General features: G+C 61.4%; 52 protein-coding genes, 1 tRNA gene and 1 pseudogene (1 of these 54 running past the window's edge). 18 read left to right on the top strand and 36 right to left on the bottom strand.

All coding sequences use genetic code 11. The features are described 5' to 3' along the window. Positions 1–347: the 5' portion of an AAA family ATPase gene (locus CXQ94_RS16015; RefSeq protein WP_104091583.1), read on the bottom strand. 247 nt of this gene lie to the left of the window's left edge; only the first 347 of its 594 coding nucleotides appear in the window; its start codon is at positions 345–347; the stop codon falls past the left edge of the window. 73 nt (positions 348–420) lie between these two features. Here CXQ94_RS16015 and CXQ94_RS16010 point away from each other — a divergent pair, with 73 nt between their 5' ends. After that, positions 421–1173, top strand: coding sequence for an APH(3') family aminoglycoside O-phosphotransferase (locus CXQ94_RS16010; RefSeq protein WP_104091582.1), 753 nt, complete (start codon positions 421–423; stop codon positions 1171–1173). 11 nt (positions 1174–1184) lie between these two features. Here CXQ94_RS16010 and CXQ94_RS16005 read toward each other — a convergent pair whose 3' ends face one another. From CXQ94_RS16005 to CXQ94_RS15995, 3 genes are read right to left on the bottom strand one after another with little or no spacing between them, the layout of a single operon-like run. Then, positions 1185–2009 carry an alpha/beta fold hydrolase gene (locus CXQ94_RS16005; RefSeq protein ID WP_104091581.1) on the bottom strand — a complete coding sequence of 275 codons (825 nt, stop codon included), beginning with the start codon at positions 2007–2009 and terminating at the stop codon, positions 1185–1187. 28 nt (positions 2010–2037) lie between these two features. Further along, positions 2038–4416, bottom strand: a complete 2379-nt coding sequence (locus CXQ94_RS16000) for an excinuclease ABC subunit UvrA (RefSeq protein WP_104091580.1) — start codon at positions 4414–4416, stop codon at positions 2038–2040. After that, complete coding sequence (locus CXQ94_RS15995) at positions 4413–4994, bottom strand: GNAT family N-acetyltransferase (RefSeq protein ID WP_104091579.1); 582 nt, start codon at positions 4992–4994, stop codon at positions 4413–4415. The genes CXQ94_RS16000 and CXQ94_RS15995 overlap by 4 nt, the downstream gene beginning before the upstream one ends. Before the next feature lie 247 nt (positions 4995–5241). On the opposite strand from CXQ94_RS15995, the gene CXQ94_RS15990 reads away from it, so the two are divergent. Then, positions 5242–5895, top strand: coding sequence for a peptide deformylase (locus CXQ94_RS15990; RefSeq protein ID WP_104091578.1), 654 nt, complete (start codon positions 5242–5244; stop codon positions 5893–5895). 45 nt (positions 5896–5940) lie between these two features. Beyond that, the gene (locus tag CXQ94_RS15985; protein WP_104091577.1) at positions 5941–6834 is read left to right on the top strand and encodes a putative RNA methyltransferase; all 894 of its coding nucleotides are present in this window, start codon (positions 5941–5943) and stop codon (positions 6832–6834) included. A 29-nt stretch (positions 6835–6863) separates the two neighbouring features. Here CXQ94_RS15985 and CXQ94_RS22680 read toward each other — a convergent pair whose 3' ends face one another. Then, positions 6864–7532: a YitT family protein gene (locus CXQ94_RS22680; protein ID WP_181034253.1), complete on the bottom strand. Its 669-nt coding sequence runs from the start codon at positions 7530–7532 to the stop codon at positions 6864–6866. A gap of 59 nt (positions 7533–7591) precedes the next feature. Between CXQ94_RS22680 and CXQ94_RS15970 the strand changes: the two genes are divergently transcribed. The 4 genes from CXQ94_RS15970 (at position 7592) to CXQ94_RS15955 (ending at position 11144) form a co-directional block, all read left to right on the top strand. Then, the gene (locus CXQ94_RS15970; protein WP_104091574.1) at positions 7592–9001 is read left to right on the top strand and encodes a PLP-dependent aminotransferase family protein; all 1410 of its coding nucleotides are present in this window, start codon (positions 7592–7594) and stop codon (positions 8999–9001) included. 61 nt (positions 9002–9062) lie between these two features. Next, positions 9063–9548, top strand: coding sequence for an NfeD family protein (locus tag CXQ94_RS15965; RefSeq protein ID WP_104091573.1), 486 nt, complete (start codon positions 9063–9065; stop codon positions 9546–9548). Between the two features lie 91 nt (positions 9549–9639). After that, positions 9640–10566 carry an SPFH domain-containing protein gene (locus CXQ94_RS15960; protein ID WP_104091572.1) on the top strand — a complete coding sequence of 309 codons (927 nt, stop codon included), beginning with the start codon at positions 9640–9642 and terminating at the stop codon, positions 10564–10566. A gap of 236 nt (positions 10567–10802) precedes the next feature. Continuing rightward, positions 10803–11144 (top strand): RNA polymerase-binding protein RbpA, encoded by a 342-nt coding sequence (locus CXQ94_RS15955; protein ID WP_104091571.1) that lies wholly within the window; start codon positions 10803–10805, stop codon positions 11142–11144. Positions 11145–11222: 78 nt separating this feature from the next. On the opposite strand, the gene CXQ94_RS15950 is transcribed toward CXQ94_RS15955, so the two are convergent. From CXQ94_RS15950 to CXQ94_RS15865, 18 genes are all read right to left on the bottom strand, one after another. Next, positions 11223–11951 (bottom strand): polyprenol monophosphomannose synthase, encoded by a 729-nt coding sequence (locus tag CXQ94_RS15950; protein ID WP_104091570.1) that lies wholly within the window; start codon positions 11949–11951, stop codon positions 11223–11225. A gap of 493 nt (positions 11952–12444) precedes the next feature. Next, positions 12445–14073 (bottom strand): amidohydrolase, encoded by a 1629-nt coding sequence (locus tag CXQ94_RS15945; RefSeq protein ID WP_104091569.1) that lies wholly within the window; start codon positions 14071–14073, stop codon positions 12445–12447. A 93-nt stretch (positions 14074–14166) separates the two neighbouring features. Then, positions 14167–17028: an RNA helicase gene (locus CXQ94_RS15940; RefSeq protein ID WP_104091568.1), complete on the bottom strand. Its 2862-nt coding sequence runs from the start codon at positions 17026–17028 to the stop codon at positions 14167–14169. Between the two features lie 35 nt (positions 17029–17063). Then, a complete protein-coding gene (gene tatC, locus CXQ94_RS15935) occupies positions 17064–17858 on the bottom strand; it encodes a twin-arginine translocase subunit TatC (RefSeq protein WP_104091637.1) in 795 nt (264 codons plus the stop codon). Between the two features lie 65 nt (positions 17859–17923). After that, positions 17924–18190 carry a Sec-independent protein translocase subunit TatA gene (gene tatA / locus CXQ94_RS15930; protein WP_104091567.1) on the bottom strand — a complete coding sequence of 89 codons (267 nt, stop codon included), beginning with the start codon at positions 18188–18190 and terminating at the stop codon, positions 17924–17926. Between the two features lie 33 nt (positions 18191–18223). Further along, positions 18224–18598, bottom strand: a complete 375-nt coding sequence (locus tag CXQ94_RS15925; protein WP_104091566.1) for a hypothetical protein — start codon at positions 18596–18598, stop codon at positions 18224–18226. 9 nt (positions 18599–18607) lie between these two features. After that, positions 18608–20698 (bottom strand): YafY family protein, encoded by a 2091-nt coding sequence (locus CXQ94_RS15920; RefSeq protein WP_104091565.1) that lies wholly within the window; start codon positions 20696–20698, stop codon positions 18608–18610. A 132-nt stretch (positions 20699–20830) separates the two neighbouring features. Next, entirely contained in the window at positions 20831–21226 is a 396-nt protein-coding gene (locus CXQ94_RS15915) for an FKBP-type peptidyl-prolyl cis-trans isomerase (protein ID WP_104091564.1), read from the bottom strand. Between the two features lie 30 nt (positions 21227–21256). After that, positions 21257–22279, bottom strand: coding sequence for an FKBP-type peptidyl-prolyl cis-trans isomerase (locus CXQ94_RS15910; protein ID WP_306418912.1), 1023 nt, complete (start codon positions 22277–22279; stop codon positions 21257–21259). Between the two features lie 58 nt (positions 22280–22337). Next, positions 22338–23711 (bottom strand): Pup--protein ligase, encoded by a 1374-nt coding sequence (gene pafA / locus CXQ94_RS15905; RefSeq protein WP_104091563.1) that lies wholly within the window; start codon positions 23709–23711, stop codon positions 22338–22340. Position 23712: 1 nt separating this feature from the next. Continuing rightward, a complete protein-coding gene (gene prcA, locus CXQ94_RS15900) occupies positions 23713–24459 on the bottom strand; it encodes a proteasome subunit alpha (protein ID WP_104091562.1) in 747 nt (248 codons plus the stop codon). A 1-nt stretch (position 24460) separates the two neighbouring features. Continuing rightward, entirely contained in the window at positions 24461–25249 is a 789-nt protein-coding gene (prcB, locus tag CXQ94_RS15895) for a proteasome subunit beta (protein WP_104091561.1), read from the bottom strand. A 39-nt stretch (positions 25250–25288) separates the two neighbouring features. Further along, complete coding sequence (locus CXQ94_RS15890; protein ID WP_104091560.1) at positions 25289–25495, bottom strand: ubiquitin-like protein Pup; 207 nt, start codon at positions 25493–25495, stop codon at positions 25289–25291. A 96-nt stretch (positions 25496–25591) separates the two neighbouring features. Next, positions 25592–27169 (bottom strand): depupylase/deamidase Dop, encoded by a 1578-nt coding sequence (dop, locus tag CXQ94_RS15885; RefSeq protein WP_104091635.1) that lies wholly within the window; start codon positions 27167–27169, stop codon positions 25592–25594. A 14-nt stretch (positions 27170–27183) separates the two neighbouring features. Next, the gene (gene arc, locus CXQ94_RS15880) at positions 27184–28977 is read right to left on the bottom strand and encodes a proteasome ATPase (RefSeq protein WP_104091559.1); all 1794 of its coding nucleotides are present in this window, start codon (positions 28975–28977) and stop codon (positions 27184–27186) included. A gap of 99 nt (positions 28978–29076) precedes the next feature. Next, complete coding sequence (locus CXQ94_RS15875) at positions 29077–30156, bottom strand: tRNA (adenine-N1)-methyltransferase (RefSeq protein WP_104091558.1); 1080 nt, start codon at positions 30154–30156, stop codon at positions 29077–29079. Between the two features lie 93 nt (positions 30157–30249). After that, complete coding sequence (locus tag CXQ94_RS15870) at positions 30250–31404, bottom strand: site-2 protease family protein (RefSeq protein ID WP_104091557.1); 1155 nt, start codon at positions 31402–31404, stop codon at positions 30250–30252. Further along, positions 31401–32150, bottom strand: coding sequence for an HAD family phosphatase (locus CXQ94_RS15865; RefSeq protein ID WP_306418911.1), 750 nt, complete (start codon positions 32148–32150; stop codon positions 31401–31403). The genes CXQ94_RS15870 and CXQ94_RS15865 overlap by 4 nt, the downstream gene beginning before the upstream one ends. Positions 32151–32251: 101 nt before the next feature. On the opposite strand from CXQ94_RS15865, the gene CXQ94_RS15860 reads away from it, so the two are divergent. Beyond that, positions 32252–33142, top strand: a complete 891-nt coding sequence (locus tag CXQ94_RS15860; RefSeq protein WP_104091556.1) for a PAC2 family protein — start codon at positions 32252–32254, stop codon at positions 33140–33142. Between the two features lie 48 nt (positions 33143–33190). On the opposite strand, the gene mshC is transcribed toward CXQ94_RS15860, so the two are convergent. After that, entirely contained in the window at positions 33191–34489 is a 1299-nt protein-coding gene (gene mshC, locus CXQ94_RS15855; RefSeq protein WP_104091555.1) for a cysteine--1-D-myo-inosityl 2-amino-2-deoxy-alpha-D-glucopyranoside ligase, read from the bottom strand. Between the two features lie 166 nt (positions 34490–34655). Next, entirely contained in the window at positions 34656–35492 is an 837-nt protein-coding gene (locus tag CXQ94_RS15850) for an undecaprenyl-diphosphate phosphatase (RefSeq protein ID WP_104091554.1), read from the bottom strand. A gap of 85 nt (positions 35493–35577) precedes the next feature. Here CXQ94_RS15850 and CXQ94_RS15845 point away from each other — a divergent pair, with 85 nt between their 5' ends. Beyond that, positions 35578–36513 (top strand): aldo/keto reductase, encoded by a 936-nt coding sequence (locus CXQ94_RS15845; RefSeq protein ID WP_104091553.1) that lies wholly within the window; start codon positions 35578–35580, stop codon positions 36511–36513. Positions 36514–36595: 82 nt separating this feature from the next. On the opposite strand, the gene CXQ94_RS15840 is transcribed toward CXQ94_RS15845, so the two are convergent. Then, positions 36596–36874, bottom strand: a complete 279-nt coding sequence (locus CXQ94_RS15840; RefSeq protein ID WP_104091633.1) for a hypothetical protein — start codon at positions 36872–36874, stop codon at positions 36596–36598. A 128-nt stretch (positions 36875–37002) separates the two neighbouring features. On the opposite strand from CXQ94_RS15840, the gene CXQ94_RS15835 reads away from it, so the two are divergent. Beyond that, on the top strand, positions 37003–37242 hold the full coding sequence (locus CXQ94_RS15835; protein ID WP_104091552.1) for a DUF5703 family protein: 240 nt from the start codon (positions 37003–37005) through the stop codon (positions 37240–37242). Positions 37243–37258: 16 nt separating this feature from the next. Here CXQ94_RS15835 and CXQ94_RS15830 read toward each other — a convergent pair whose 3' ends face one another. Further along, positions 37259–38413, bottom strand: coding sequence for an acyl-CoA dehydrogenase family protein (locus CXQ94_RS15830; RefSeq protein ID WP_104091551.1), 1155 nt, complete (start codon positions 38411–38413; stop codon positions 37259–37261). A gap of 16 nt (positions 38414–38429) precedes the next feature. Beyond that, positions 38430–39734 carry a M20/M25/M40 family metallo-hydrolase gene (locus tag CXQ94_RS15825; protein ID WP_104091550.1) on the bottom strand — a complete coding sequence of 435 codons (1305 nt, stop codon included), beginning with the start codon at positions 39732–39734 and terminating at the stop codon, positions 38430–38432. Between the two features lie 194 nt (positions 39735–39928). Here CXQ94_RS15825 and CXQ94_RS15820 point away from each other — a divergent pair. The 3 genes from CXQ94_RS15820 (at position 39929) to CXQ94_RS15810 (ending at position 42630) form a co-directional block, all read left to right on the top strand. Further along, positions 39929–40011 (top strand) — tRNA-Leu (locus tag CXQ94_RS15820). 519 nt (positions 40012–40530) lie between these two features. Further along, a complete protein-coding gene (locus tag CXQ94_RS15815) occupies positions 40531–41700 on the top strand; it encodes an NAD(P)/FAD-dependent oxidoreductase (protein WP_258067128.1) in 1170 nt (389 codons plus the stop codon). Positions 41701–41703: 3 nt separating this feature from the next. Beyond that, a complete protein-coding gene (locus CXQ94_RS15810; protein WP_104091548.1) occupies positions 41704–42630 on the top strand; it encodes an RNA polymerase sigma-70 factor in 927 nt (308 codons plus the stop codon). Positions 42631–42978: 348 nt separating this feature from the next. Here the strand turns inward: CXQ94_RS15810 and CXQ94_RS15805 are convergent, their stop codons facing one another. Further along, entirely contained in the window at positions 42979–43815 is an 837-nt protein-coding gene (locus CXQ94_RS15805) for a PhzF family phenazine biosynthesis protein (RefSeq protein WP_104091547.1), read from the bottom strand. Between the two features lie 126 nt (positions 43816–43941). Between CXQ94_RS15805 and CXQ94_RS15800 the strand changes: the two genes are divergently transcribed. Next, entirely contained in the window at positions 43942–45621 is a 1680-nt protein-coding gene (locus CXQ94_RS15800) for an alpha/beta-hydrolase family protein (RefSeq protein WP_181034252.1), read from the top strand. 24 nt (positions 45622–45645) lie between these two features. Here the strand turns inward: CXQ94_RS15800 and CXQ94_RS15795 are convergent, their stop codons facing one another. Further along, a complete protein-coding gene (locus CXQ94_RS15795; RefSeq protein WP_104091545.1) occupies positions 45646–46134 on the bottom strand; it encodes a hypothetical protein in 489 nt (162 codons plus the stop codon). 127 nt (positions 46135–46261) lie between these two features. Here CXQ94_RS15795 and CXQ94_RS15790 point away from each other — a divergent pair, with 127 nt between their 5' ends. Then, the gene (locus tag CXQ94_RS15790; RefSeq protein WP_258067127.1) at positions 46262–46804 is read left to right on the top strand and encodes a sigma-70 family RNA polymerase sigma factor; all 543 of its coding nucleotides are present in this window, start codon (positions 46262–46264) and stop codon (positions 46802–46804) included. Beyond that, on the top strand, positions 46801–47547 hold the full coding sequence (locus CXQ94_RS15785) for an anti-sigma factor (protein ID WP_104091544.1): 747 nt from the start codon (positions 46801–46803) through the stop codon (positions 47545–47547). The genes CXQ94_RS15790 and CXQ94_RS15785 overlap by 4 nt, the downstream gene beginning before the upstream one ends. Positions 47548–47601: 54 nt before the next feature. Here CXQ94_RS15785 and CXQ94_RS15780 read toward each other — a convergent pair whose 3' ends face one another. The 6 genes and pseudogenes from CXQ94_RS15780 to CXQ94_RS15755 all read right to left on the bottom strand — a co-directional run bounded on the left by CXQ94_RS15780 (position 47602) and on the right by CXQ94_RS15755 (position 54661). Beyond that, positions 47602–48150 carry a hypothetical protein gene (locus CXQ94_RS15780; RefSeq protein ID WP_104091543.1) on the bottom strand — a complete coding sequence of 183 codons (549 nt, stop codon included), beginning with the start codon at positions 48148–48150 and terminating at the stop codon, positions 47602–47604. 84 nt (positions 48151–48234) lie between these two features. Then, positions 48235–48975, bottom strand: a complete 741-nt coding sequence (locus tag CXQ94_RS15775; protein WP_146070329.1) for a hypothetical protein — start codon at positions 48973–48975, stop codon at positions 48235–48237. Positions 48976–49226: 251 nt separating this feature from the next. After that, positions 49227–50777: pseudogene (locus tag CXQ94_RS15770) on the bottom strand (MFS transporter); the annotation flags it as partial. Positions 50778–50997: 220 nt separating this feature from the next. After that, positions 50998–51924 carry a MaoC/PaaZ C-terminal domain-containing protein gene (locus tag CXQ94_RS15765; protein WP_104091541.1) on the bottom strand — a complete coding sequence of 309 codons (927 nt, stop codon included), beginning with the start codon at positions 51922–51924 and terminating at the stop codon, positions 50998–51000. A gap of 2 nt (positions 51925–51926) precedes the next feature. Beyond that, entirely contained in the window at positions 51927–53324 is a 1398-nt protein-coding gene (locus tag CXQ94_RS15760) for a 3-oxoacyl-ACP reductase (RefSeq protein WP_104091540.1), read from the bottom strand. A 5-nt stretch (positions 53325–53329) separates the two neighbouring features. Continuing rightward, complete coding sequence (locus tag CXQ94_RS15755) at positions 53330–54661, bottom strand: acetyl-CoA C-acetyltransferase (protein ID WP_104091539.1); 1332 nt, start codon at positions 54659–54661, stop codon at positions 53330–53332. A gap of 65 nt (positions 54662–54726) precedes the next feature. Here CXQ94_RS15755 and CXQ94_RS15750 point away from each other — a divergent pair, with 65 nt between their 5' ends. Then, the gene (locus tag CXQ94_RS15750; protein ID WP_258067126.1) at positions 54727–55437 is read left to right on the top strand and encodes a TetR/AcrR family transcriptional regulator; all 711 of its coding nucleotides are present in this window, start codon (positions 54727–54729) and stop codon (positions 55435–55437) included. A 21-nt stretch (positions 55438–55458) separates the two neighbouring features. Continuing rightward, positions 55459–57534, top strand: coding sequence for an acyl-CoA dehydrogenase (locus CXQ94_RS15745; RefSeq protein ID WP_104091537.1), 2076 nt, complete (start codon positions 55459–55461; stop codon positions 57532–57534). Positions 57535–57671: the final 137 nt, after the last annotated feature.

Raw genomic sequence — 57671 nt, 5'->3', positions numbered from 1 at the left:
TACCGGTCCCAGGCCAATTCGGGCACCACATCGCACCAGATTTCCACGAAAGCTGGGTTGCCCGCGATCACCAAGCCCGCCCTTGCGTAGTCCAAGTCACGTCGTTTCAACCAAAACGATTCGACAATGACACTGCCACTGATCATTCCGGCCAGCTGCCACATGGTCTCCGAGGCCAATGCCCCGAGCCGCGAACTTGGCACTGTCGCAGCTGTCGCATTAGCAAACGATTCCATCAGCACATCCTTGGACAGGACTGGAATGCCCAAATCTGCACCTAACTGCTTCGACAAGGTAGTTTTCCCGGCTGCGGGAATGCCATTAACGAGTATCAATTGCTGGGCCATGCCTCATTCTAAGCAATGCCCTTGCCCCCAGCCCGGGTGAAACGCATTGTGGCACGCCCATTACCATCAAGAGATGACCCACGATCAGTCACTGGCTGCACTTCGGCACAAGTACTCTCGCCATGAGTGGACCCCGATCAGCATCGGCTGTTCCGGCGATACAGTTCACCGACTAGAGGGACCAGGCAACCTCTACGTTAAAGTCTCTGCCACAGGAGGCCAGCTGGACGCTGAAGCGGACCGGCTGTGCTGGCTCGGCATCGCCGGACTCCCCGTTCCCGAAGTTGTCGAGTACGGAACCCGAGACGACTATTCCTGGTTGGTCACCACGGAAGTACCCGGACGATCGGCTGCCGCGGCATGGCCGTCGGACCAACGCGAGAAAGTGATAGACACCCTGGCCGACATTACCCAAATCCTGCACGGCTTAGATATCGAAGACTGCCCCTACGACCGGAGTCTGGCCGTCACCATGCCAGCAGCCATCCGAGCATCTGGGCAAACCGGGACTTCGTTGCAACTTCTCGACTCCTCGTATGCCACAATCCCCCATGAAGAAGATCTTGTGGTCTGCCACGGTGACCTGTGCCTTCCGAATGTGATTATCAATCCCACCACGTCCACCGTTGCTGGGCTGATTGATGTCGGCCGCCTGGGGCGCGCAGACCGGTACGCCGACCTTGCCGTGACGAGCCGCAGCATCGAAAGCACCCAGAATCCCCAGTTCGGCCCGGAGCACTCCGCACGCTACCTCGCCCGCTGCGGCGTGCAACCGATCGACACAGACCGTGTCACCTTCTACCGACTATTGGACCAGTACTCCTGACAGCTGCCCAGCTAGGACTCCCCCAACAAATACTGCTGTGCGGCAGTCTGGCTTACTCCCAAAAACTCAGAAAGTGCGCCGATCCAGGCTTCCGACTGTTCCAAGTGCGCGTCATGGCCGGAGTTGGGGATATCAATCCTCTGCGTCCCGGGCCGATGACCAACAAACAATTCCTTCTGTCCGTCGCTAAACATCCCATTCTCGGCATAGATGACCAGGGCCGGCACCTGAACGCTAGCCCATTCCTCCCACCGCGGCTCCATGACGTGGCGGATGCAGGCAACCATGATGTCCCCGTCAAACCGGGGACAGAGGCCTTCGTGGCGTTGCTCCAATGCACCTGTCCACGCCTTCGCAATCGGCGAATCACCCAGAAAGCGTTGCGCGCTCTCCCTCGTTGGGAATGGGACCGGCCACGAGGCAAAATACTCACCGATTTTGATTGCATCACGCTCGCTCCCTGACCCGGCGTCCGACTCCAGGAGTACCAGCGAAGCAACAAGGTCGGGACGCCGCGCCGCCGTCAGCATCGCGGTGTGGGCTCCCATCGACTGCCCAACAAGGTGGACCGGGGCACCTGGGCTGACGTTCTGCATCAGGGAAACTACGTCCTGCACAAACACATCGCGAGACAGATCCATGGGCCGGCGGGTGCTTCTGCCATGTCCACGCTGGTCCATGGCAACCACCCGATAGTCAGCCGACAGGGCGGTCATGGTCGCGGCAAACTCGCCCGACTCCCCCGCCAGCCCATGCAAAAGGAGGACGGTGGGACCAGAGCCACACTCCACAAAATGTAGCCCTGTCCCGTCCCGCTCTATGAAACCGCGTGTCACTGCAATGCCCCTACTCCCCCGCCAACGCTCAGGCGCCGACGTACGCCGCCAGGTGCTCACCAGTCAGTGTTGACCGGGCAGCTACCAGATCGGCCGGCGTCCCCTCAAAGGCGACCGAACCGCCGTCGTGCCCGGCACCAGGACCGATGTCAATAATCCAGTCAGCATGTGCCATGACGGCCTGGTGATGTTCGATCACAATCACGGATTTGCCGGAGTCGACCAGGCGGTCCAACAGCCCGAGCAGATTCTCAACATCCGCCAAGTGCAGCCCGGTGGTCGGCTCGTCTAGGACATAGACACCGCCCTTTTCGGAGAGGTGCATGGCCAGTTTCACACGCTGCCGTTCACCGCCGGACAACGTGGTCAGAGGCTGCCCCAGGCTGAGGTAGCCCAGCCCGACGTCGGCGAGCTGGGCCAGAATCTTGTGCGCGGCGGGAATGCGGGCCTCGCCAGCGCCGAAGAATTCCTCAGCCTCGGCCACGGACATGGCCAGCACCTCACTGATGTCCTTGCCGCCGAGCTTGTACTCAAGGACCAGGGCCTGGAAGCGTTTGCCTCCGCACTCTTCGCAAGGTGTGGCCATGGTGTCCATGAAGCCCAGCTCCGTGTAGATGACCCCGGCACCGTTGCAGACTGGGCATGCGCCCTCGGAGTTGGCACTGAAAAGGGCTGGCTTCACGCCATTGGCCTTGGCAAATGCCTTGCGTATCGGTTCGAGCAGTCCCGTGTAGGTGGCCGGGTTGCTCCGCCGGGATCCCTTGATGGCACCTTGGTCGATTGACACCACTCCATCACGTCCCGACACGGAGCCGCGGATCAGCGAGCTCTTCCCGGAACCGGCTACACCGGTAATGACGGTCAGGACGCCCAGCGGAATGTCGACGTCCACATTCTTGAGGTTGTTGGTGTTGGCGCCGCGAACCTGGATCGCATCTGTGGACTTGCGCACCGTCGTCTTCAGTGAGGATCGGTCATCGAGGTGCTTGCCGGTAAGGGTGTTGCTGGCCCGCAGTCCATCGACCGTGCCCTCGAACATGACCTCCCCTCCCCCGCTGCCAGCCAACGGCCCAAGGTCCACCACATGGTCGGCGATGACGATGGCCTCCGGCTTATGCTCCACGACCAGGACGGTGTTTCCCTTGTCGCGCAATTGCAGCAGGAGCGTGTTCATGCGGGCGATGTCGTGCGGGTGCAGCCCGATGGTTGGTTCGTCAAAGACATAAGTGATGTCGGTGAGTGAGGAGCCAAGGTGTCGGATCATTTTTGTGCGTTGGGCCTCGCCGCCGGACAATGTGCCGGAGGGTCGGTCCAGGCTGAGGTAGCCGAGCCCTATCTCCACAAAGGAGTCAAGGGTGTCCCCCAGTGCGCCAAGCAACGGCGCAACCGACGGTTCATCCAGACCGCGCACCCAGGTCGCCAGGTCGCTGATCTGCAAAGCGCAAACGTCGGCGATGTTCAATCCGTTGATCTTGGAGGAGCGCGCGGGGGCGGCCAACCGGGTGCCGTCGCATTCGGGGCACCGCTGGAAGACGACGGCGCGATCCACAAACGCGCGGATGTGCGGCTGCATGGCGTCACGGTCTTTGGACAGCATGGATTTCTGGATCTTCGGAATCAACCCCTCATAAGTGAGGTTAATGCCGTCGACCTTGATCTTGGTCGGCTCCTTGTGGAGAAGGTCGTTCAGTTCCTTCTTGGTGAACTTGCCGAGTTTCTTGTCCATGTCGAAGAAACCGGAGCCGGCGAAGATCCGCCCGTACCATCCGTCCATGCTGTAGCCGGGGATGGTGAGAGCCCCTTCGGCCAGCGATTTTTCGGCGTCGAACAGGGCACCTAAGTCAAAATCGGACACGGAACCGCGGCCCTCGCAGCGCGGGCACATGCCGCCGGTGACACTGAATGTGCGCTTTTCCTTAACGGTTTGTCCGCCGCGTTCGATCGTGACGGCGCCCGCCCCGCTGACCGAGGGAACGTTGAACGAGTAGGCCTGTGGCGAGCCGATGTGCGGGGTGGCGAGCCGGCTGAAGACGATGCGCAGCATGGCGTTGGCATCGGTTACCGTTCCCACGGTGGAACGGGGATTGGCGCCCAGGCGCTCCTGGTCCACCAGGATCGCCGTCGTCAGCCCTTCCAAGACGTCGACGTCGGGGCGGGCCAGGGTGGGCATGAAACCTTGAACGAAGGTGCTGTAAGTTTCATTGATCATCCGCTGTGACTCGGCGGCGATGGTGCCAAACACCAGCGAACTCTTGCCCGAACCAGAGACACCGGTGAACACCGTCAGGCGGCGCTTGGGAATCTCTACGCTAATGTCCTTGAGATTGTTGACACGCGCACCCTGCACCCGGATGATGTCGTGGGTGTCGGCCGCCTTTGGTGCTAGGGGCTGGGAATCAATGCTCACAGTGCTACTCCCCCGCTAATAGAGGCCGCCGCGGTGTTTTTCGCAGTTGCCGGGTTCTCCACCTCAAAGAGTTCACAGGTGGCGTTGTAATACTTCTTCGATTGGCCCTTATGTTCCATGCCAATCCGGCGGCATACGCTTTGCGAGGCCTCATTGGCCGGGTTTGTCACGGCCACCACGTGATCCAAGCCGCCCTCAAAGGCGTGCTCCAAGACCGCGGTGGCCGCCTCGGAAGCATAGCCGTTACCCCAGTGGTCCGGGTGGAAATGCCAACCAATTTCGACGTCGTCGGATGCAGTCAGGGGTTCCTCACCGGAAGCCGGAATGGGCTTCAGTAGCAAGGTTCCCACGGCCAGGCCGTCCGTTTTGCGTGTGACCGCCCAAATGCCATGTACGGGATGCTCGATTGCCTGGAATCGGCGAACTCGCTCGGCGGCTTCCGCAAGGCTCTCCATGACGCGGGGTTCGGTGCCAATGAATCGTTGCACCACCCATCGCGAGTACAAGTCATACACAAAGTCGACATCGGAGTCTTCCCAGGGGCGCAGCACAAGTCGTTCCGTCGTTATCTTCTCCATTTACCCATTCTGCACGTTTCGCACCGGTCCAGGCGTACGTGTAAGCAGCGGTTTGCGTCACATAGGCCACCGGCGTCGTCTGATTCCGTCACCACAGCCCGGAAATCCGTCACTAGGGCTGAACTTTGGCACAATGGTCATGAACTGCGGGCTCAATGATTAGGAAAGCACATGAAGTTTATGTTGGACGTTGCTGTAGATGCGCTCACCAACGGTTCGGTTGGCTCCTGGTGGATCGAGGATGGCAATGTCTAAGACAATGGCCGGAAAGATGCTCTTCAGCGATGCCTACGTCCAGGAAACGGTGGCTGCCATTCTCGAGGCGGAAACCCTGCCAGAAATCGTCCAAGCGGGCCACCCGGTTTTGCGTGCGCAGGCTGTGCCCTTTACCGGCCAAATTACCGCCACCCAATTGGAACATCTGGTCGCCGTGATGCGCGACACCATGCATAACGCTCCTGGCGTCGGCCTGGCCGCTCCTCAAATTGGCATCCCCTTGCAACTGGCTGTCCTGGAGGATCTCTACGAGGTTGCCGCGGAGAACGCCGCAGCACGCGACCGTCACCCCCTTGACTTCTTCACCATCTTGAACCCGCGCTACACGCCCGTGGGGACGGCGACGGCGTCGCACTATGAGGGGTGCCTGTCCATGTCCGGCTGGCAGGCCGTGGTGGACCGGGCCGCCTGCGTGGAACTGAAGTACGACGACGAGCTAGGCACCTCACGCACACGCCAGTTTGCTGGGTGGCAGGCGAGAATTGTCCAACACGAAACCGATCACCTTGCCGGCACCATCTACCTGGATAAGGCGCACACGCGATCCTTGACCTCAAACGCCGAGTATGCCGCGAACTGGGCCCACCCCGATGTGGCCGATGCCAGGGCCATCCTGCACTTCTGAACACCTCGCGTCCGCCAGCTGGGCTGTTCCCTCTAGGATGGGTTCATGGAAAATAGCGCAGTCGACGTTCTCATCTGCCCCGTCTGCGGCTTGGAATTCATGGATACCCTGCCCGGGGAAAACGCACTCAAGTGCATCGATGGACACAGCTTCGACATTGCCCGCCAAGGCTACGTAAACCTGCTGACGGGACATGGCACCAAGTTCGCCCAGGATACGGCCACCATGGTGGCGGCCCGCGACGACTTCCTGGACGCCGGGCACTACGGCGCCCTCGCCGAAGCACTGGCCGAGGTTGTGGGCACGGTGTTGGCCGCCGGCGCACCGGGCGACCACTCTCGGCCCCTGATCCTAGACGCTGGCACCGGCACCGGCTACTACCTGAACCGCATTCTAGCGACCCTAGTCGACGACAGTCCCGGCGGCTCAACAATAGACTCAGTAGGGCTGGACATCTCCAAGTTCGCGCTACGGCGCGCCTCCCGGCGCAACCCTGACACGGCGAACCTTGTCTGGGACCTGTGGCAGCCGCTGCCAGTGGAGGCTGCCAGGGCCGACGTCGTCCTTGTCATCTTTGCCCCCCGCAACGCCGCCGAATTTGCCCGTGTTCTCAAGCCCAGGGGCAGGCTGGTGGTGGTGACACCCAGGCCCGGCCATCTGGCCCAGATAGCCCAAACCACCGGCATGCTCGGCATCCAGGAAGAAAAGGAAGCGGGACTGGTTGCGGGCATGGCTGGCCACTTTCAGCTTCAGGAAAGCAGGGATGTGACCATTACCTTGAACCTCTCACGGGGCGACGTCCGCAATGTGGCACTCATGGGCCCGGCGGGGCATCATCTGGACCCGCAAGAGCTGGCGGAAAAAGTGGGCGAATTGCCCCCAACCACGCCCGCGTCGGCCGAGTTCCTGATTTCCATCTTTGCTCCGATCATTTCCTAGACTTCGTGAGGTCCAGGGGGCCAGCCAGTTTAGTTGGGCAGGCCGGGCACTACGGCGTCTGCGGAAGCGACGGCAGCCGCCTTCGGGTTCTTGCCGTGAAGGTTCACCCCGAGCCAGCGCAGCGTCAGCTGGGTCAGCGGCCCCACACCAAAGGCGAAGACGGCCGTGCCGGCCCCCACCACGCCGCCCATCAGGAACCCCACCACAACCACAGAGAGTTCAATGCCGGTGCGGATCATCCACACGGGCCTGCCGGTGACCCGAACCAGCCCCGTCATCAAGCCGTCGCGGGGCCCCGGCCCCAAGCCTGCGCCAATGTACAGGGCGGTGGCGAACGCCAGCAGGAACAGCCCCGCCGCGAACAGCACACACTGCAGTAGCAAGTGATTGGCCTGGGGAATCACTGAGAGGCCAAGATCGGCAAAGATGCCAACCAGGAGGGCGTTGGCAATGGTGCCAAAGCCGGGCTTTTGCCGCAGTGGAATCCAGAACAGCAGCACAAAGGCGCTGATGATGATGGTGCACACGCCAAAGGAAATTCCGGTGGTTCGGGAGAGTCCCTGGGAAAAGACATCCCACGGCGAGAGGCCAATGTTGCCGCGAACCATCAACGCGATGGCAATCCCGTACATGAAGAGACCCACAAAGAGCCGGATCAGGCGAACAGGGAGGTTCTGGGTGGAGAGAAAGGAGCGCATTCCACAATTTTAGCGAAACTGGACTTATGCACTAGAGCCAATTCGCCTAAGGTGGCTTTATGAACACTTTTGTCACGGGCAGGCGGCTTGCACGCGAATTGGGTGAATGGCGCTCTAGCGGACCCGCCTACCGGGCCTTGGCCGAACGGATCCGGGTCCTGCTCATTGATGGCAGGCTGGCGAGCGGGGCACGGCTCCCCGCCGAACGCGAGCTGAGCAACGCCCTGGACTTGAGCCGGACAACCGTGGCGGCTGCTTATTCGAAACTGCGCGACGACGGCTACCTTGCCAGTGTTCGCGGTTCAGGCAGCACCTTGACGCTGCCAGGGCTCGAACGCGGGGAACACACCCTGCACCAGGGTTTGCCACTGGATTTCACCAAGGCAACGGCCCCCGCCTACCCCGGACTGGGACAAGCCTTCACGGCCGCGGCCGAGGAGATCCCCCGCTACTTGGGCCACGACGGTTTCGACATGGTGGGCCTGCCCGACCTGCGGGAAGCCATCGCACAGAGCTACCGGGACCGCGGCCTACCCACCTCGGCGGATCAGATTATGGTCACTATCGGGGCCCAACATGCGCTGAACCTCGTCACCAGGACCCTCTACTCCCCCGGTGAACGGATCATGGTGGAACAGCCCACCTACCCGCACGCCCTTGACACTTTCACCTCCGTGGGGGCGCGTTTGCTCGCTTTCCCGGTTCGCCAGGACGGCGGCTGGGATATGGCAGAAGCATTGCTGCAAATTCGCCGGGCAGCCCCCAGCATGGCCTTTCTCATGCCGGACTTCCACAATCCCACCGGCATGAGCATGTCGGTTCACGAACGTGAATATCTAGCCGCCGCGGCGCAGCGCGAAGGCACCGTGCTGGTGGTGGATGAAACTACGGCCATGCTCGACATTGACAGGGGCGCCCTGCCCCCGCTTGCCTGTTTCAGTCCCAACGTTGTCACCTTGGGATCTCTGGGGAAGATTGCCTGGGGTGGCCTGCGAATTGGCTGGATCAGGGGCTCGCGGGAAGTCCTTGCCCAGCTCCTGCGCAACCGGCCGTCTACGGATTTGGGGACTCCGTTATTCGAACAACTCGTCGCGACAACCCTGCTCCAGGACCTGCCGCTGCTGATCGCGAACCGGAGCCGGGACCTAAAGCGTGGCAGGGACACACTGGTCGAATTGCTCCAGACCCGGCTGCCCCAGTGGAATGTAAACGTTCCCGACGGCGGCCTGTCCTTGTGGATCAACACCGAAACGATCTCCTCCTCGGCGCTGGCTTTGGCGGCCCGCAATGAGGGACTGGGCTTGGTGCCGGGGCCACGATTCGGTCTTGACGGCGCTTTTGAGCGTTTCTTGCGGCTGCCGTTTTGCTACACAGATGAACAATTGCACGACGGCGTAGCGATCCTTGAGCGGGTCAGCTCCCAGGTGGGCTCGGACCCGTTGAGAATGCCACTTCAGGCGGTAATTTAGCAGGCTATTCCCTGTTTCACGTAGTAGGCTCGTAATTACCTTAATTAACAAGGGGGACACAATGCTTGAATGGATTAACGACTTCGGCTGGATCATCTGGCTGACAGTGTTTTTGCTGCTCGCGGTGGCCGAAATGTTGACGCTGAACCTGTACTTCATCTTGATGTCAGTAGGCGCACTGGCCGCACTGGCCACCTTCCTTTTCCACGGCGAACTGTGGTTGCAGATAGCCATTTTCTGTGTCGTCGCCTTGGCCACCACCGTACTGATCCGCCCTCTGGCGCTGGCACATTTGCGGCGCGGTCCGGCAGACCAGCTCTCCAATGTGGACAGGCTGATCGGGCACCACGCTGTGGTCCTGGAGGCTGTGAGCTCCTCTAGTGGGCTGGTCAAGATCGGCGGTGACGTGTGGACTGCACGGATTCGCACCGGTACCGAAATTCCCGTTGGTGAAGACGTTGAAGTTGCCGCCATTGACGGGGCTACGGCCATCGTGAATTTCCCCAATGCGCACAAACCCAGGGGAACTGCCGCAACAACGGTCTAGGCGTTTTGCGCACTAGGGACGTTCATAGAGATTTCCTGCGCCAAAAGGCGCCCGGGAGTAAGCATTCTTCACACAGAAAAGAGGGGATTTCATGGGAGACGCAGGAACATTGGTTTGGCTGTTTGTTGTCTTGGTCTTACTGATATTTGTTGTCATCGTTCTGGTTCGGTCCGTGCGTATTATTCCGCAGGCCCGTGCTGGCGTTGTTGAACGCCTGGGTAAGTATCAACGAACGCTGAATCCTGGCCTGACGGTTCTGATTCCATTCGTTGACCGCTTGCTACCACTTCTGGATTTGCGCGAGCAGGTGGTTTCTTTCCCGCCACAGCCCGTTATCACCGAGGACAACCTGGTGGTCTCCATTGACACCGTGGTCTACTTCCAGGTGACGGATCCCCGCGCGGCCACCTATGAGATCGCCAACTACATTCAAGCCGTGGAGCAGTTGACCACCACCACGTTGCGTAACGTTGTTGGTGGCTTGAACCTTGAAGAGGCATTGACCTCTCGTGACCAGATCAACGGCCAGCTCCGCGGTGTTCTCGATGAGGCCACCGGCCGCTGGGGCATCCGCGTCAGCCGTGTCGAGCTCAAGGCCATTGACCCGCCCCTGTCCATCCAGGATTCCATGGAGAAGCAGATGCGTGCCGAGCGAGACCGCCGTGCTGCGATCTTGACCGCCGAAGGAACCAAGCAGTCAGCCATTCTGACCGCTGAGGGTGAACGCCAGTCCTCCATCCTGAAGGCTGAGGGTGATGCCAAGGCCGCAATTTTGCGTGCAGATGGTGAATCCCAGGCCATTCAGAAAGTCTTCGGAGCCATCCACAAGGGAAACCCGACACAAAAACTGTTGGCCTACCAATACCTGCAGACGCTGCCAAAGATCGCCTCCGGTTCCTCCAACAAGCTATGGATTATCCCCAGTGAAGTGGGCGAGGCACTGAAAGGAATTGGCAACGTCCTAGGCAACACCACTGCGGACACGGACGACGCCGCCGACGTCACCAACGAGCCCTAGGGGCGAATCCGGACAAACTGCATAAACTTCGCGGCCAAGCACGTATAATAGGTGCTTGGCCGCGCGGCGTTTTCCCCGGCCATTTTTCTTGCACATTATTGGCCCCGGTGGAACAACTTGGTCCGGCAATGCGTTTATACAATGACGAACGTGGTCTAGGCAGAGCGTTGGATACGGTCAGTCTGGGCCAAACAGCCGGAATTCATTAGATCCGGCAACAACATTAGGGAGAAGTCATGAGCGATCGTAGCTTGCGCGGTATGCGCTTGGGCGCACAGAGCATGGAGACGGAGTCCGGCGTGGAGCCCGCTCCCCGTCAGCGAATCGAGTACCGTTGCGCCGATGGCGAGCAGGTGTTTGTGACGTTCTCTTCCGAGGCAGAGATTCCCCCGGTCTGGGTATCCAAGACCGGAAAGGAAGCACTCCTTGTCAACGGCGAGGCTCCGGACACGTCCCAGGACAAGCCGGTGCGTACCCACTGGGACATGCTGCTCGAACGCCGCACGCTTCCTGAACTGGAAACCATCCTGGCAGACCGCTTGACCATTCTTCGCGAGAAGCGCGGCGAAAGCGTCTAAGTCACACCCACGTAAAAGGCGGGCGACCCGGTTTCGGGTCGCCCGCCTTTTACGTGGCCAAAGTAAAATTCCGGGGTATTACTTACGCCCGGTCAGCTTGTTCCAGCGTGCGCTCAGGCCCCACTTGGTGACATTGAGCATTGCTTCTTGAACAATATTGCCGCTCATCTTGGAGGCGCCAAGTTCGCGCTCCACAAAAGTGATGGGCACTTCAACGACCTTCAAGCCCTTTTGGCACACACGCCAGAGCATGTCGACCTGGAATCCGTAACCCACCGAATCAACCGCTGCCAGATCAAGGGCCTCCAGGGTGCTGCGACGGAAAGCCCGGTAGCCGCCTGTGACGTCGCGGATGGAAATCCCCAACAGGACACGGGAGTAGAGGCTGCCGCAGGTGGAGATCAGCTTGCGGTGCAGCGGCCAGTTGACCACCTTGCCGCCGGCAACCCAGCGCGAACCCAGGACCAGGTCGGCACCCTGATCGATGGCATCCAAAAGAAGGGGCAGCTGCTCGGGCTGATGGGAACCGTCGGCGTCCATCTCCACGAGAACGTCATAGCCAGCCTCAAGGCCCCACGCGAAACCGGCCAGGTAAGCCGCACCCAAGCCCTCTTTGCCGGCTCGGTGCAGCACGTGCACCTGACTGTCGGTAGCGGCGAACTCGTCCGCAAGCCTGCCTGTGCCATCGGGGCTGTTGTCATCGGCGATGAGTACGTCAACATGCGGGACAGCGTCCCGGAGGCGCTTGAGAGTCTTGGGCAGGGACTCAATCTCGTTGTATGTGGGAATAATTGTCAGGACACGCAACAGTAGTTGCCTTTCCGTGTGGAAATGAAGAAGAGGGTGAAATCTTGCGCACGGTGCGGACCTTGGCAAGACCATGGAATGGCCAGTAAAGGCAAGGGTCACGCGGCGCCAATTCCCCATTATAGGTGACTGTCCTGTACAGTTCCGCCACTGTGAGGTGGATCGCACACAAAAAAAAGACAAGTCCACGCGCCTTCGGGCCAAACAGAACCCACATCGAAGACATGGGGAAATCTGCTTGTTTTCTACTGACGCGTGAACTTATCTCCCTAACACCGAGACCAGCTTTCAATCCAACGGCGGGGATCACCTTTTAGGGCAAGCCACTTCAATAAAAACTAATGGCCAAACGTGCTCATGTCAACACATTGCTGACCTGCGCAAACAAGCAAAAGCGCAGGTCAGCGGCCTCAAGTGCTGGAAAAAGAAATATTTCCTTGAACCCAAGCAATACGACATTATGCGCTGCTATTTAATGCCCGGGTAGGGGATGTTAAGAGAAGTCCTCCGCGGCGTACAGTTCCCGGCCACGGTGCACTGTTTGCAGGCAGCGGGGATCATTGTCCGTATCCAATGCGGGCAACAAAGGTGTCCGGGCCCGGGGGTCTGTTGACCAGGACTGAACGCGTTCGTCGGCCACCTGGACCATGAGCGCGTCAACCTCCCAGATGGCGAAGCTGGCCGGGGCGCCCGGAGCCAGCTGTCCCAGCATGGGGTTCTGTGCGCTGGCGGCCCGCCATCCTGCACGCGTGTGGCCAATAAAAGCCGCACGGGCTGAGATCCTTTGGAGCGGCTGGTGGTGCGACAATGCGGCACGGACGCTGGCCCACGGGTTCAGTGGTGTCACCGGAGCGTCGGAACCGAAACAGATCGGCACACCTGCCTCATAGAATTTAGCTATCGGATTCAGAGTTGCTGCCCGTTCGGCCCCCAAACGCTGCGCGTACATGCCCTGGTCCCCGCCCCACAAGGCATCAAAGGCCGGCTGGACGGATACTGTCACGGCATGCAGTGCGAGTGCTGCCATGGCCGCGTCGTCAACCATTTCAGCGTGCTCGAAGCGGTGACCTGCCGCACGAACTTTCTCAATGCCCACCCGTTCTGCCGCAAGGGCCAAGCCCTCCACTGCCAAGTCCATGGCGCCGTCGCCGATCACGTGGAAGCCGCCGGAGATGCCGAGCTCGGACGTCGCAGCCAAATGGTCGGCGATTTGGGCGGCAGTCAGGTAGGCGTTCCCCCGCGTGGCTGGAACATCGGCGTAGGGTGCACGCAGGAACGCCGAATGAGAGCCCATCGATCCGTCGATGTTGAGGTCTCCTGCGAGCCCGAGCACGGGCGTTCCCAAGGACGCCAACACCTGCCGGGCCTCCTCGGCACTGGAAACTGCCTGACCCCAATACGGCAGGACCTCGGCAAAGGCTTCAGGAGCATCGAAGGCGCTCAGTGCTGCCAAGGCGGCGAGGTCGTCGGCCGAGCCGACATGTGGGGCGCTCATCTCGGCTAGCGCAATATAGCCATTGGCGGCCGCATGGCGCAAAGCGCGCTGCTGAACCCGCGTGCGATCAGTCGGTGACAGTTGGCGCACTGCGTCACGGACATGCGCATGGGCGTCACCGCTGACAAGGCCGTCTCCGTGCCACCCTTTCAGGGCTGGCAAGCCGCAACGCGTCGCCAAGGCTCCGGAGACCATCGCCGAATGGACGTCAACACGCGCCAGGTAGACTTCGCGGCCGCCACTGGCCCGCTCCAACTCCGCGGCCGTCAGCGGGCGTTGCTCGGCCCAGGAGGACTCGTCCCAACCATGGCCGAGCAAGACTCCCGCGGGCTTGTCCGCCGCGGCGATCGCCACCAGGTCAAGCGCCTCACTTACCGAGCGGGCACCCGTGAGGTCCACGGATTCCAGCGCCAGTCCGGTCTCGGTCACGTGCACGTGGGAATCAACAAAACCCGGTGTAATCAGTGTTCCGCCCAGGTCGACAAGGCGCATGCGTGAATCCAGCAAGGACGTGGCCGCGTGTTCCGATCCGACCCAGGCCACGGTGTCCCCATCCACCAGCATGGCTGTTGCTAACGGATCTGCAGCGCTGTAGACGGAGCCGTTGCGATACATGGTCAAAGACATGGCTGTGGAGTCCTTTCGAGAACAATTTTCAAAGTCGTGCACCCGGTGTCCGGGCGGTGGTGGTCTGTGAGCGGATTGCTGGGTGCTTGGCGGTTATTCAACAACTGTGGTGTAAGCCACCACTCCCCGGCGCAACAAATCCATGGCCGATCTGCACAACCTCGCAAAGTCGGCAGGCATTCCCGGCACCTTCGACAACTGGCCCAACAGATCGATCACTTGTTTGGTCCATCGGACAAAGTCCCCGGCTGCCAGCTCAGTGCCGTGGAGTGCATCGTGAAGCGTACGACCCTTAGCCCACTTGTACATGGGCCACACCAGGCCAAGTTCGGGTTCACTCGTCAGAGGTAGCCGATGCGCCTCCTCGGTATCCTCCAGCGCAGCCCACAGGCGCACCACCGTCTCCACAGAGGTCTCCAAGCTGACACTGGGCATCCTGGGGCGGGCAGCGCCGTCGTCGCGCTTGGCCTGATAGACCACGGCCGTGGTGAACGCCGCAAGCTCGGCGGCATCCAGGTCATCGAAGGCGCCTTCGCGCAGGGCCATGGCTATGAGCAGGTCCTTCTCGCCGTAGACGCTTCGCAGGCGTTGGCCATCTTCGGTGGGCCGCAGGTTCCCGGCGCTGTCCAGCTCAAGGAAGCCGTAGGAGGACAGAAGATCGGTCACCCGGTCAAAAGTCTTGGCAATGGTATTGGTGCGTGCCGATATAGCCTGTGCCAGGACGTCTGTTTCGCGGCGCAGTTTCCACCAGCGCTCAGACCAGCGTGCATGCTCTTCCCTGTCGCCGCAACCGTGGCAGGGGTGCGCGCGCAGGGCCCGTCTCAGGGCCTCGACACCCTCTGTCTCGTCCTGCAGGGGTCCGGGCAGGGCGAAGGCAGTTCTGCCCGGGCCCCTGCCAGCGGCATCCGTGAGTGCCTGTTCCACCGAACTCAGCAGATTGCGTCGGTCCTTGGGTACCTTGGCATTAAAGTTCTTGCCAAGCCGCACATGAGTTGCTGGGATTGCCGGAGCCGTGAGGTCGTTGATGCTCAGCCGCCGGACTTCCTTCTCCAGCGTGAGGATGAGGGGCCGGGGTTCACGTGAGCTTGAATCGGCTTCCAGTACGACGGCGTGGCCCGGTGCGCGCCCGGCCGGTACCATCACCACGTCCCCCGGCGACAGGGCCGCCAGCGACTGGGCGAGAGAGGTCCGTCGCCGTTTCGCCTGGGATTTGGAGGCGCCACTTTCAAGATCGGAGAGTTCACGGCGAAGTTTGGCGTATTCGCTAAAGTCGCCCAGGTGACAGGTCATGGCTTTTTCATACCCGGTCAGGGAAGCTTCCCGGGATCTGACCTGCTTGGCTAGATCTACCACAGACCTGTCGGCCTGGAACTGTGCGAAGGACGACTCCAAGATGTCGCGGGTGCGGCGTCGGCCGAATTGGGCCAGGAGGTTGATACTCATGTTGTAGGTGGGCCGGAAGCTGGAATTCAGCGGGTAGGTGCGCTTGGAGGCGAGGCCTGCCACCGCTGTGGGGTCGGTGCCGGGCTGCCACAGGACCACGGCGTGGCCCTCCACGTCGATACCGCGGCGCCCTGCCCTGCCCGTTAGTTGGGTGTACTCCCCCGCGGTGATGCCGACGTGGGCCTCACCATTGAATTTTTCCAGCTTTTCCAGAACGACCGTGCGGGCCGGCATGTTGATGCCCAGAGCCAAAGTTTCGGTAGCGAAAACAGCCTGCACCAGGCCGTCCGCAAAGAGGTCCTCCACCACTTCCTTGAAACTGGGGAGCATGCCGGCGTGGTGGGCTGCCAGTCCGCGCAGCAAGCCGTCACGCCAGCCCCAGTAGCCCAGAATGTCCTTGTCGGAGTCGGGAAGGTCAGCACATGCGGCATCCACGCGCCGCGCAATTTCCGCCTGTTCCTCACCGGTGGTGAGCCATAGGCCAGCGGCAGCGCACTGCTGGACGGCTGCATCGCAAGCGGCCCGGGAGAAGATGAATGTGATGGCTGGAAGCAGGTTTGCCGAGTGCAGCGCCCGGATGACCTGCGGGCGGGAGGCCTTCTTGACCATTCCGGAGTCCGAACGGTTCAGAGGGGAAGAGTATTTGGATCCGGTGTCACTGTAACGGGACCCTCGGTGGTCCCGCCGGCCGGGCCTGGATCCCTGACGTCCACGGGCAGATGATGGTGATTCGCTGCGGGCAAGTTTGAGCAGCTCAGGGTTGACCTTGATGCGCGGATTGGCCTCGGGGGCGCTGTCCCCGGCAATCTCATCGAATGATTGTTGGGTGGCGAAGAGGTCCACAATTTCTTTTTGGACCATGACATGTTGCCACAGCGGTACCGGCCGGTGTTCGGAGACGACAACCGCCGTGTCACCGCGAACCGTGCCCAGCCAGGCACCAAACTCCTCGGCATTGGAAACGGTGGCGCTCAGCGACACCACAGAAACCTCACTGGGAAGGTGGATAATCACTTCCTCCCATACCGCACCACGGAACCTGTCGGCCAGGTAGTGGACCTCGTCCATGACCACGTAGGCCAGGCCGGAAAGGGTCTGAGAGTCCGCATAGAGCATGTTCCGCAGTACTTCGGTGGTCATGACCACCACGGGTGCCTCAGAGTTGATGCTCGTGTCTCCGGTGAGCAGCCCCACGTTCTCCGGGCCGTACTTGCGCGCCAGTTCTTGGTACTTCTGATTGCTCAGTGCTTTGATGGGCGTCGTGTAGAACGCCTTGTGCCCGCGCGAGAGTGCAAGGTAGACGGCAAACTCGCCCACAATAGTTTTCCCAGCCCCGGTGGGGGCAGCAACCAAAACACCGCGGCCAGCTACGAGAGCCCGGCACGCGGTGAGTTGAAAATCGTCTAGATCAAAGTCAAGTGTTTCTTTGAAAGCACCAAAATCGCTGGTGGCATCGGAGGCGTTGGCCTTGGCTGCCATGTAGCGTTCGGCGGGTGACTCAGGCTCAGACATTGGCATGCAACCAGCCTACGCGAGGCCGGGGACTGTTATTGAATTTCGAGATCCTTCGACGGCGTGGCAACGTCCGCGGTCGCTTCGGTTTCCTTCTCCCGCTTTGCCAAGCGCCGATCACGGCGCTTGTCATTGAGTATGCAGAGCCCGATAGCGCCAAAGTACAAGACCAAGAGTGGCGCGGCCAGGAAGAACATTGACATGACATCCGATCCCGGTGCTGCCATGGCCGAGACAATGGTGACACCCAAGATGGTGAAGCGCCAGGCTTTCAAATACGTGGAACCACGCACCATGCCAATGGCATTCAGGGCAAACAGTAGTACCGGCACCAAGAATGCGACACCCATGAAAAGCATCAATTGCAGCACGAACTGCAAGTAGTCGACAGCCTTCATGATGTTGCTGCCGCCCTCCGGAGTGAAGGAGGTCAGGGCACGAACAATGTTGGGCCAGATGAGCCAGCCAACAAAAACGCCCGCCAGGAACAACGGCACGGCAGCAAACAGGTACGACAGCGTGTAGCGGCGTTCCTTCTTCGTCAGCCCGGGCGTGATGAACGCCCACAGCTGGTAGATCCAGACAGGTGAGGCAAGGATCAGACCCAAGATGAGGGAAATCTGCAGTTTCAAATCGAACGACGTTGTGACACCTTCAAAGTTCAAGGATGCAACAATGTGCCGTTCGGCGCTGATGTCACGCAGGGGCGCAGTGACAGCCGCCATCAAAGGGTCGTAAAGAATCCACCCGATGATGATTCCCGGAATCATGGCCAGGGCGCTCTTGAAGAGCCTGTTCCTTGCTTCTACCAGGTGTTCTTTAAGGGACATCTGGCCATCAGGATTGGCTTTGCGCCCCTTCACTGCACTCACTGTCTCTGTAGCGGATTCTATGACTAGACGCCGGTGCCGGTGCTGTCAGTGGTCCCGGATTTGGTGGGATCATTGACAATTTTGCCTTCAACAGGCGCTTCGGCGTCGGGTGCGGCAGCAGCGGTTTTCTCTTCCTTGCCGTCGTTCTTCATTTCCTTGACCTCGGATTTGATAATCCGCATGGACTGTCCAAGGTTTCGAGCAATGCTCGGCAATTTGGGTCCTGCGAACAGGAGAATCGCAACGAGAATAATAATGCCAAGAACCCAAGGTTCCCTAAAAATTGCCATGGTATGACCTTTCCTTTTGGTTCATCCTACGTCTTATAAGGCTACGTCTTGTAAAGCTTCGATGTCGCGCAAGGATTGGAGCTGTCCGCGTTCTTTCCTGCGGGCGACGCGCCGTTGAAGTCGGGCGAAACGCCGATCCTCTTTGGCAGCTAGGTAATCATCCTTCATTTGTTCAGGGGTTGCAAAAACGGCGGACCCCGGAACAACATTCCGCTCTTCTGTGACGAGCGCCTCTTGGGCGAGTTGCGAACTCTTCTCCCAGCGCTGCCCCAGATCCTCGCTCACCGCCGTTAGTGAGCGCATGGTTGCGGAGGCATCACGCCAAACTTTAAAGCCAAGGACGATGACAAAGAGCAGCGCTAGCGCAACGAGCGCCACCCACAGAACAATCCACGACCACCAAGGCATTATTTGAGTCTATCCGTCTTGGCTGGGTGTAGCCGGAGTGTTTTCGCCCACAGCGTGATTGGGAGCGTCGATGCCATAGTTGGCCACTGCCGTGGACAACCAGGCGGCGGTTGCCTCGCGCAGCGCCGGCGGATGCACCACACGGGCGTGTCCGCCAAGCCTTGCCATGAGAGGTGGGATGGTGTGTTGCTCCCCCACTAGGAGCCGAACGCCGAGCTGATCGGTGCCGTGTGTTCCTGCAGGTAGCAGGTGCAGTGTTGCCCCATAGGCCGGTGCGAGCCGTTTGGCCGTAGTGGAATCGGCCACCAGATGCACTTCGACGTCGTTCACCCCTGGCGTGTAGACACCGGCGGAGGTGCCCACCATTGCTGGGGAGACCATTGCCGGATGCGTGATTTGAGGCCCGGCCTGCTGCAGGGAACGAATATTCTCTACCCGGAAACTGCGCATTTCCTCCGCACGCCGGCACCAGGCGCGCACGTACCAGGCAGAGTTGACGGAATAGATGCGCTTGGGTTCGATGACGCGCAAAGTCAGCTCGTCCCGGCTTCGCACGAGATAGGTGATCTCGCAGGCGGCCTCTTCACCAATGAGTGCTTGCAGCCGCGTAATGGTCTCAAGCTCCTTGGAGGAGACCAGATGAAGTGCGACGGCGTCGGCTAGCCAGGCGTCCTTGCCCGCCACTAGCTTCAGCGCGTCAATCGCATTGCGCAACGACTGGGCCTCCCGGGTGCCTGGGATTGCCGACAAGGCATCCAAGCCCACCAAGAGCGCGCAGGCTTCTTCTTGCGTCAGGCGCAAAGGACTGGCGAGTGTCTCAGCATCCCTGATGAAGACCTGTCCCTCTTCGTTGCTGACATCCATGAGGTCCCCGTGGAGGTAGCCTGGCAGCCCTGACACGGTCAAGGTTGCCAGATCCTTGGCGAGTTGCTTGGTGCTAATACCAAATTCCGTGGCGAGCTCCGATTCCTCAATGCCGGGATTCGCCACCAAAAACGGCACCATGGAGAGCAGCCGCAGCAGCCTGTCGCGGGAGTCTTTCTTCTTTGCAGGGGCCACGGCCATCCTCGGGCCAAATTGGCCACCGTCCGGGTCGCCGCTGGTGGCGGCGGCTGCGGCCCCAAGAAGCCTGCTGACGACGGACGCGCGAAGCGACGCGGGTTCCAGGGCTACGGCTTGGTGGCCCAGAGCGGCCAGATCATCGGCCATGAGTTCGGGTTCGCGGTACGTGATGGACAAGGTGTCCAGGCCTTCCGGATCGCCCGTTGCAATCACGGTGGAACCCTCTTGGCTACGGAGGGAGTGCCCCGAGCCGACGCGCACGTGCACAGTTCCCCGGTAGGGATCCTGATTGCCGAGCCCGTCTAGCACGCTGGCGATGGAGAACCCGTCCGGAGGCCTTAGACGCTCGCCGTCGAGGACCACAACCTCTGATTGGATGCGTGAGAGTCGGAAATTTCGTGGCGCCGATTTTTCCAGGTCCAATCCGGCGAGGTACCACTCGCCGTATTTGTTGCCTAGTCCCCACGGTTGAACTCGGCGCGGGCTGGCATTGCTGGCGCCGGCACCCTTGTAGCTGAAGCTCACGGCGTTGCCTTGGCGCAAGGCGCCCCACAATGGTTCAAAAGCGGGCTCCTGGGTGCGGATGCGGGATTGAACCGTGGTGTCGTCGTCGTACCAGCTAGCTCCTGAGCGGGTGGCGATCTTGCGCAAAGCGGACTGTGCCGCCTCGCTGAAGGCGGCCTCAGACCATAAGTTTGCGGCAACGGCCAGAAGCGTCATCTCGGGTTCGTTGAGGCGGATTTCGGGCACACGGTATTCACCTGGCTTGATCCTGTAGAGGGCCTGGTCTTCAATATCGAGCTCGTGGCTGATGGTGGTGGCGATGGGAATGCCCAGTTCGCGCAGGGTTTCTTTGTCACGTTCAAACATGCGCTCAAAGGCAACACTGGCGGTGGCCTCCGCGGAGGCCGTTGCGGCTGTCCGGGCATAGCCGTTAATGTTTTGGCGGATGTAGGCCCTGCTGTAGCCGCGACGGGTACCCAGCAACGCAATGACGAGGTTGAGCCTGCGTTCGCTGGCATCGATAGGAGAGGACACCCTGCCAACACTACTAGGGCGGCGCCCGAAGATTCATCACCGTGACGGGCGCGTGGCAGTTAAAGACAGCTGGCCCCCAAGCAGTGCTTGAGGACCAGCAGGTTAACGACGTATTGTGCCGTCAACTGAGGACTAGCGAACGCCCACCAGGTCAACCACAAAGATCAGTGCTTCGTTGGGGCCAATGGCTCCACCGGCGCCGCGTGAGCCGTAGGCCAGCTCCGAAGGAATTTCCAGGCGACGACGGCCGCCCACCTTCATGCCAAGCAGTCCCTGGTCCCAGCCCTGGATGACCTGGCCGATGCCAGCCTTGAATTCAAGGGGTGTGCCGCGGCCCCAGGAGGAGTCAAATTCTTCACCCGTGGAGAAGGCGACGCCAACGTAGTGGGTTGAGACGGTGCTGCCGCGCACTACCTCGGTGCCGGTTCCTTCCACGATGTCCTCAATGACGAGTTCAGTGGGGACGGCGTGGTTGGGGAATTCAATTTCGGGTTTGGTGCGATCATAATCGCGGGTACCAAATGACATGGTGCTCCTCGTTGGTGGGGTGTTTAGGGACTACTGGATACCAAGGATATCAACAACAAAGACAAGGTCACCCTTGGCTTTGCCCTGGCCCGCATCACCGTAGGCAAGGTCCTTGGGGATCACCAGTAGGACGCGTGAGCCCACAGTCTTACCGGTCAGTCCCTGGGTCCAGCCCTTGATGACGTTGGACAAGGGGAAAGTAGCAGGGGTGCCGCGGTCAAAGCTGGAGTCAAAGATGTCGCCACCCACAAAGTTCACACCAACATAGTTGGCCACAATGGTGTCGGTGCTCTTGACAGTGGCGCCCTTGCCCTTGATCAGGTCCTGCGAAATGAGTTCCGTGGGTGCCTTGGCATCACCAACGGTGATAACCGGAACGCCCTTGTCGTTCTCCTTCACGGTGGGAAGACCGGCGGGAGGGGTAACAGTGTCGCCTTCAGGCTTCGACAGCGGCTTGACCACGTCGCTGGCAGACTCGATCAAAAAGACGGTCAATACGGCAGGCTGTGCTGCCTGGCTGGGTGCGGCTGTGGTGCCTGCAACGGCGGGCGTTCCCGGGTACGCGTAAGCGATGTAGGAGCCGATCTTGGCCCCGACGAAGGTGCTGTACACGGTGGGGTTCTGGGTCTTGAACGTGTCATCGAAGAGCATGCTCTCCCCGGCCGGGTCGGCAAAGTTATTCCCGTTAGTGGTGCCGTCCGTGGCGTTGAAGCCGATGGCACGAAGTGACACTGCCTGGCCGGCCTTGACCTGCGCGCCAGTGCCTTCCTTGACAACCTTGATGGACTCGGCCTTGATATCCAGCGGTTTGTCGAAAGTGACTGTGGGGGGCTTTCCGGCGCCCTGATCTTCCACCTTCACCGAGGCGAGGGCCTCCGCGTTGGCCGGTGGCACACTGACCGAAGCGCTGGAGGTGGGTTCAGAGGTTGCTCCCGAGCATGCGGTCATAAGAAGCAGTAAGGGCAGGAGCAGTGCAAGAATTCGGCGCACAGAGACACTTTCGAAGTCGGGACGGATGGAATGTTGCCCGATGCCGCGGTAGATATACGACACGCGGGCGCAACAAGCATATCCAACCTATCTGGGTAAATGCTGTCCGCGGAAAATGTGTCTAGTAGCCGGGCTTCAGGGACGCTATTAGCTCATCCACCCTTTCGTCTGTGTTGGCGAACGGGTCTTTGCACAGGATGGTCTGGTGGGAGCGGTCGTTGAGCTTTAGATGCACCCAGTCCACTGTGTAGTCGCGGCCGGAGTCACGGGCAGCGCTCACAAATCGCCCGCGCAACGCCGCCCGCGTGGTGGCCGGGGCTTCATCCACTGCCAGCGCGATAGCCTCATTGCTAGTCACCCGTGCGGCCCCTCCCCGGCGTTCAAGCATGTTGAACAGCCCTCGCTCCGCCGAGATGTCGTGGTAGCGCAAATCGAGCTGCGCCACCTGTGCCGAACCCAGGTCCACGTCGTGACGGGCGGCGTATGCGGTCAGTAGCTTGTGCTTGATGGCCCAATCAATCTCGGTGTCAATACCCGAATAGTCCTGGGTGTCAATGGCGTCAAGGGTGCGTTCCCATAAGTCCAGGATGCGCGGAACCAGGTCGTTGTGCGCGCCGTGGGAGCGCACAAATGAGCTGACTTTTTCAAGGTAATGGCGCTGAATCTCAATGGCGTTCATGGTGCGTCCGTCAGCCATCTTGACTGCATGCTTGCCCGTCAGATCGTGAGAGATCTCCCGGATACTGCGAATGGGGTTCTCCATCCGCATATCACTCATGATGGTCCCTGCCTCGATCATGCGCAGGATCAAATCCACCGTACCAACCTTGAGCATGGTGGTGGTCTCGCTCATATTGGAATCGCCCACGATCACATGCAGGCGTCGGTAGAGTTCGGCATCGGCGTGCGGCTCATCCCGGGTATTGATGATGGGCCGGGAACGAGTGGTCGCCGAGGAAACCCCTTCCCAGATGTGATCGGCACGTTGAGAAAAAGCGAAGTGTCCACCTTGTTGGGCACTCATGACTTTTCCGGCTCCAGCAATGAGTTGGCGGGTCACCAAGAACGGGATCAGAATGTCTGCGAGCCTGCTGAATTCCCCGCGCCTGGTGATCAGATAGTTCTCGTGGCTGCCGTAGGAGTTGCCGGCGGAGTCGACGTTGTTCTTGAACAAGAAGATCTTGCCCGCGTATCCCTCGATCGTCAACCTGGCCTGGGCCTCGGCAACAAGGTCGTTCAGGATCCTCTCCCCTGCCCTGTCGTGGGCGATTAGCTGCTCGATCGAGTCACATTCGGCGGTGGCGTATTCGGGATGGGAACCAACATCCAGATACAGTCTGGAACCGTTGGGTAGGAAAACGTTCGAGGAACGACCCCAACTCACCACCTTCCTGAAAAGGTAGCGGGCCACCTCCTCGGGCGAAAGGGGCCGGGAGCCAGGCGCCGAATAGGCAATGCCAAACTCGGTCTCAATTCCGAATATACGCCGATCCACGCTAGGCCTCTCTCTGGGCGTTCAAAACATTTTCAACTTCGAAGGCAGGCAGCCGCCTGAAGGAACGATGCGTGCCGCGCACCTCGTGACCGTTGCGCTCCAGCACGGCAACCTCCAGGTTGCCCGGGGCGAGCGGCTCCGGCACAGCGCCCGCAATGGCGTTACCGGCCGACTCCTGCCGGGGCGCCTGCAGGGCCGCCACCGCCCAGGCAATTGTCTGGGGCAGTTCGGCTCCAACATGCCAGGTATCGCGGAGCTGCCCCTGGACCAAATCAGCCTTGCCGCCCATGGCCAGGTACCCTGATTCATCGGCAATGGAGCCATCGAACGTCAAACGAAAAATGTGGTCTTCGGCCTGGCTGGCCCCCACCTCGGCAACGGCCAATTCAACCTCGAAAGGTTTTTGCTCGGCCGTGAAAACGGTTCCCAAGCTTTGCGCGTAGACACTGGCCAGGCCGCGTGCGCTGACATCGGCACGGGCGTAGGAATAGCCACGCACATCCGCATAGCGCACACCAGCCTGACGCAGGCTTTCAAATTCGTTGTACTTGCCCACAGCGGCAAAGGCTATGCGGTCGTAAATCTCGCCAATCTTGTGCATCGTGGGTGACGGGTTCTCCGCAACCAGTGCAATCCCGTCCCTGTAGCTGACCACCACTACCGAGCGGCCGCGCGCAATGCCTTTGCGGGCAAAATCGGCGCGATCCTTCATCATTTGTTCGGGGGACACATAAAACTGTCCGGACATTTTAGGCCTCCCTGCGCTCAGTTGTTCGTCGCTCAACAATGGCATGCACGACGGCGGCCAACTCTTCGGAGCTGACCCGTTGCGCGCCGTCGCCGGTCACCACGTACACAACCGGCCACACCTGACGGACCAGGTCGGGGCCTCCGGTGGCCGAGTCGTCGTCGGCGGCGTCTATCAGGGCCTCCACGGCGACGGCGACGGCGTCCTCACGGTCCAGCCCCGGGCGCCACAACTTCTTCATGGCACCCCGGGCAAACACGGACCCGGAGCCCACGCTGTGGTGTTCGAGTTCCTCGTAGCGGCCTCCGGTGACGTCGTAGGAGAAGAGCCTCCCCACAGATGTCCCGCTCTCCACGCCAGCAAACAGCGGAACCACCGAGAGTCCTTGCAGGGCCATGGGCAAATTGGCACGGATCATGGCCCCAAGCCTGTTCGCCTTGCCGTCAAGGCTCAGCAGGGCTCCCTCGATCTTTTCGTAGTGTTCGAGCTCCACCTGGAACAGCCGGACAATGTCGATGGCCAGCCCGGCGGTCCCGGCGATGCCGAGCACCGAAAACCTGTCCGCGGGGAACACTTTTTCAATGTTTCGGTTGGCTATCATGGTGCCCATCGTGGCGCGCCGATCCCCCGCCATGAGCACGCCACCGTCGAAGGTGAGTGCCGCAATGGTGGTCCCGTGCGGGGTTGGTGGCAGCTGGCCGGCGGGAAGGGTGCGCCCAAACGGCAGGAGCCCCGGATTGGTTGACCCCACATAGTCAAGGAACGACGACGTGGCACCCGCGGCACTCATCGAAGGCCAGCCACCCCTCTGCTCGGCATCCATGGGACGCTACTGCCCGCCCTTTTGCACGAAACCGCGAACAAACTCCTCGGCGTTCGTTTCCAGCACGCCATCAATTTCATCGAGCAGGTCGTCGACCCCCGAGGTCGACCCCTGACCGGAGCCTGCCCCAGGAGCGGGCGTGGGCAGTGGGGACTCGTCGACTTGTTCTTCCTCGGTCCTGGAAGAGACGTTCTTTTGTTCCTGCGAAGCCATGATGTGTCCTTACGCCTGTGGAGTGATTCCTTGGCTTCCATCCTGCCACGACCGGGCCCGGTTTACGCCGAAGCATGCCACTGAATATGGGCCCGGCTAGTGGCTGCCGGAGAGCAGACTGGCAAGGAAGGTTGCAGCGTCGGGGCTGTTCTCGAACAGTTTCCCCGTCAGTTCCTGTGTGCCCCGCAGCGGCTCCTTGGTGGCAACGCGTTGTAGCTTGCGTTGCTGGGGCAGTTCGAAGATTACCGAATCCCAGCTGGCCCCGACCACATTGGCCCCGAAACGCTGAATGCACTGGCCTCTAAAGTAGGCGCGTGTGTCCGTGGGCGGCTGTACGGCGGCCTGGGCAATGGATTCATCGCTGACCAGCCGCTGCATGAGCCCGCGCTGGAGCAGCTTGTAGTACAAACCCTTCTCGGGACGGATATCGGACCATTGCAGGTCGATCAACGCCAGGCGTGGATCGTCCCATTCCATGGCGTCGCGCGCACGGTACTGCTGCAACAGGTTCAGCTTTGCCACCCATTCCACCTGTGAGGCGAGGCTCATGGGGTCCGTGCCGAGGGCGTTGAGCACTTCTTCCCACTTGGCCAAGACGGGGCCGGTGTGCCCGTCGCCGGTGACCGGGTCACTTGTGCCGTTGGCCCGGGAGTGTGCCACTGCCGCGTTGAAGTAGAGCCACTGCACGTCCAAAGCACTGATCCGTGACCCGTCAACTAGTGCGTGGGTCTGCTCCAGTGACCAGTCGTAACTGACGTCCTTGAGCGTGGCGACGGGGTCGGCGAAGCGTATCTGTGGCTCCGTGCCATGCTCAATCATGTCCAGGACCAGGGCGGTGGTGCCGAATTTGAGGTAATTGGAGACCTGGCTGAGGTTTGCGTCGCCAATAATGACGTGCAGGCGTCGGTATTTCTCGGCGACGGCGTGCGGCTCGTCCCGGGTATTGATAATAGGTCGGCGAATGGTGGTTTCCAGTCCCACCTCTGCCTCAAAGAAGTCGGCGCGTGCACTGATCTGGAAGCCGGTCGCGGAACCAGTCTGGCCGCGTCCCACCCTTCCTGCCCCACAGATCAATGCCCGGGTGACGAAGAACGGCGTCAGACCGGCCACGATGCTGCTGAACGGGACCGTGCGCGGCATCAGATAGTTTTCATGACTGCCGTAGGAGACCGACTTGTTGTCGGTGTTGTTCTTGTACAAGTTGATGGCCGGCAAGCCGGGTGTTGCGGCAATCCTGCGGATGGCGGCTAGGGCAACAAGTTCCCCGGCCGCGTCCCAGCGCACGGCATCAAGGGGTGTGGTGACTTCAGGGGAGGAATACTCCGGATGGGCGTGGTCTACATAGAGCCTGGCACCGTTGCCCAAGACCATGTTCATCATGAGCGGGCCAGACTGCTCAGGGACTTCCCCGCCTTCTAAAGCAATCTGGGCGGCCGTTAGTTCGGGCTCGTCATCGGTGAGCTGGCTGGGATGGGCATCGGCACGTGGCACGGCCCATCCCCGGGCATCCGCGAGGGGATCCTCATCCGTGTAATCCCATCGGGTCTCTCCCCCGGCCGCGGCGCGGTGCCCGGTCTCCAACGAATAGGCGTGCACCACCTGGGTGGACAGCCAGGTGGCGTTGAACGCGGCACTGCCGGGGGTGTGGATGCCGTATTCGGTTTCCGAACCCATCACCCGGCGCACGCTCACAGGTATTGGCCCGTGTTGGTCACGGTTTCCAGGCTCTTGCCCGGCACCTGGCCTTCCTTGCTTTGGACGATGGTGCGAATATAAGTGATCCGCTCGCCCTTCTTGCCCGAGATCCGTGCCCAGTCGTCGGGGTTGGTGGTGTTGGGCATGTCCTCGTGTTCGCGGAATTCATCGACAACGGCCCGGAGCATGTGCTCGATCCGGATGCCCTTCTCGCCGCTGAGCAACAGGTCCTTGATGGCGTACTTCTTGGCCCTGTCCACTACATTCTGGATCACGGCGCCGGAGTTGAAGTCCTTGAAGTACAGCATCTCCGTGTCACCGTTGGCGTAGGTGACCTCCAAGTACTCGTTGGCTTTGTCCGTGGCATACATGGCCTCAACGGTGCGTTGGATCATGGCGTCAACGGTTTCGCTCAGGCTGCCGTTGTTGGCTTCGACGTCGAAGTGGTGGAAGGGCAGTTCGGTGGTGACATATTTGGCGAAGATGTCCGCAGCCGCCTCGGCATCGGGGCGCTGGATCTTGACCTTCACATCCAGGCGGCCAGGGCGCAGAATGGCCGGGTCGATCATGTCCTCACGGTTTGAGGCGCCAATGACAATGACGTTGTCCAACCGTTCGACGCCGTCAATCTCGCTGAGCAGCTGCGGAACGATGGTGGTTTCGACGTCGGAGGAAATACCAGTCCCTCGGGTGCGGAACAGCGAATCCATTTCGTCAAAGAAGACCACGACGGCGCTGCCGTCGGCGGCTTTCTCCCGAGCCCGGGCGAAAATGAGGCGGATCTGACGTTCTGTCTCGCCAACATACTTATCGAGGAGTTCCGGGCCCTTGATGTTCAGGAAGTAGCTTTTCTGATCCTTGACGCCGGAGCGTTCGGCGGCACGTTTGGCCAGCGAGTTCGCCACGGCCTTGGCGATGAGGGTTTTTCCGCAGCCTGGCGGGCCGTAGAGCAAGATGCCTTTAGGTGCCTTGAGCCCATGTTCGCGGTAGAGGTCCGGGTGCAGGAACGGCAGTTCTACGGCGTCACGGATTTGTTCGATCTGCGAAGTCAACCCGCCAATATCCGAATAGGAAATATCCGGGACTTCCTCCAAGATCAGATTTTCCACCTCCGAGCGGGGAATCTTTTCTAGGGCGTAGCCGGTCTTGCCGTCAACGGTCAGGGCGTCGCCGACGCGTAGGCGTTCTTCCTGCAGGGCCCCGGAGATGCGTACCACACGCTCCTCGTCTGCCCTGCCGGTCACCAGCACCCGGTCGGTACCAAGCAGTTCCTTGACCGTGACAAGCTCACCCACCCTTTCAAAGCCGAGGCCGGCGATGATGGTGAAAGCCTCGTTGAGCAGCACTTCTTGCCCAACCCGCAGCTCACGGATGGGCAGCAGGGGGCTCAACCCGACCCGCATTTTGCGTCCGGAGGCGAAAATGTCAACGCTTTCCTCGGTTACTGCCACCGGGGCGGAGGATCTCGCGGTAGAGAGGCGTGCCACACCGCGCGGGTTCAGGGCGAGAACAGTGCCGAATCCGTAGGGCGGCTGACCATCATTTTCCAGGGCGGAGCGGAGTTTGAGGATCTCGGCCTTGGCGGTCTCCAACATGGCCACCATGCGGCTGTTGTTCTGTGTGGCGGAGGACAGCTGGCGATCGAGATTGCGTGCCTTATCCCGGAGCACGTTGAGTTGGCGCTCAAGGACGGCTTGCTGCCCCGGGCCCACCGAATACGATGCCCCCGAGGAGCCGGGGACGGCGTCACCGGGATTGCCCGGGGTGAGATTCGTTGCCTCGCTCATGCTGTTGTGTCCTTCCGCAAGGGACCAGTGGCGGTGCGGCCCCAGAGGACCGCACCGCCAGTGTGGGTGCTGTGCACTTAACTGCTGTTACTAGAGACTTTAGTGCTCCGGAAGTGCCTCGTGCGCCTCATCTGCCTCGGCCTGGCTCATGTTCCTTCGAGTCTGGACGGTGGAGGAGGCATCCCGGGCTGCCCGACGCAGCTTCTTATCCGATACGGAGCGTTCGCCAACGGCGGCAGGGGTCCACGCGTCCAGGTCTTCCTGGGCGAAGTCCGTCTTGGAGGCGCGCCGCTTCAGGGTCATGGCCGTGGCGCCGTCGGCCAGGCGACGGGTCACCATGAGGAAGCCGGTGTGGGCAACCATGCGGTGGTCCGGGCGGACGGCGAGACCTTCAAGGTGCCAGCCACGGACCATGGATTCCCACGCGTCGGGCTCGGTGAAGCGGCCGTCGGCGCGAATAGCCTCTGCGGTGCGGGAGAGCTGCGTGACGGTGGCAACATAGTTGATCCACACCCCGCCCGGTGCCAGCACCGTGGCCACGGCATCCAGGCATTCCCAAGGAGCCAACATGTCAAGGACAACGCGGTCAACGCTGCCAGGGGCCTCCTGCGCTACCACCTGGTCCTGGAAATCGCCAATGGAGATCTTCCAGGCGGGGTGCGGGCCGTCAAATATTGTCTCGACGTTCCCGCGGGCAATGTCTGCAAATTCCTGGCGACGTTCAAAAGAGTGCAGGTAGCCGTTATCGCCCACCGCACGCAGCAACGAGATGGACAGGGCACCGGAACCGACACCGGCTTCCACGACGCGGGCGCCGGGGTAGATGTCACCCATCGTGATGATCTGGCCGGCATCCTTGGGGTAGACCACGGCGGCACCACGGGGCATGGACAGCACAAAGTCCGACAGCAGGGGTCGCAGAGCCTGGTACTGCTGGCCAACGTTGCTTTCCACCATGCAGCCCTCCGGCTGACCGATGAGGGTGTCGTGATTAAGGAAGCCCTTGTGGGTGTGGTAGGCCGTACCCGGGGTGAGGGTGATGGTGTTCATGCGGCCGCGCTCGTCGGTGAGCTGTACCCGCTCGCCTGCACGGAAGGGCCCGCGACGCGCTGCGGCACCGTGCGGAAGTGCGGTTTCTTCGGCAGCTGGTGCCGCATTCTGGGGATCGGTCTGGCTCATGCGTTGTGTCCTAACAGGGGTGTTCGTGCGTAAATATTTGAAAGAGTGCGTGCGTGTTTGGTGCTGTGCCGGTGGTGATGTGGCAGGGGAAAACTACTTTCCCGTAATGGCCGCAACCACCTTGGCCTGACTCAAAAGTCCGGTGACCCGGCCATGGTCGTCGATGACGGCGTACTCGGTGTCGGGAAGCTGGGACAGGTACTGGACAAGTTCCGCTCCGTTTGCCGACCCTGGCACGTGGGCGCCGGGCGACAAAGGGCGGGCCACTGCGTGGGCTGAGGTGTGGGCGGCAAGGTTCGGGGGAACATTGGCCAGCGCTGATTCAACCACGACGGCGGCCGGACGGCCATCGGCCGAGCACAGGACGATCGGCTCGCTGGGGTGTGCGGCACGCAGTGACCACAGTTGTGCCACGCTGACTTCCAAGGGGGCGCTGACCGCCGGGGCGGCGAGGGCAGAGGCGGTGATGGCGGGCAGTCGCAAACGCATTGCCGCGCCCTTGATGGACGCGGAGGCTCCCATCCACAAGAAACCGGCCAGTAGCACCACAATGAAGGCCGTGGATAGTGAAGGTTGTGCCCCGTTCAGGTAGGCGTATGCTGCTGCCACGGCCAGGCCGAGGATAACAATGATCCGCCCGGCCCAGCCGGCAGCAACGGTGCCTCTCTCCTGGTTGCCCGTGGCCTTCCAGACGATTGATTCCACCAGCCGCCCGCCGTCCAGGGGCAGACCGGGGAGCACGTTGAAAAAGCCGATGAGCAGGTTCGCCCAAATGAAGATGCTGACCAGCAGGTGCGCCACGACAATGCCCAGCGTGCCCTGGCCAGTGGGCAGAAGTTGCCCAACGAGGTAGCCCAAACCGGCCAACACGAAATTCGCGATAGGGCCCACAAAAGCCACCACGACGGCGCGGCCGGGTGTGGCCTTGTTGAAGTCGAACTCGGTGTGGCCGCCCCACAGGTTCAGCACAATTTTGTGTGTGGGCCAGCCGTACATGATGGCCGCAAGCGCGTGGGAGAGTTCATGGATCAGCACCGAGAACAGCAACAGCAGCGCATAGGCGAACGCTACCAGGTAAGCGCGCCACCCCAGACTGGGGAGCACCGATTGAAGCTGGGGTCCAAAAATGGCGACGGTAAATGCCGCAATGACAAACCACGAATTGGCCAAGATGATGGGCGTTCCCCGGACGGAACCAATCACCAGGCCCTCTCGCCGGGGCTTGGTCACGGGAGGTGCACCGCTCATGCGTTCGCCCCGGCCGCGGTGGGCGCGGACAGCAGCACGGCAGCAACGTCGTCGTAGCTTTTTCCAACTAGCGTTTCCCACGTGGTGCGCCGGTGGTCAGGGGCAAGGGGAACAACATGCGGGATGGCGATGGTGGGGACCTTGGCAGCCATGGCGGATGCGACCCCCGGCACGGAATCTTCCAGTGCCACACAGTTGTGCAGGCCCAGGCTGGGATCGCTGGCGCGGAGGCGTTCGACGGCGGTCAGGTACGGTTCGGGGTGCGGTTTGCCGTTGCGCACCTGGTCGCCGGTGACGAGAAATTCGAAATAGGGCGCGTCCAAGGCGTCAACAACCACCTGGGCAAGGGTGGCCTCGCTCATGGTGACAAGGACGCATCGCACGCCGCGGGCGTGAAGTTGCGCAAGCAGTTCCTTAGCCCCAGGGCGCCAGGGAATTTGCTGGCGAATGGCGGCAGTGACTTTGCCGGTGAGGTAATCGACGATCTCACGGATGCTCAGCTTCACCCCGGCATCCTGGAGGATGCCGGCCGCGGTTTCCAGGGCGCAACCAACGAGGTCATGGGACTTCTCGGTGTCCCAATGGCCGCCATGGGAGGTCACCAATTCGATCTCGGCAGCAATCCAATACGGTTCACTGTCTACGAGGGTGCCATCCATGTCCCAGAGGGCGGCTTTGAGTTCAGTCGGGGCATCGACGGAGGCCAAGGCATCCGCTTGCATGGCTGGTGCAGACGATAAACGCATGGAAACAGTCTACGTGGGTCGGCGGTGCATATTATTTGCCCCTTCACAGGGTGTTGGCGGGTTGCCATTGCACAATCTTCGCAGCGACGTAGGCTGGTGCCGTGAGTGAAGCCAAAGATCAGGAAGCTGTGGGATTGCAGCGTTTGCTGGGGCCGGCCGCCGATGGCGAACGTGTCACCGTACTCATCGCCGCCTTTGAAGGCTGGAACGACGCCGGTGAGGCCGCAAGTGACGCCCTAAAATACCTGCACCATTTGTGGGGTGCCAAACGTGTGGCCGTAATCGAGCCGGATGAATACTATGACTTCCAGTTCACCCGCCCCGAGGTTCGCTACACCGGTGCCGGGACACGCAAGATCAAGTGGCCCGTGACCAAGATTGCCAAGGCCACCATCCCAGGCACCGCCGTGGACATTATTTTTGTCCACGGGATCGAGCCGTCGTACCGGTGGCGGGCGTATACGGCTGAGTTGCTCGCCAGGGCCGCAGAGCTAAATGTGAACTACGTGCTGCTGGTGGGCGCTTTGTTAGCCGATGTTCCGCATTCACGGCCAATTCCGGTGACAGCGACTTGTGACGATGAGGACTTGCGGGTGCGCCTGGATCTTGAGGCTTCCGCCTATGAGGGCCCTGTGGGGATCGTCGGCGTGCTCAACGAGTTGGCACTGCTGGCCGGGTTGCCCACCATTTCGCTCTGGGCGGCCGTTCCCCACTATGTCGCTCAGGCGCCTTCGCCTAAGGCGGAACTGGCATTGCTGAACATGATTGAGGATTTCCTGCAGCTTCCGTTGCCCACGGGAGATCTGGCCGAGGACGCGCAGGCGTGGGAACGCGGGGTCAATGAGCTTGCCGCGGGCGACGCGGAAATAGCGGCCTATGTGCGCCAACTGGAGGAAACCAAGGACACCGAGGACCTTCCAGAGGCCACCGGCGAATCAATCGCCAAAGAATTTGAACGGTATCTTCGCCGCCGCGGCAAGGACCAGCCTTAAACAACTGACCCGCACACGTTCGCGTGTGCGGGTCAGGGTCAACTTGGCTCAGATCTCAATGCCCAGCAGCGCCTCGATGGCATCTGAGACGAGGGCTCCGTCTCGCTCGGACGGTTCGCTCGCTTCGCCAGCAGCAGCGCCCAGTGCCTGTGCGGCCCACAGGTCGACGGCGGCGAGGGCGCGGGGTGCGTCCAGGTCGGCGGCCATTGCGTTGCGAATCTCCGTGACAAGCGGCTTGGCTGATCCCGCGGGGACCAGGTCAAGGGCGGCACGCCACGTGGCCAATTGCTGCTGTGCGTTGGACAACAGGCCCTCGCTCCAGCTCCAGTCGGCGCGGTAGTGGTTATTCAGGATGGCCAAACGGATGGCCGCGGGTTCAACGCCGTCGGCCCGAAGCTTTGACACCAGGACCAGGTTCCCCAATGACTTGCTCATCTTTTCACCGTCAAGGCCCACCATCCCGGTGTGGGTGTAGTGCTGCGCCATGGGAACGTTGCTGAGCGCAAAGGCATGCCCGGCACCCATCTCGTGGTGCGGGAAGATCAGGTCCGATCCCCCGCCTTGAACGGTGAACGGTTCGGGCAAGAACCGTTGCGCAATGACCGTACACTCGATGTGCCAGCCGGGCCGTCCTGCACCCAAGGCATCCCCGTCCCATGAAGGTTCCCCGTCACGGGCCACGCGCCACAGCAGTGCGTCAAGGGGGTGTTTTTTGCCCGAGCGCTGGGGGTCTCCCCCACGTTCGGCGAAGACCGGCACCATCTGCTCCGGCTCCAGGCCGGAGACTTGTCCCAACCACCAGGGGACGTCAGGCCCTTGAGCGTGCTCCCCGGATGAGGCTGCTTCGACGGAGAAGTAGATGTCGCCGTCGGGCTCCCCTGCACTCCCGGGTACCCGGTACGCGATTCCGGCCTCGAGGAGTTTCTGGATTTCGGGCACGATCCACTCGATGGCTTCGACGGCGCCAATGTACTGATCGGGGGCCAGTACGTTCAGGGCTTCCATGTCGGCGTGGAACAATGCGGTTTGTTCCTTGGCCAGTTCGCGCCAGTCGACGCCGTCACGGGTGGCCCGTTCGAGGAGTGGATCGTCAACGTCTGTGACGTTTTGCACATAGCTGACGGTTCGCCCTGCGTCGCACCAGGTGCGGTTGAGCAGATCGAAGGCTACATAGGTGGCTGCGTGCCCCATGTGCGTTGCGTCATAGGGCGTAATACCGCAGACGTAGAGGCTGGCCTGATCGCCGTCGGGCAAGGCGGTTACTGCGTTCACTGTTGTCTCGTGCAGGAAGAGTTGCGGCATGGAGCCGCGCAATTCAGGAACAGGACGGGATTTCCAAGTTTTCACGTAGCTAAGCGTAACCTCCGAGGGACCCGACGCGAGCGAAGCGAGGGTTGGGAGGAGGTTACGCGGTAACGACGAGGGACCCGACGTCAGCGTTGCGAGGGTCGGGAGGAGGTTACGCGGTAACGACGAGGGACCCGACGTCAGCGTTGCGAGGGTCGGGAGGAGGTTACGCGGTAATGATCCCCAGGCCCAGCAGCATGTACAACGCCAGGCCAAGGGCGATGCGGTACCAGACGAAGGGGCGGAAGCTCTTGGTGGAGATGAACTTCAGGAACCAGCCGATGATGAGGTATCCCACCACGAAGGCGATGACCGTGGCGAGAGCAATCTCACCTATACCAAACGGGCCTTGGGCGCCTTCGTGCTTGGCAAAGATCTTGTAGAGCTCGTAAAAGCCGCTGCCGAAGACGGCGGGAATGGCGAGCAGGAACGAGTAGCGGGCCGCGGATTCGCGGGTGTATCCCATCAGCAGGCCTGCGGTAATGGTGCCGCCTGAGCGTGATACGCCCGGAATCAGGGCCAGAGCCTGCGCGAAACCGTAGATGATGCCGTGTTTGAACGTGAGGTCCTTGATTTCGCGTTCCTGGCTGGCCACCTTGTCCGCGAACGCCAGGATCAGGCCAAAGACGATGAGCGTGGTGGCCACGATCCACAAGTTGCGTAGCGTTGATTCGATCTGGCTTTGGAAGATGACGCCCAGGAGGGCGATGGGCAGGCTGCCGATGATGACCAGCCAGCCCATGCGTACGTCGGGATCCGTGCGGGGAACTTTCCCACGCAGTGAGCCAAACCATGCCTTGATGATTCGAACAATGTCACGCCAGAAGAAGACGACGACGGCGGCTTCCGTGCCCAGTTGGCTGACCGCGGTAAACGCCGCACCGGGGTCAGCGCCGGACGGCAGGAATTTGCCAACGACAAAGAGGTGGGCGCTTGAGGAGATGGGGAGAAATTCCGTCAAGCCTTGAATGAGGCCCAAGATGGCCGCTTCTAACCAGTTCACGCGTTTTAGCCTAGAGCACTTGGCGGCACGTAACGGACGGGCCGCGCCGCAAAAGCGGTGCTGTATTCCCCGTAAGCTTGCTCCTATGGAACAACGATTTGTGGGCACCAGTGGATTGCGGGTTTCGGCCTTGGCACTGGGCACCATGACCTGGGGCAAGGAAACCGACGCTGAAACTGCAAGGGAGCAGTTGCGCACCCTGATCGACGCCGGCGGCAACACCTTTGATACGGCCCCCAGCTATGTGGAGGGCCGCAGTGAAGCAATTTTGGGGGAACTGCTAGGCGATGTGGTGCCCCGCAGTGATGTGGTGCTGGTCTCCAAGGCCGGTGTCAGCCATCGCAATGGGAAGCGGATGGTGGACACCTCGCGCCGGGCCATGCTGGCCAGCCTGGATGCTTCGCTGGCGCGGCTGGGCACCGATCACCTGGATTTGTGGCTGGCACACCTGTGGGATGAGAATGTTCCCCTTGAGGAAACCCTGAGCGCCATGGACCTGGCTGTTTCCACCGGGAGGGTCAGGTACGCCGGAGTTTCCAACTACAACGGTTGGCAGCTGGCCAGGGCAGCAACATTGTCCGAGACGGCAATTGTGGCCAACCAGGTGGAGTATTCGCTGCTTTCGCGTGGGGTAGAGCGCGAAGGACTGCCAGCGGCGGAGCACGTCGGCGCCGGCGTCCTGTGCTGGGCTCCACTGGGCCGCGGGGTGCTCACCGGCAAGTATCGTGGCCAGATCCCGTCGGATTCCCGCGGTGCCAGTGAATCAATGGGCAGCTATGTGGACCCCTACCTCAAGGGGCGCCCCAGCCGCATCACGGAAGCGCTTGTCACGGCTGCTCAGGGGCTGAGCCGTTCGCCCTTGGATGTGGCACTTAGCTGGGTGCTTGAGCAGAACATTGTGGCGTCCGCCGTGGTGGGGCCGCGCACCACCGAACAGCTACGCGAAATTCTAAAGTCCACCTTGGAACCGTTGCCGGCACCTATCGCGACGGTCCTCGATGAGGTTTCGGCCGCGCACTAGGGCGGTCCTCGGCTCCCCTGCGGTACCACCAACACGTCATGAATCGTGCGTGGCACGTTGTTGCGCGTGAAGGCCGAAGGTTTCAGTCCTCGATGGGTTCCAGGTCGTCGTCCAGGTCGTCCTCGGTTTCACTGAGGTCTTCGTCTTCATCGGCGCCCTCTTCGCCATAAATCACCAGCGGTGTGACCTCGTCGAACGCGTCGAAAAGTGCTTCCTCATACACCTCGAAGGCATCAATGATGCCAAGGAAGGTCGCTTCCACTTGAGGGTCTTCCTCGCCGCGTCGCGCAGAGGCAGCTATCAAGTGTTCTTCAAGTGCCGTCGTCAATGCGCTCAATGCTGCGCGGGGATCAATACTCATGTAATCGACGCTACCAGTGTGCGCGCGAACTTGAAAGACCAATGCAGCAAGGTGCTCCGGGCCACCTTGCGGGTAGCCCAAAAGACCAAGGAGTATATTCAACCCTGAAGAGGGAAGAATGGAATGCCATGAAGGAAACGTTGCAGGGCGTCGCTACGGTAAAGGGCGCACCCAACAAGCAATACGAGTACTTGATCTTGTCGGTTCGGGCCGACGAGTCGGCTCCTCTCGCCTATCAGCGTCTGCGTGAGCACGCAGAATACGGCAAGTGGGAGTTGGAGCGCAGCTTGCTCTACATTGGTGGCGGCCGCCGATTCTGGATGCGCCGGAAGGTATTCCGCGTCCAGGGTACGCTCGACATCCGTTGACGACGCCCCCCGCCGTTTAGGACTCCAGCGGTCCCAACCAGGCCGTGGCGATGGTGCTGTGGGCCGATTCATCGTCCGAGGGGTGGAACATTCCCGCCAAGACGTCCCTGTAGAGCCTGCCCAACTCGCTGCCGGCGAAATAGCTTCCGCCGCCGCTGACACGGATGATCAAATCCACCACTGTCCGGGCGGTTTCCGTGGCACGAACTTTCAGGCCCACCAGCTTGGGAAACCACATGCCGGCGTGGTCGGCTAAATCGTCCACGTCCCGCGCAAGGGAGTCGAGTTGCGGGTACAGCCCGTCCATGGCGATTGCCGCATCGGCTATGCGCCAGCGGATGTCGGGGTCCTGCGCGTAGCTCTTGCCGCCGTTCTTCTGGGACTTGCGCCTATGCACCGTCTCAACCCCAATCTGCAGGGCCCGTTCCCCCAACCCGGTGTAGACGGCTGCCAGAAGCGTTTCAAAGCAGGCGAAAATGGCGAAGATCAGAGGATCGGCGTTGGGGCCAACAGGCAGCCTTCTAAAGACGCGTTCCGGTGCTGCCACGGCGCCGTCGAGCACCGTGGTGTTTGACTGGCTGGCGCGCATCCCGAGCGTGTTCCAGTCGTCTTTGATGGTGTATCCGGGCGTTTCCCTGGTGATGAAGGCGTGTACCAGGGCGGGCTGGGCGCCGGTGGAATCCTTGCCGAACATCCCCAACCGCGTCCAGGCTGGTGAAAGCGAGGTGAAGATTTTCGTCCCGGTGAAGGAGTAGCCCCCGTCGGCCAACGGCGTTGCCACCGTGTTGGAGTCAAAGAGCACCGAATCGTTGCCAGCCTCCGAGTTGCCGAACGCGAAGACCTCACCGGCCACCGCCTCGCTCAACACATAGTGGAGGGAGGCATCCCCGCGCCGGTGGAGCAGGTGTGCGACGCCGGTCCACACCAAATGCATGTTGATCGCCAAGGCTGTGGCCGGGGCGGCCGTGGCCAACCGGCGCTGCGCGGCGGCGGCCTGTTGCAGGCCAAAGCCGAGCCCGCCGTCTTCAATGGAGGCGAACATTCGCAGGTAACCCTGGGATTTGAGCTCCGCCAAGTCCTCATGAAAGAACTCATTACGTTCGTCATAGCCCTTGGCCCGTGCCCGGAAGCGATCCAGGAGGTCGTCGGGCAGCAGTTCGTTGAGGTCCATGGGGAGCCAGAAATCCTTAGTAGTTGGTGAGAAGGCGGTCCAGCACGCGGGCGCCAAATTTCAGTGATTCCACGGGAACCCGCTCATCCACGCCGTGGAACATGCCGGTGAAGTCGAGTTCGGGGGGAAGCTGGAGGGGTGCAAATCCGTAGCCGGTGATTCCCAAGCGGCTCAGGGACTTGTTATCGGTGCCTCCCGAGAGCGTGTAGGGAAGAACTGCGGCACCGGGGTCTTCGGCGTGCAGGGAGTCGATCATGGCGTCAACCAGGTTGCCGGCGAACGGAGTTTCCAGCGAGACGTCATTGTGGATGGTTGAAATTTCGATGCCGTCCCCTGCCAATTCGCGGACCAGCTCCAGGACTTCTTCGTGGCGTCCCGGAAGTGTGCGCACGTCGATCATCGCTTCTGCCGTACCAGGAATCACATTTGCCTTGTAGCCACCGTTGAGGAAGGTCGGGTTGGCGGTGTTTTGTAAGGTGGCCCCGACAAAACGTGCCACGGTACCTAGCTGGTCAAGGAGCGTCTGGGGATTGCTTTCGTCAAATTCGACGCCGGTCAGCTCCGAGACGCCTTCCAGGAACTGACGTGTGGTGGCCGTGTACTCGATGGGCCATTGGTGGTCGCCAATTCGGGTGACGGCCCGGGCCAGCCGGGTGACGGCGTTGTCAGTGTTGATTTGTGAGCCGTGGCCCGCCCTCCCGTGGGCGGTCAGCCGCAACCAGGACAGGCCCTTCTCAGCGGTCTGCAAAAGGTAAGCGCGCTTGCCACCAATGTCAGCGGAGAACCCACCCACCTCGGAGATTGCTTCCGTGACGCCGTCGAAGAGCTCGGTCCGGTTATCCACCGCCCACCTGGCGCCGTAGCTTCCGCCAGCCTCCTCATCAGCAAAAAAAGCGAAGACAATGTCGCGTTGCGGTTTGCGGCCGTCACGGGCCATGGAGCGCATCACCGAGAGGATCATGGCGTCCATGTCCTTCATGTCGACGGCGCCGCGGCCCCAGATCAGGCCATCCTTCTCCTCGCCGCCAAAGGGGTCAACGCTCCACTCATGAGCCAGTGCCGGAACCACGTCAAGGTGCCCGTGCACGATGAGGGCGGGCAGGGAGGGGTCCGCCCCTTCAACTCGCGACACCACGTTGGCACGTCCGGGTGCGGATTCAAAGAGTTCGGCGCTCAGCCCCACCTCTGAGATAAGGGAGGCAACATGCTCGGCAATTGCCCGCTCCCCCGGCCCTTCGTTGTTGGCGAAGTTGCTGGTGTCAAAACGAATCAGGTCCGCACATATGCCAACGACTTCATCTTCTGCCCGGACGGTGTTCACGAGAGCGGCTCCTTATAGTTTTTGGGGGTCACATCAGCCTACATCTGTCCCGCTGGGAGGCCGCCGGGGGAAGCCCTCGAAGGCGAAGAATTACTCGATTGTTCTTTCCCCCAAAAGCTGTGCTATTGTTTTCATCGCTGCTGCGGGAGACAACGATTCATCCGGAAGGAAGAATACGCCTCCCGTGTTCACTTGCGCGAGTGGCGGAATGGCAGACGCGCCAGCTTGAGGTGCTGGTCCTGGAAACGGGGTGAGGGTTCAAGTCCCTTCTCGCGCACGGATAGACCCCCTGAAATCTTCGTATTTCAGGGGGTCTTTTTTCTTTAATGCAGAACCGAATCGGCGGGGGCCAGCAGATCGCCCCCTCTCTGGATAGTCGCTGCGGCCTGACCGGAGCCAGCATCTATAAGGGCTGGCCTCTCGAACCCCTTGTACGAAAATAGCCACAAACGCGGTGAGTCCTACCGCTGTCACTCCAGCACAGTCACTCCAGCACCCACAACAGGAATTTCTGATAACTCGCTGACGTAGTCCATGTTTTCCCATTCTGTGCAGGCGTGTGAGGTTCGACCACAGTGGCCGAGGCCGTGCACACTTCGAAGTGGCGGGGGCCCTGTCCGGGACCGGCACAGTGAACTACCTAGCACGACATTAGTCAGCGTGCTGAGGATGCTGTCCGCAAAGAACGGCGAATTCAATGGGTCACCCAGTCCATGGGCAGGTTTATTTGCCGTGTCACATATCGGGCCGCTGCGGTGTCTTATGTTCAAACGTTCGTTTAGCGATAGGAGCTACAGTGTCAATACGTTCAAGAGTGGTCATTGTGGGTGCCGGGTATGCCGGGGTCATGGCCGCAAACAGGCTCGCTGGAAGCCAGGGGTTGACTGAATCCATAATCGTTACCGTACTGAACCCTGTCGCCGATTTCGTGGAAAGGATCCGCCTTCACGAAGTCGCGGCCGGAAATCGGGAAACTGCAGCTGTGTCCATGAGGACACTTCTGCATGAGCGAGTCAACATTGTCCAAGGCACTGCTTCGCGTATCGACCCTGGACACCGCAAAGTACACCTGTCTGGCGGCCGCGCGCCGCTCGACTACGATATTTTGCTGTACGCCGTCGGCAGCACCCAGCCTTCGCACAGAATTCCGTCCGGTGCCTACGGGTTGAAGGATTCCGAGGATGCACACCTTTTACAAGCCAAGCTTATGCAGCTGGATCCGGGCGACACCGTCAGCATCGTCGGCGCGGGCCTGACGGGCATTGAGGTTGCCGCCGAAATTGCCGAAAAGTATCCGCAGCTGCAAGTACGCCTTATTTCCCGCGGAGTTATCGCCGGGAGCCTGTCCGTGTCCGGGCGACACGCGATAACGAACCGGCTTTCAGTGATCGGTGTTGAACTGATAGAGAATACAGAGGTGCAAAAGTGCGATGGTTCATCGGTTACAACGTCCGGTGGTGACATTCTACGGTCCGAGTGTACGATCTGGACCGCCGGATTCAGCGCACCGGAACTTGCACGGGATAGCGGTCTACCCACCGACGCCTCGGGGCGCCTCATGGTCGATGAGTCGCTGTCGTGCCCGCAGTACCCCAACATTTTCGGTGCCGGCGATGCCATACAAGCACCTTCAACAGTCGCCAGCCATTTGCGCATGAGCTGCGCGGCTGCCCTGCCGCTCGGCGCCCACGCGGCAGACAGCATCATCGCCCTCCTGGAAGAACGCCCTCCGGCCCCGATTTCGGCCGGATACGTGATCAAGTGCATTAGCCTAGGACGCAGGTCAGGGCTCGTTCAGGCCGTGCGTGCCAACGACCAACCGCGCCGTCTCCTCATCCGGGGTCGACTCGCTAGCATGGCCAAAGAGCAAGTGTGCCAAAAGACTCTTTCCTGGATCAGGGGCGAGCGTCGCCGCAGCGGTTCGTTCAACTGGCCCAAGGGCCCCCGACCCGAAGAAACAAGGTAGCGGGTGGGAACCGCGAGTATTTTCGACGAACACCGTTCCCTGCTTTTCACCATTGCCTACGAAATCACAGGTACGGTGTCCGATGCCGAAGACGTTGTTCAGGAAAGTTTCCTGAGATGGTCCGGGATCAATGCGGAGACCATCCAGAATCCCCGGGCCTATCTGGCCAAAACCGTGACGCGTCAAGCGTTGAACTCCCTGAGGGCAGCCCAACGACGCCGAGAAGACTACATTGGCCCGTGGCTCCCGGAACCCATGGTCACCTCCCCTGATGTCGCTGACAATGCTGTCCTGAATGAATCGCTGTCTTTTGCGATGCTCGTGGTGCTCGAGACCCTGTCCCCCGATGAGCGGGCCGTTTTCGTCCTCCGAGAAGTATTCGACTTCCCCTACCTAGAGATCGCCGAGGCCACCGACAAGTCACTCCCGGCTGTCCGTCAATTGGCAAGTCGGGCTAAGGCGCACGTCCGGGCGCGGCAACCCCGCTTTGAAGTGAATGCACAACGGCAACGGGTGGTTGCCGATCGGTTCCTCACGGCCCTACTTGGGGGAGACATGCAGTCCCTCATGGATGTCCTCGCCCCGGGTGCCGTTCTCCTCTCCGACGGTGGCGGAAAAGCTACAGCAGCCCGCAAACCTGTCATCGGTGCAGACAACATCGCACGCTTCCTCGCCGGCATCGCCAGAACCCCGGTGCTGGATATGCGGGTTGAACCGTCGACCCTGAACGGAATGCCGGCCCTCATTGTCTACAGCGCAGACAGAATCGACCTTGTGGCACTTATTGAGGCAAGCAACGAACGAGTAACCGGGATCTACCTTGTGCGAAATCCTGACAAACTCGGCGCGACAACCAAGAACAAAACCCTCCGCACGCTCTCCGGGCCATTCACAATCTCAGGTAGAGGTCCTGTCCAGACACGCGCCTAGGCATGCTTTCCCCGGGAACGGCCCGCGGGACAGTTCTTGAGCTAAAGGCAGGTTCACGTCGATTCCGTGTGTTGCCAGACCCTATACAGCGCAGGACGCCTGCCCCACACAGGCCCATTTTTGTGGCACCGGCCAGCACTGGCTCCCTGCTCGCCTATAACCGCCTGGCCTGGGGTCATAGCTCATCGCACCTGAATCTGGACGGCTTCTTCTTCATCAACGAAGATGCGGATCGTGGAAACGCGACAAGGATGTGAGAATCTCAGGTCGCTTGCCGCTGGCATCGCTGCAGGCCAGAGCGATCCGCCAGTGTCAGGCAATGTTAGGGTCCGCACTTGAGGTGGCCCGCTACGGTACGAACCGTACAGCCGTACCCGATACGCCAATGCCGCCCGTTGCGGGGATGGATACCGACAGCTGCGACGGCCTCCCCATGTGATGCCCCTGAAATACGGTGACCTGGGCGGGCAACGGGAGTTCACCCAGATGCCGCAGGTATCCACCCAGAGATGCGGCAGCGGACCCTGTAGCGGCATCCTCACGCACCCCGCCAGGTGGAAAAGGGTTCCTAGCTTCGAAGGAGGTTGCTGTGATTCTTGATACAAGATTCACCGTCGCTCCCCATTCTTGTTCGGCCATGAGCTGCGCCAAGGCGGCAAAGTCATAATCCAAGGCGGCCAGGAGGCTCCCCGTTGCGAGCGGAACGATGGGGTGCCAGTTTCCCGCATAGGAGAGGAGCAGCGGCAGGGCAGGATCCAGATCGTCTTCCGTGAGGCACAACGCCCGCAAAAGGTGAGCACGGAGCTCAACAGAGAGCTCCGTGACCTGTGTGTCGACGCTTGTCAGCGTGGCCCGCATCAGGCCGCCCGCCTCTACAGTGGTCAGCGGAATCTCCCCGACGGCGGTGTGGAAGTTCAGCAACCCCGCACCCACGGCGTCGGCTAAGGCCACGGCGGCCGCGATGGTGGCGTGGCCGCAAAAGGACACCTCCCCGGCAGGGGAAAAGTACCTGACGTCGTAGCTGGCGTCAGGCCGAGGGGTCAAAAAGACACTCTCCGAATATCCCAGGCGTGTAGCAATGGCTGCCATACCGGCTGTATCTAAGGCAGTGGCGTCGAGGACAACGCCCGCCTGGTTGCCGCCGTTGGGCGTGTCGGTAAAGGCTGTGTAGTGAAGAATCTCCATGGCATTTACGTTATCGCCTCCGCGCGCCACCAAGGCGTGTCATCAAGGGGCCACCAGGGCAAAAGTGGACCCCTGGGCCGCTATTCTTGGAACTTCATGTCAAATATTTCGAAAGAGCCCCGTTTCATGACTGACAGCCGTTCGAGCCAACTAGTTGGCCTTGTTGTGGGCGTTGCCGCAGTGGCTTTGGCCCTGACCCCCTCCTTAGTACCCCGCCCGGCGCTGTTCCAGGGGTTTCTGGTCGGATTGAGTTTCGCCTTGGCTTACCTTGCCGCGGCCCGGTTGGCCACAATAGTTTCGAACGCACTGGGACGACGCCGGATTCCGGCCTTGGCTCGCAAACTCACCTTGCGCCCGTGGGCCTGGCTGGTAGTGGCTGGGCTGGGCGCCACCTACATTGCGGTGGTGGGGACGTTGGCTGTGTCCTGGCAGAACGAAGTCCGCGCGCACGTTGACATGCCGCCGGTGGATAGCCTGGAACTGGTGACGTTTTTCCTCATGGCCGCGGCTGTGGCTGGCGTGGTATTTGCAGCCCGCTGGGGCCTGCGGAGGATGGCAGCGCTGGGGCGGGCCTGGGCCACCAAGGCTGGCGCGGGTTCCCGGCTGGCTACGGGCGCGGGTTGGTTGGCAGGTACCCTGTGTGCCTTGCTGGCGCTAACGCTCCTGGTTTCCGGCGCCCTGGCAGGAACTGGGCGGGTTTATGCCGCCCGCAACGACACCACACCAACGGGGATCACGGAACCGGATTCCGCGTTCCGGTCGGCAGGATCAGGATCGGGCGTTGAGTGGGCGAAATTGGGGATGCAGGGCCGCGCCTTTGTTGGCGGCGGGCCCACGGTGGAACAGATTGCCGCGGCAACGGCAGAACCCGCCAAACAACCCGTAAGGGTCTATGTAGGCTCCGAACAAGAGGATTCCATGGCGGCCCGGGCCACATTGGCCGTGGCCGAGCTCAAACGCACGGGCGGATTTGACCGCGAGATCCTGATGATTGCTACGCCCACGGGCTCTGGCTGGCTGGAGCGGCAGGCCGTGGATTCCCTGGAGTACCTGCACGGTGGCAATACTGCCATTGTCTCCATGCAGTATTCGTACCAACCAAGCTGGGTCTCCTTCCTCTTCCATCAGGATCTCCCCCGCGAATCGGGGCGGGCACTTTATGCCGCTGTCAGGGCCGAGTGGCTCACCCTGCCGCCGGCTACCCGGCCCAAGCTGCTGGTCTACGGGCTTAGCCTGGGTGCCTCGGGAATGCAGGCGGCCTTCACCGATGGTGCGGACTTGACTCGGTCCGTTGACGGGGCGGTTTTCTCCGGGGCACCAAACAATTCGCAGCCGTGGGGCACCTTCCAGGCTCAACGCGATGCCGGCTCCCCCGTATGGCAGCCGGTGTACGAAAGCGGACTCCACGTTCGTTGGCTCTCCAAGAGTGGAGACTTTGCCAAAGTCCAAGGGCCATGGGAGACAGCTAGGGTGGCCTACCTCCAACATGGCACGGATGCTGTGACGTGGTTGACTCCACGCCTGATTTGGCAAAAACCGGAATGGTTGGCCGGTACCGCACAGGAGGGTGGCCGTGCCCCGGATGTCAGCGATTCCATGCGATGGATTCCCCTAGTCACCTACCTGCAGGTGGCCTTCGACATGTTCATGGGTGAGGCGGTGCCCGCCAATCACGGGCATAACTTTGGCGCCGTCGCGGTGGAGGCGTGGAACCATGTGGCCCCCAGCGGATTGGACGATGCCGCGCTGGGCAAAATCCAGGGAATCATCGCCGCATATCCCTATGAGGATTCCTTGGATAATTGAGCACCGAACTGGCAGGAGACGGACCTAGGATCCCAGGATGCCACCCCACACAGCCCGCGATCCGGCCTCACCAATCACCACCACATCCATGATGGTTCCGGTGCAGATGCCAAGGACAAGAAGTGTAAAAAGCACTGTCACTATCCACGCACCCGTGGGTGTAATGCGCCCGGCCAGCCATGCGTGGGCAGAGGCCCTGTGCCATAGCCATGCCGCGATGGATGCGCCAAACAATGCCCACGCCCAGGGTAGGAGGGTCCTGCCGTCGTTCGCGTGGGCCAGAATTGCGGGCGTTTGGCCTACTCGTAGTAGCAACCACTCCCCCGCCTTTTGCGTCACGAACACCAAAGGCACACACAGAAGCCCCAACAAGGGTGTTACCAAGCCCAGCCTGCGACGGGCCAGCGGCCAGAGCAGGGTGGCGGCCGTGCACAATGCTGCCACCGGAAGCGTGACCACCACCGCGTGGACGAGGAGAATGTGTAGTGGCAGGCCGTCGAATTCGTAGTTCATGGGGCATTCTCCAGGCGTTGCATCCAAAATCGAATAGTTCTTGCCCCTGAGACGATTTCAAGAGCCGCGAAGTTCAATCCGGTGAACTTTATGTTCGTAGACTTCGTCTTGGGGGAAGGAGGGAATTGTGAAAGATCATCTGGGTGCTGGCACCCGCGAGCAGGGATTGTCGCGGGCCGACGCCATGCGGGCTCTGCACGACGACTACGCCGCCGTTTTGACACGCTTTGTTGCGGGGCTGACGCATGAGGGGACTGTTGCCGAAGACGTGGTGGCCGAAACGCTGCTGCGGGCATGGAAGCACCCGGAAGTGTTGCAGCGCCCGGAGGCAGGATTGCGGGCCTGGTTGTTCACTGTGGCCAGGAATCTGGTTATTGATGACTGGCGCAGCGCCCACCACCGTTGGGAGCGCCCCAGTGCGGAGTTGCCCGATCATGTGGCGCCGGACCCCGCGGAGCGAATTCTTGACTCTTGGTTGGTGGCCGAGGCCATGGCCACCTTGACCCCGGAACATCGCGGCGTCATTACCCGTGCCTACTTCGGCGGGGAGGACACCGAGACTATCGCTGGGGCGCTGGGGATCCCGGCCGGAACCGTGAAGTCCCGGCTTCACTATGGCCTGCGCGCTCTCAGACTTGCCCTTGAGGAGAACGGGGTGAGCCGACCATGAATGTTCCTATTTCCCCCCAGACGGCCTGTTTCTACGCCCAATGGGATGCCGCCTACGTGCTGGGCGCATTGCCGCCTGCTGAACGCCGCGACTACGAAGACCACATGCCCACGTGTGCGCAGTGCCGTGCGAACGTGGCACTTCTTGCGGGCATGCCGGGACTGCTGGCGGCGGCCGGACCCGAAGTCATGGAGCCCACCCCTGAACCGGTCGCCGTTCCCGTGTATGCCGTGTTCGCCATGAAAGTGCGACGTCGGCGGGTCCGGCGGGCGTCACTAGCAGCTGCCGCGGTATTCGCCGTTGTGGTGGGAACTGGGGCCATCGCCGTCAACCTCGGCAGTGCTGGCAGGGTTGGCATTGCCAGCGAGCCCACAACCACGGCGCCAGCGCCCGCCCATGCAACAGCCGCGCTTCACTTCTTGCCCCCGGCCTCCGGAGCTAGCGCAGCATCACCGATGCAGGCAACAGGTGTCCTTCTCCAGCAGCCGTGGGGAACCCAGTTGGAGTGGACGTGTACTTATGCGTCAAGTCAAACGTCGGGCAGTTACGCGTCAGGCCGGGCAGCCTATGAAATTGTTCTGGTGTCCCGCACGGGTACTGAGTCGGTGGTGGGAAGTTGGGAAGCGCAGCCCGGGGACATTGTCAGTCCCGTGGCCGCGAGCAGCCTTCCTCTTGCCGATATTGCCCAGGTGATCATCCGAACGGCCGGATCGGGTCAGCCGCTTCTGCTGGCAACGCCCTGAGTCGTTGCCAGCCTGCGGTCCTCCGTGCTCGGCGCGAGTTAGACGGAAAGGGTTTTAGTAGCCGTTGCTTGAGTACCCGCTACTGGGGGATGTTGAGGGCGTTGCCTGCGCGGTGATTTTGCTGCCGTTTGCCCCAACCACCCACCAGATGCCGCCAAAGCCCTGGCCGGTGTCATCTCCGGGTTTCGTGTCGGGCGTATAGGTGTAGAGGGGCAAGCCGTTGATGGTTACCTGCTTGGCACCATCTGAGCGGGTGATGGTGGCAACCGTTCCAGTGATTCCTGTGACAACGGGAGTGGGAGTTGTCGTGGTGATGGGCGGCCACAAACTTTGGCAGGCGCCGGAGCAGGTGCTGACGCCCGAATTGGCGGTGTCGTGGTCAAAGACGTAGGCGGTGAAGCCCTGCCCGTTGACCACGATGGTGCCCAGTGTGGATTGCCCCGTCATGAGCGCGTCGGCTGAACTGTTTCCGGCAACGCTCGATTGGGTGGTCGGTGCGCTCGTGGTGCCATAGGCGTTGGTCCCGCCCGAACAGCCCGCCAACAGCAGGATCCCCGAGGCCGCCACCGCCAAGGTGGCTGACTTCCAGATATGTCGTTTCATTTTTCCGGGTGCACTTCCATTCCTCGCTAGGGGTGCGGCCGCGAAAACACCGCACCCCTTGAACGGAAGGCACCTCCCGGAGGTTCATCCCCCGGGAGGCAAATCTGATGATTTTTTGGGACGGCGCACGGGAACCACGGCCAGCAACAGCGCGGCAACGGCGGCGAGTAGACCAAGAACTGCCACAACCGGCCCAGAGGGGGCTGAGTCACCGCCGGAGACGTCGAAGGTATCCGCCAGGCTCATTCCCATGGAGAAGCCAGCGAAGGAATGGAAGAAACAGGTGATACCGATGCCCACCAACCCCGCCACCACAATCCTTCGCGCAGTGAAGAAACCAGCCATTCGGGGCAACGCGCAGGCGAGGACGAGTGCCGCGGCGAGGAATAAGCTGAATCCCACCCAGAGAAACATCATGAGGTTTCCTGGACTTTCACCCGCAACTGCCATGCGGGAGTGAATCTCATCCAGGCTCATCCCGGGCACCTTGGCCAGGGGATTCCACAGCACAATATGCAGCGTACCAATCACCACAACAGCCACAATGACCACCACAAAAGGCAGCCCCAACAAAAGGCGACGGCGCAGCCGATGGGTGGTTGGCGGCCCCAACCGTTGGGATGGCCGTCCAGCAAGGACAACCGCCAGGATCCCCAGGCTCACCGGAAGCGTAACCATTGCCAAGGGGGAAAGTGCACCGAGGAAGACAACCGCAATCACGGCTAGCGGCCCCCATACCGCGACCTTCCAAGCGCCCCGGGCCGTGTGCTGACCGGACGGCAACGCGCCGGATCCGACAGGGCCTGGATGCTTCAGTGGTTCCATTTTACGGAGTCTAGGGGTGTTAACGCGGCCTCCGCAAGGCAACCGCGCATTTCCGGGCGCAAAAATACCCCGCCACCCTGGCAGGATGGCGGGGCACTTCGATGCGGGGTCTAGACCTTGTTCGAGGACGCCTGGATAGCGGGGTCCTCGGTCTCAGCCAGGGTCGAGTCGACGATACCGTCTGCGACACCCACCACTGCCAACCCGGCCGCTGAACCGGCGGCGCCGCCGTCGTTCTTGGTGTCCACAATGTCCACGGTGCGGCGCAAGGGAACTTCCTTGATGAAGAGCACCGCAACCAGGGCAACTACGGCGATGCAGGCGCTGATCATGAAGATCATGGCGGCACCGTCACCGTAGGACGCCCGAACAATGAGCTTGATGGGTTCGGGCATGGTGGAGAGGTCTAGTTGCGCGGCGCCTCCGGCAGGCGCCTTGATGCCAATGGCCGCCAGACCCTCGGTGATAAGGGAGGCCACCTTGGTACCCATCATGGCGCCTAGCACGGCCACACCGGCCGCGCCACCCACCGTACGGAAGAACGCCACCGAACCCGAGGCCGAACCAATGTCCTTGGCGGCAACCGTGTTCTGGACGGCCAGGACCAGGTTCTGCATCATCATGCCCAGGCCCAGGCCGAAGATGAAGGTGTAGATACCGACCAGCGTCAGAGACGTTTGGTGGTCAATGGTCCCTGCCAGGCCCAAACCGATGATCAAGAGGATGGATCCGCCGACCAGGAAACGCTTCCACTTGCCCGTGCGCGTCACCAGCAGGCCGGAGACGACGGCGCCGATGAGGTTACCGGCGATCATTGGCAGCGTGAGCAAGCCTGCTTCGGTGGGGGTGGCCCCACGAGCCACCTGGTAGTACTGGCCCAGGAACGTTGAGGACGCGAACATGGCGATGCCTACGGAAACCGAGGCGACGATGGCCAGTGCCGGGGTGCGTTGGCGGATGATCTTCAACGGGATGATCGGGTGTGAAACCTTGGTCTCCACGAAGATCAGTGCGGCGAACAGCAGGATGCTACCGCCCACCATGAGAGCCGACCGTCCGGAGATCCAGTCGTAGTAGCCTGCCTGGCCCGCGAAGGAGACCCAGATGAGCAGAAGGCTCACGCCGGAGGTCAACAGGATGGATCCGAGCCAGTCAATCTTGGCGGGAACCCGCACGTGCTTGATCTTCAAAGTGAACTGCAGCAGGACCAGGGAGATGATGGCCAGTGGCACGCAAACAAAGAAGGTCCAGCGCCAGCCCAGCGGGCTATCCACGATGTAGCCACCCAAGAGCGGCCCGCCTGCCGTACCAACAGCCATGACCGCGCCCATGTAACCGGAGTAGCGGCCACGCTCACGCGGCGGAATGATGGTCCCAATGATGGCCTGAGCCAAAGCGGTCAAGCCGCCCATAGCCACACCCTGGATGACACGAGCAGTCAGCAGGAACGGGATGGTGGTGGCAAAACCGGCCATAACGGAGCCGGCAACAAAGATCACGATGCTCAGCTGGACCAGGAGCTTTTTGTTGAAAAGGTCTGCCAGCTTGCCCCAGATGGGGGTGGTTGCCGCGTTGGCTAGAAGGGCCGCCGTAATGACCCAGGCGAAGTCCGTCTGAGTGCCGTGAAGCTCGTCCATGATGGTCGGCAGCGCGTTGGCCACAATGGTGGAGGACAAGATGGCGGTGAAGAAGGCGGCGAGCAGGCCCGTCAGAGCCTCGAGTACCTGGCGGTGAGTCATCCCCGAGTCGTTGGGAACCTGGGCCGCTTTGTGCGGGGCGGCCGCGGTAGATCTGTTTTTCATGGTGCCTTTTCGTATCTGGCGTTCGCGAAGTCTTAATGGGGTGGCAGCCGCGAAAGCCTGGATTCAAAGTGCCCTCAAGCGTTGCCTTCATTAACTCTAAATCGACTGGTTGATTAGGGCAACTAAGTATCAGTGGGAGATGTGTCACTTAAGTGGCTGATGCCCATCGTTTCGAAAAGTTTCGAATCGACGGGCATCAAGGGGTGTTCGCCACGTGGCCTTACTTCGTCGCGGCCGTCCCCGCCGTGACACTGCCATGGAAATACGGCTTGGCGCTACGCGCATTCCAGGCGGTGAACTCCGAACCCAGCCAGACGCCGTCGTCGTCCGCCAAGGTATCGGCGATGTGCAAAGACACGGTGGCGGGGAGAAATACCGGGGAGTCAAAGGAGATGTCCCAGCTGAAGCCCTCCGGCTTGGGTGAGCCGATGTCCCCCACCACCCGCGCGGCGGCGTACATGCCGTGGGCAATGGAGCGTCGCAAACCAAGGGCCTTGGCGGACAGCACGCTGAGGTGGATGGGGTTGAAATCACCCGAAACCGCCGCGTACGCCCGCCCCGTATCAACGCCCAGCTGCCATTGCGCCGTGGGCGCTGGGGGGTTGAAGGGTGCGCGCTCCCCCGGGGCCTGCGCCGGGGCGGGTTTGTCCAGCCCTGGCAGGTAGATGCCCTTGGCAAGGTACGTGGAGACGCCGCGCCAAAGGAGCCTGGTGCCATCGTCGCTGCGCACCTCCACCACCAGCTGCACCTGGGTGCCGCGCCGGTGCCCGGTCAGTTCCCTGGCCCACGACCGGATGGTCAGAACGTCCGTGAACAAGATCATGGAGAAGTGCTCCACCTGGTTGCGAAGATGGATCATGCCCAGCAGCGGCAGGGGGAAATCTTCATCCACCATGACCGACATGGCCACGGGGAACGCTAGCGCGTGGATGTAGCCCGAGGGCAGCACGTCACGTGCGGGCTTGCCCATCAGGTGCGCAAATTGGGTCACCTTCGCCAGATCCGCAGTTACTCCGCGCACCTCCACAGCTTTGGTGGGTAGGGCCACTGTTGGGGTGGTGCGTGCTAGCCGCTGCTTGGCCGAGGTGGCCGCAGCGTTGAGGTACAGCTTGGACAACGACGGCATTTCCGTGAGCACATGATCCATGGTCACTGCCCCACCAGGTTTTGTCCGCACACACGTAACACGTTGGCGGTGACCCCGGAGGCGGCCTCGGAGGCGAAGAAGGCGATCGCCTCGGCCACGTCGCCTGGCTTGCCGCCTTGTTGCAGGCTGTTCAGCCTTCTGGCGACTTCCCTGGTTGCAAAGGGAATCTTGGCCGTCATGTCCGTTTCGATGAAACCGGGCGCCACGGCATTGACGGTTCCGCCCTTCGCCGCCAGCAGGGGTGCCGTGGAGCGGACCATGCCCATGACACCGGCCTTGGACGCCGCATAGTTGGTTTGGCCGCGATTCCCGGCGATGCCGCTGGTGGATGCCACACTGATGATGCGCGGGTTCTGGGTGAAATGGCTGCTGGCCAGGAACGCCTTGTTCATGCGCAGTTGTGAGGCAATGTTGACGGCTATAACGGAATCCCAGCGGGCCGCATCCATGTTGGCGAGCAGTTTGTCGCGGGTGATGCCGGCATTGTGCACCACAATGTCCAGACGCCCGTACCGTTGGGCGGCGTGGTCCAGGATACGGGCGCCCGCCTCTGTCACGGTAATGTCCAGTTGCAGAGCGGTGCCGTGAATTTCGTTCGCAACCTGCGCCAAGTGATCCCCCGCTGCGGGAACGTCCACAACAATCACCGTGGCACCGTCGCGGGCCAGGGTTCGGGCAATGGCGGCACCAATTCCACGGGCGGCGCCGGTAACCACGGCAACCCTGCCTTCGAGCGGTTTGGCCCAATCGTGCTGAGGCTGGCTTCCGTCGGTACCTGTTCCCGTTGAGGATGCCGTCAAGAATTGGCCGTCGATGAAGGCGGAGCGCCCCGAAAGGAAGAAGCGCAGCGCGGCCATGGCGCTGGCGGATTCGGCCGGGATGCCATTGGCCAGCAGTATCCCATTGGCGGTTGCACCGGCGCGCAGTTCCTTGGCGAGGGAACGCACCACGCCGTCCACGCCGTTGCGCGCTGCGGCAACCTCGGGTGCGTCTTCGATGAGGGCGGGCCGGGAAATACTTACGACACGGGCGTTCTTGGCCAGGTCGCGAACAGAGGCGCCCAGTTCTCGGATGGGGGCCGACAGCTGGTCTGGGTGCGCCAATTCGTCAAGCACGACGACGATGGCGCCCAATTTCTCCTTGGGGGTTGCATGCCGGCGAACATCCTGGTCCCATTCCAGCAGGACTGCCGCAACGGCGTCGGCCCCTGTTCCGTGGCCGAGCACCAAAATGGGGCCCTCAACTAAGGGCGCGCCGGGCTCGTAGCGGCGCAGAATTGCGGGCTGGGGCAGCCCTAGCCGCTTTGCCAGGTCGCGACCCAAGCCGCGACTGACGAACTCGGTGTACTTATCTGCTTGCTCTCCGCCGCCCTTGCGGGAGCCCTTCTGAGGAGTGCTCATGCGGATTACCTGGCTTCCAGCAGGGCCACGACACCCTGGCCACCGGCGGCGCAGACCGAGATGAGTCCGCGAGCAGGGCGTCCGTCAACGTGTCCACGCTCGTGCAACATCTTGGCCAGAGTGGCCACCAGGCGACCGCCGGTGGCGGCAAAGGGGTGGCCGGCTGCCAGTGACGAGCCATTCACGTTGAGCTTGGCTCGGTCAATGCTGCCGAAGGCCCCGTCTAGGCCCAGGCGGGTCTTGCCGAATTCTTCATCTTCCCAGGCGGCGAGTGTGCTCAGGACGGTGCCCGCGAACGCCTCGTGGATCTCGAAGAAGTCGATGTCCGCCAGGGTCAACCCGTTCCGGGCCAGCATGCGGGGGACGGCGAAGGCCGGAGCCATCAGCAGCCCGTCTTTGCCGTGCACGAAGTCCACGGCCGCGGCTTCACCATCAACCACGTTGGCGAGCATCGGCAGTTCGTTGGCTTGCGCCCACTCCTCCGAGGCCAGCAGAACTGTTGAGGCGCCGTCGGTCAGCGGAGTGGAGTTTCCTGCTGTCATGGTGGCAGCGTTGCCGAGGTTGCGGCCAAACACAGGCTTGAGCGACGCCAACTTCTCCAAGGTGGAATCTGCGCGCAGATTCGAGTCGCGGCTTAGCCCGCGGAACGGAGTGATCAGGTCGTCAAAGAAGTGCCTGTCGTAGGCGGCGGCGAGGTTCTTGTGGCTGGCCAGAGCCAGCTGGTCCTGGGCCTCCCGGCTAATCTTCCACTGTGCCGTGGTGAGCGCCTGGTGCTCACCCATTGACAATCCGGTGCGCGGCTCACCAGTGTTCGGAGCGTCCGGGGAAAGGTCCTTGGGCCGGATACGGCTGAGAATCTTCAGCTTGTCAGGGACAGTCTTGGCCCGGTTGAGGTCCAAGAGGATGGCACGCAAGCCCTCGCTGACAGCGATGGGGGCATCGGATGCCGAGTCGACACCACCGGCAATGGCGGAGTCGATCTGGCCCAATTTGATCTTGTTGGAGAGGCCAATCACCGCCTCCATGCCTGTGGCGCATGCCTGCTGCAGGTCATATGCGGGAGTTGTTGCCGAGAGCGCCGATCCCAGGACTGCCTCACGGGTGAGGTTGAAGTCCCGTGAATGCTTCAGGACGGCACCTGCGGCAACTTCACCAATTTCCTGATCCTGAAGGCCAAAGCGGGCCACCAATCCGTCAAGTGCCGCTGTCAGCATGTCCTGATTGGAGGAATGTGCATATGCCCCGCCTGTTCGGGCAAAAGGAATACGGTTTCCGCCAACAATGACCGCCTTGCGGATGCCATTGGTGGGTAGGAATGGTGCAGTGGTCGAACTCATGGAGCTTTCTCCTTCAAGATTGCCTTGCGTTACTGATACTCAGCGTACCTGATACGCTGAGTATCGTGAACACGTTACAGCGCGGGCAGGATGGGCCCTTTCCATCGGCGACGCCCGCCGCACCCCAACTTCTCCAACCGCCCACCGCTGACGGGCGTTCGGTGAGATGGGAAGCGCACCGCGAGGAACGCCGTCGTGATCTCATCAAGGCCACCCGCCGGGCCATTCACCGCCTTGGAGCCGACGCCTCCATGGAGGACATTGCGGCCAAGGCAGGCACCTCCAAATCCGTCTTCTACCGGTACTTCGGCGACAAGGCCGGGCTGCAACAGGCCGTGGGCAAGGTGGTAATCGGGCAGATGCAGGACACCATTGCGGCTGCCCGCAGTACGGCACGCACCCCCCGGGAGGGACTGGTCAACATGGTTGAGGCGTACCTGCAAATGGCCGAGACCTCACCCAATGTGTACACCTTTGTTACGAGCCAAAGCGATGGCGACTCGCAGCAAACCGGTGAACTGAGCGGCTTTTTTGAATCGGTGATCGGCATGGTATCCGAGCCGTTGCGGGACATGCTTGGTGACACGCAGTCACCGCTTCTTGGCTATTGGCCGACGGCGGCTATCGGGCTTGTGCGGACCGCCGGTGAGCTGTGGCTCAAGACCCCTCCTGCCGCCAGCCGGCCGGACCATGTCGCCATGGCCCAACAGATCACCGCCTGGCTCATTGACGGTGTTAGCGCGCAGATTTCCCCCACAACTTCTCCTGTCCAGTAATTTCACACCCTAAGGAATTCCATGACTGATGTAATGACCCCAACAACGGCTGCCGCCAACGACGACGGCCACACAGTTGACGTTGCGGCGCTTGGTGAGTTGCTGCTTGGCAATTGGGCTGACGTGCGCCGGACCGCCCGGGCACTTGCCGGAGATCCGGAACTGCACAAAGTGGAAGGGTTGAGCCATACCGAACACCGGCAGCGTGCGTTCAAGCAGCTCGGCATTCTGGTCCAGAAGGAGGCCGTACACCGGGCATTCCCGTCCAGACTGGGTGGCAGCGACGACCATGGTGGCAATGTGGCTGGATTCGAAGAACTCGTCATAGCCGACCCTTCTGTGCAGATCAAAGCGGGCGTGCAGTGGGGCCTCTTCGGCTCGGCCGTCATGCACCTTGGCAGCACTGAACACCAGGACAAATGGCTCCCCGGCATCATGTCCTTGGATATCCCGGGCTGCTTTGCCATGACGGAGATTGGGCACGGTTCCGACGTCGCCTCAATCGCGACCACCGCAACGTACGATCCTGCCTCCGAAGAATTCGTCATCAACACCCCGTTCCGGGCTGCGTGGAAAGAGTTCATCGGAAACGCTGCCGTGGACGGTCTGGCCGCCGTCGTCTTCGCCCAGCTCATCACCCGTGGGGTCAACCATGGCGTGCATGCCTTCTACGTGGAGCTGCGTGATCCAGCCACCAAGGAGTTCCGCCCCGGCATTGATGGCCTCGATGACAACATCAAGGGCGGTCTGAACGGGATCGACAACGGACGCCTGTGCTTCACCAACGTCCGCATTCCGCGCACTAACTTGCTAAACCGCTACGGCGATGTCACAGCCGACGGCACCTACTCCTCCCCCATCGCCAGTCCCGGCCGCCGCTTCTTCACGATGCTGGGTACCCTGGTCCAGGGTCGCGTTTCCTTGAATGGTGCCGCCGTGGCCGCATCGAAGGTTGCACTGAAGATCGCCATCCAGTACGCCACCGAACGCCGCCAGTTCAACGCCGCATCCGACACCGAAGAAGTAGTCCTGATGGACTATCAGCGCCACCAGCGCCGACTTCTCCCCTTGTTGGCCACAACGTATGCTGCCAGCTTTGCCCACGAGCAATTGTTGGTGAAGTTCGACGGTGTCTTCTCCGGAGCCCATGACAGCGACGAAGACCGTCAGGATCTGGAGACGCTGGCCGCAGCACTGAAATCCATGACCACCTGGCACGCCCTGGACACTTTGCAGGAGTGCCGCGAGGCATGTGGCGGCGCAGGTTTCATGGTGGAGAACCGATTCACCTCACTGCGGGCCGACCTGGATATTTACGCCACGTTTGAGGGTGACAACACCGTGTTGCTACAGCTTGTGGCAAAACGGCTACTGGCCGATTACAGCAAAGAGTTCCGCAACCTGGACTTTGGCGTGTTGGCGCGCTTCGTCGTCGGGCAGGCAGCCGACATCACCTTGAACAAGACCGGACTACGTCAAGTGGCCCAGTTCGTTGCCGACAGCGGCTCGGCGCAGAAGTCTGCCAAGGTGCTAAAGGATGAGGAGACTCAGCACGAGCTGCTGGCGGGTCGAGTCCAGTCCATGGTGGCCGAGGTCGCCGCCGCGCTGAAGGAAGCGGCTAAGCTCCCCAAGGACAAGGGCGCCGAGATTTTCAATGCCCATCAAGACGAGCTGATTGAGGCTGCACGTGCACACGCGGAACTTTTGCAGTGGGAGGCGTTCACCGAGGCCCTGCACCGCGTGGATGATGCCGGCACAAAGAGGGTTCTGACCCGTCTGCGCGATCTCTTTGGGCTTGGCCTCATTGAAAAGCACCTGGATTGGTACCTCATGAACGGTCGTATCTCGATGCAGCGGGCCCGCACCCTTGGGCCGTACATCAACCGGCTACTGGCCAAGCTGCGCCCGCATGCGTTGGATCTGGTGGACGCGTTTGGCTACGGCCCCGAACACTTGCGGGCCACCATCGCCACGGGAATTGAGCGCGAACGACAGGACGAGGCCCGGGACTACTACCGCAAAAAGCGCGCCAGTTCCGATGGGCCCGTGGATGAGAAGGTCCTGATCCAGAAGGCTAAGGCCTCAGCAAAGAAGTAACGTGTCCCCCGGACATCGATTCGCGATGGCGGCACCCATGCTTGGGTGCCGCCATCGTTGTTTTGGGTGGTTAGCAGCCGGTGCCGGTGGGGTTGGTGATGCAGTTTTCTGCGTAGTTGCGGGTGATGGCGCGCCAG

The organism is Arthrobacter sp. GMC3, from assembly GCF_002929305.1.
GTDB lineage: Bacteria > Actinomycetota > Actinomycetes > Actinomycetales > Micrococcaceae > Specibacter.
The sequence above is the reverse complement of the archived record's forward strand: the minus strand, read 5'-3'. Positions and strand labels throughout refer to the sequence as shown.

Coding starts and splice junctions, on each gene's coding strand:
- CXQ94_RS15780 (WP_104091543.1), bottom strand. CDS start 48,150: ATGAAACGACATATCTGGAAGTCAGCCACCTTGGCGGTGGCGGCCTCG.
- CXQ94_RS15760 (WP_104091540.1), bottom strand. CDS start 53,324: ATGAGCACTCCTCAGAAGGGCTCCCGCAAGGGCGGCGGAGAGCAAGCA.
- CXQ94_RS15965 (WP_104091573.1), top strand. CDS start 9,063: ATGCTTGAATGGATTAACGACTTCGGCTGGATCATCTGGCTGACAGTG.
- prcB (WP_104091561.1), bottom strand. CDS start 25,249: ATGAGTGCCGCGGGTGCCACGTCGTCGTTCCTTGACTATGTGGGGTCA.
- CXQ94_RS15795 (WP_104091545.1), bottom strand. CDS start 46,134: ATGAACTACGAATTCGACGGCCTGCCACTACACATTCTCCTCGTCCAC.
- CXQ94_RS15800 (WP_181034252.1), top strand. CDS start 43,942: ATGACTGACAGCCGTTCGAGCCAACTAGTTGGCCTTGTTGTGGGCGTT.
- CXQ94_RS15865 (WP_306418911.1), bottom strand. CDS start 32,150: ATGCGTTTATCGTCTGCACCAGCCATGCAAGCGGATGCCTTGGCCTCC.
- CXQ94_RS22680 (WP_181034253.1), bottom strand. CDS start 7,532: ATGCGCTCCTTTCTCTCCACCCAGAACCTCCCTGTTCGCCTGATCCGG.
- CXQ94_RS15775 (WP_146070329.1), bottom strand. CDS start 48,975: ATGGAACCACTGAAGCATCCAGGCCCTGTCGGATCCGGCGCGTTGCCG.
- CXQ94_RS15875 (WP_104091558.1), bottom strand. CDS start 30,156: ATGAGCCAGACCGATCCCCAGAATGCGGCACCAGCTGCCGAAGAAACC.
- CXQ94_RS15955 (WP_104091571.1), top strand. CDS start 10,803: ATGAGCGATCGTAGCTTGCGCGGTATGCGCTTGGGCGCACAGAGCATG.
- dop (WP_104091635.1), bottom strand. CDS start 27,169: ATGGGTTCGGAAACCGAATACGGCATCCACACCCCCGGCAGTGCCGCG.
- CXQ94_RS15805 (WP_104091547.1), bottom strand. CDS start 43,815: ATGGAGATTCTTCACTACACAGCCTTTACCGACACGCCCAACGGCGGC.
- CXQ94_RS15765 (WP_104091541.1), bottom strand. CDS start 51,924: ATGGATCATGTGCTCACGGAAATGCCGTCGTTGTCCAAGCTGTACCTC.
- tatC (WP_104091637.1), bottom strand. CDS start 17,858: ATGTCCCTTAAAGAACACCTGGTAGAAGCAAGGAACAGGCTCTTCAAG.
- CXQ94_RS15835 (WP_104091552.1), top strand. CDS start 37,003: ATGAAGGAAACGTTGCAGGGCGTCGCTACGGTAAAGGGCGCACCCAAC.
- CXQ94_RS15925 (WP_104091566.1), bottom strand. CDS start 18,598: ATGCCTTGGTGGTCGTGGATTGTTCTGTGGGTGGCGCTCGTTGCGCTA.
- CXQ94_RS15985 (WP_104091577.1), top strand. CDS start 5,941: ATGGAAAATAGCGCAGTCGACGTTCTCATCTGCCCCGTCTGCGGCTTG.
- CXQ94_RS15830 (WP_104091551.1), bottom strand. CDS start 38,413: ATGGACCTCAACGAACTGCTGCCCGACGACCTCCTGGATCGCTTCCGG.
- CXQ94_RS15940 (WP_104091568.1), bottom strand. CDS start 17,028: ATGTCTGAGCCTGAGTCACCCGCCGAACGCTACATGGCAGCCAAGGCC.
- CXQ94_RS15845 (WP_104091553.1), top strand. CDS start 35,578: ATGGAACAACGATTTGTGGGCACCAGTGGATTGCGGGTTTCGGCCTTG.
- CXQ94_RS15915 (WP_104091564.1), bottom strand. CDS start 21,226: ATGTCATTTGGTACCCGCGATTATGATCGCACCAAACCCGAAATTGAA.
- CXQ94_RS15960 (WP_104091572.1), top strand. CDS start 9,640: ATGGGAGACGCAGGAACATTGGTTTGGCTGTTTGTTGTCTTGGTCTTA.
- CXQ94_RS15890 (WP_104091560.1), bottom strand. CDS start 25,495: ATGGCTTCGCAGGAACAAAAGAACGTCTCTTCCAGGACCGAGGAAGAA.
- CXQ94_RS15870 (WP_104091557.1), bottom strand. CDS start 31,404: ATGAGCGGTGCACCTCCCGTGACCAAGCCCCGGCGAGAGGGCCTGGTG.
- CXQ94_RS15990 (WP_104091578.1), top strand. CDS start 5,242: ATGTCTAAGACAATGGCCGGAAAGATGCTCTTCAGCGATGCCTACGTC.
- CXQ94_RS15995 (WP_104091579.1), bottom strand. CDS start 4,994: ATGGAGAAGATAACGACGGAACGACTTGTGCTGCGCCCCTGGGAAGAC.
- CXQ94_RS15970 (WP_104091574.1), top strand. CDS start 7,592: ATGAACACTTTTGTCACGGGCAGGCGGCTTGCACGCGAATTGGGTGAA.
- CXQ94_RS15755 (WP_104091539.1), bottom strand. CDS start 54,661: ATGAGTTCGACCACTGCACCATTCCTACCCACCAATGGCATCCGCAAG.
- CXQ94_RS16010 (WP_104091582.1), top strand. CDS start 421: ATGACCCACGATCAGTCACTGGCTGCACTTCGGCACAAGTACTCTCGC.
- CXQ94_RS15840 (WP_104091633.1), bottom strand. CDS start 36,874: ATGAGTATTGATCCCCGCGCAGCATTGAGCGCATTGACGACGGCACTT.
- CXQ94_RS15785 (WP_104091544.1), top strand. CDS start 46,801: ATGAATGTTCCTATTTCCCCCCAGACGGCCTGTTTCTACGCCCAATGG.
- CXQ94_RS15945 (WP_104091569.1), bottom strand. CDS start 14,073: ATGTCTTTGACCATGTATCGCAACGGCTCCGTCTACAGCGCTGCAGAT.
- CXQ94_RS15745 (WP_104091537.1), top strand. CDS start 55,459: ATGACTGATGTAATGACCCCAACAACGGCTGCCGCCAACGACGACGGC.
- prcA (WP_104091562.1), bottom strand. CDS start 24,459: ATGTCCGGACAGTTTTATGTGTCCCCCGAACAAATGATGAAGGATCGC.
- arc (WP_104091559.1), bottom strand. CDS start 28,977: ATGAGCGAGGCAACGAATCTCACCCCGGGCAATCCCGGTGACGCCGTC.
- tatA (WP_104091567.1), bottom strand. CDS start 18,190: ATGGCAATTTTTAGGGAACCTTGGGTTCTTGGCATTATTATTCTCGTT.